The sequence below is a fragment of the Alteromonas sp. S005 genome (assembly GCF_036864475.1).
In the GTDB taxonomy this organism is placed as follows: Bacteria; Pseudomonadota; Gammaproteobacteria; order Enterobacterales; family Alteromonadaceae; genus Alteromonas.
Genome location: NZ_JAZETN010000005.1, coordinates 115343 through 173013 on the forward strand (window position 1 = coordinate 115343; position 57671 = coordinate 173013).

Consider the following 57671-nt stretch of genomic DNA (forward strand, 5'->3'; position numbering starts at 1 on the left):
AAAAAATCGCGTTTGAATATGCAGAAACCCTAACGGCAATTATGTGTGAAGATGGCGCTATTAAGCGTATAAAGTTCACAGACCGTATTAAAGAAGAAACTGACGACGTACCAAAAGATCAGGTTGAGGCGCGCCTTGATGCAGAGTTTGCGCTAATGTCAGCGGAAATTTGTACGTTGCTGAACTTCCTTCGTGGTGCGCTTAATCTTAACGACGATAGTTTGTAAGCGAGCATAAATATGAGAGGCGTCGCTTAAGTATAAGAGGCGCCTCATAAATCTGCGGAGCGGTTCGTATAAATTGCTCGATCGATTTAAGCCGGATAATGGATTACCACAATGAAGCGCGTTTCCCCTACTTCGTCTCGATAGCCGTGGGGTTGATCTGCACGCAATATACATTGCTCTTGCGCCTGATAAGTGTGCCACTGCCCCTCTTGCAAAACCCCCAACTTTCCTTGTAATACGTGAATGTGTTCAGTTACACCTACCTGGTGCGCAGAAGAGTGCTGCTCATGAAAGTCCTTCAAACAAAGCTCAAACATTTCAAACTGGGTTATTAAATTAAACGGAAATAAGGTTTTTATTGATACATTTGGGTCATTAGCAAACTTGTTATCCTCGTGTTGAGAAGAACGCTCAACATCGTCATTGGATAAAAAAGAAGAAAATGAACACTCAAGTCCTGTCGCTATCTTCCATAAAGTTGCGATTGTAGGGCTCGACTCACCCCGCTCTATTTGTCCTAACATAGCTTTCGATACCCCCGTCAATTGTGCGGTTTTATCAAGGGAGAGCCCTCGCCCTTTACGGACAGATTGCAGATGTTTTGCAATACTTTTTGAGATGGCAGAAGGCTGTGCATTCGCTTTTGACATTCGATTAGGGCCTTTTATTTTTTCACAAATACTACCAAACCACTTGTGCGCTATAACGCACAGATGGTAAGTTGCAATTTGTACGTTATAGCGCACAAGCAGTTTGAATAGCATACTCCATAAGCGCGAAGACTTCGACAAAAACTAGAAGTGTTTTTGTCGCTCAACAAAATTCAGTTCACTATTTAATCAAAGGTATTTTCATGAGCAAATTGAAGATAAGCCATATTAGCGCTGGGCTGACTGCCGTAACCGTTGGTTATAGCAGCTCTGTTGTTATTATAATTGATGTAGCGCGCAAAGCCGGTGCGAGCGACGCTGTGGTAGTAAGCTGGTTATTGGCGCTCGGGCTAGGAATGGGCATTACCTGTATTTTGTTTTCGTGGCTGACTAAACTCCCCGTTGTTACTGCATGGTCGACCCCTGGAGCCGCTTTCTTGTTAACCAGTATTGGCGACTATAGTTTAGGCGAAGCCATAGGTGCATTTGTAATATGCGCAATGCTTTCACTTATAACAGCGCAAAGCCGTACTTTGCTTAAACAAATTAGCCGTATTCCCCCGGCAATTTCATCTGCACTTTTGGCCGGTATCCTCTTGCCTATATGCCTTGCTATATTTACCGATGTCAACGAAGCGCCCCACTTAGTCGCGTTATTTATTTCTGCTTACCTAATAGGAAGCCGACTATTTCCCCGCTATCTGATGTTGTTATTATTGGTTATGTCTGTAGCCATAAGCTTATTATTGGGTAGTTCAGATGGGCTACTCTCTTTACCGAGCGATTCGTCAATGCCCACGCCACAATTGGCAACAGAGTTGTCATCAATAGTTGCATTTCCAGAGCCCATTTGGGTAACGCCCATTTTCTCATTAAGTGCCACTATTGGGTTAGCCTTTCCCCTTTTTCTTATAACTACGCTCTCTCAAAATTTACCTGGTATTGCTATTCATCACGCCCATGACTATACGCCAGATCACAAGCCTATTTTATCGGGTATTGCGATTGTACAAGGTCTATTAGCACCGTTTGGAGGTTTCACCTTTAACCTAGCCGCAATCACAGCAGCACTGTGCATGGGTGAGCAAGCGGATAGTGATAAGTCACAGCGCTATCGAGCTGCCATGGTGGCTGGCGCAGCGTACTTGCTTATGGGGCTATTAGCGTCAGTGGTCGTTGCTTTATTTGTTAGCATGCCCAGTATTATTATTCACCTACTTGCTGGACTAGCGCTTCTAGCCACGCTTCAAGGGGCTGTGGTTCGCGCTATGGAAGTAGAAACTCACAGAGCTCCTGCATTGCTTACTTTGTTGTGCACCGCGTCAGGATTTAGCTTATATTCCATGACTTCCGCCGTGTGGGGATTGGGTCTAGGTTTGTTATTGCTGTATGTTCAAAAGAAGCCTGCTAACGCCTAGTGTTGCTTATTTAGCGCTGTACTCATAACTAACTTACATAACAAAAAGACCGATACGTTTTGAAGATTCACTTCTGTATCGGCCTAACATTACTGTGTAAAGCTGGGGGTAGCTGAACTGCTTATAAGAAAATTTGCTTCGCGGCACTTGTGAGCTCTTCGAACTCATCAGAGTGAAGCTCGCCCATGTCTTCGACCACACCACGCTGAATAGCTAAGTTTAGCATCGCATCTTTTTGACTACCTGCCGCCCCCGAGACTGCTGCGCCTACGCGAACAAAGTCAATATACCCCAGCTCGTCAGGAAGGTAGCTTAAGTCTTTCCAGTTTTTGGATATATTAACGAAGTTATCGCCGAAGCCCCATTCTTTCATTATGCTTGCGCCAATGCGGCCCGCTAGTTTATCAATTGCCACTTCAAGGAAAGAAGGGTTAGCAAAAACCTCAGGGTGACGTTCTGCTTCGGTTAAAATTGGCAGTACGCCAATATTATGAACCAATGCAGCTAGAGTCATAGTATCCATGCTCATTTCCCGCTTTTTGGTGCGAGCTACGTAAAGCTGTAATACCGCCATAGCACTGGCAACTATATTTACCGTGTTCGCCCACTCCTGTTGCAAATAACGAGCTACTACATCGTTTTTAGATACGAACAGCTGCTCCATTGCCAGTGCCGTAGAAATGTTCTTGATTTGTCGTAGGCCGATACGGGTAACCGCCTGGCTAATAGAGGTTACTTTAACACTGCGACCCATATAAGCACTGTTTGCAATTTTTATCATTCTTGCACTAAGCGATGGGTCTTGTCCTATTACCTCGCCCATAGCATTAAGGTTGATGTCAGGATCATCTGCTGCTTTACGGACTTTCAAAGCAATAGCAGGAAGTGTAGGAAGGACCAGTGTGTCATTGTTTATTTTTTCAACCAAGATAGTTGAAAGCGCGTTCTGTGTAGACATATTTCTACCCTTAGAAAATTCCAAATTGCCTTGATAAGGCGATAGTTTGCGTTATCTGTTATCTATTTAGTCATCATCAAATTGATGGGCCAAATAGATTGACTAACGTTGCATTACCTGCGCTCATTCACATAAACCACTGTGCTGCACGCTAAAATACAAACCCTTTATTGTTTTATTATGGTATTTCAATCACCATACTATAGTAGCTCTGTAGTTTCGGCCAACTAAAAAAGATAAGCTCGATGCGGATGTTCGATGACAGCAAAAGCATAAGAGCTAAAACAAAGTATAGACAACAAGCAGCAAACCACTATTGATATTAAGCAAATAATTTTCATACTTTTGTATAAAATCAAAAGCATAGCTATAGTGAGTTACGCAAACACCTCCCCACATACTTAAATCAATACGGGAAAACGACACGGTAAACCTTATGATTAAAAAAATGACTTCAACTTATTCGCCTATAGCTGTGGCAGTAGCTGGGCTATTTATGCTGACCGCCTGCAGCAAAAGCGCCGATACAACGCAAACTCAAACGGCAAAGCCTGAAACCGATACAGCGCAAACCTTACTGGTAGACGAGTCTCGCTTGTCTATTTATCACGGTGTAGACCTTACCAGCGACCTATCACACCTTAGTGAAAACCAGCATAAAATGCTTTCGCTTTTAATCGATGCGTCAAAAATTATGGACGACCTATTTTGGAAGCAGGCATTTTTTGAAGATAAAGATACCTTCCTTTCTTCAATTAGCGACGAAAAAGTGCGTCATTTTGCGGCCATAAACTATGGTCCTTGGGATCGACTTAACGGCGATACACCGTTTATTAGTGGCTATGCTGACAAAGCCTTAGGCGCTGAGTTTTATCCTCACGATATGGAAAAGGAAGAATTTGCTACGGCTGAGTTTGAAGACAAACAAGGCTTGTATTCTATGGTGAAGCGCGATGAAGCGGGCAACCTTTATTCTGTACCTTACTCTGAAGCGTTTAAAAACGAATTGATGAAAGCATCTGACTTGCTGAAGAAAGCGTCTGAACTTGCTGAAGACGAAAGCTTTAGACAATACTTACAGCTTCGTTCTGAGGCATTGTTGTCTAACGACTATCTTGCTTCTGACATGGCTTGGATGGATATGAAGACCAACCCTGTAGAACTGGTTATCGGTCCTATTGAAAGCTATGAAGATCAACTTTTTGGCTACCGCGCAGCGTTTGAAGCTTATGTGCTTATTAAAGATTTAGCGTGGAGTGAAAAGCTTGCTAAGTACGCAGCTTTCCTACCTGAGCTTCAGCAAGGGCTTCCTGTTGCTGATGCTTACAAAGCTGAAATGCCAGGCTCTGATGCAGACCTTAATGCGTATGACGTTATTTATTACGCAGGCCATTCTAATGCTGGTAGCAAAACCATTGCGATTAACCTGCCCAATGACGAGCGCGTGCAGTTAGAAAAGGGAACCCGCCGTCTTCAACTTAAAAACGCGATGCGTGCAAAGTTCGATACTATACTAGTGCCTATTGCAGACACGTTAATTGTACCAGAGCAACGTGAACACATTACCTTCGACGCTTTTTTCGCCAACACCATGTTTCACGAAGTGGCTCACGGTCTTGGCATTAAAAATACCCTAGACGGTTCGGGTACCGTTCGCGGCGCACTTAAAGAACATGCCTCAGCTCTTGAAGAAGGCAAAGCTGATATTTTAGGTTTATACATGGTACAAAGCCTTCTAGAGAAAGGTGAAATTACCGAAGGTACGCTAGAGGATTATTACGTCACCTTTATGGCTGGAATTTTCCGTTCTGTGCGTTTTGGAGCAAGCTCTGCTCACGGCAAAGCGAACATGATTCGTTTTAATTTCTTTGCACAGCAAGGCGCCTTTGAAAAAGTAGAAGACGGCATGTATCGCGTAAACATGGAGAAGATGGGGGCTGCTGTAGAAGCGCTGTCAGAGTTAATCCTTACCTTGCAAGGTGACGGCGATTACGACGGCGTTGCAGAACTCGTAGAAACTATGGGCGTGATTGAGCCAGACCTCGCGTCAGATCTCGCACGTTTAGAAGCAGCAAGCATTCCGGTTGATATTCACTTTAATCAAGGTAAGAAAGTGTTAGGGCTTGCTGACTAAGCCATTCGATTTCACTTATCTACCGCATTTATTTGCAGTGCAAAGAAAAATGCCGCCCTTTAAATAAAAGGGCGGCATTTTTTATCTTTGAGCGAAAACGTTACTCAACGTGTTGCTTCATATTCTCAGTATACGGAGGCCAACCTAGTGGTTTACCTGCCAATACGTGAAGGTGAATATGATATACAGTTTGCCCACCGTATTCGTTGCAGTTCATGACGGAACGGTAACCCTGATCGGCAAACCCTTGCTCTTTTGCGATCTTTGCAGCCACCAATGATAGATGACCCACTACTTCGCGATCTTCTTCAGCAATATCATTTACCGTGGCAATTTGCTTTTTCGGTATAACTAGAAAATGAGTCGGAGCCTGAGGATTTATATCTTTAAACGCCAGCGCCAGTTCATCTTCGTACAAAATCTCTGCTGGAATTTCCTTGCTCATAATTTTATCAAAAATTGTTTCTGCCATGTCTCACATTCCTTTTTAATCAGGTGTTTATCTATTGCGTTAACGATTAAAGATGGTTCCCGCTAGCGCAATAACAAAGTCTTAATTACAGTGTTTTTATTTGGCTAAAAAGCCTAGTCTTATGCGAAAACAAACCATAGAAGTATTACGCCCAACGCTAAGCGATAGATAACGAAAGGCAGCATACCTATGCGGGATATCCAGCTTAGGAATAAGTAAATACAAAGGTAGGCGCTTACGAATGAAAATGCTGCGCCATATAGCAATGCATACCAGTCGACTGCTTCATTTGCTTTAAGTAAATCTAAGGTGGCTAACAACCCCGCCCCTAGAATCACAGGTATCGACAACAGAAAGGAAAAGCGCGCACAGGCTTCGCGCTTGAGTCCTAGCATCAAGCCAGCAGTCATAGTTATTCCCGAACGAGATGTCCCCGGAATTAACGCTAACACTTGGGCTAAGCCAATATAAATAGCTTGTTTTAACGTTAGGCCTTCAAGCTCTTGTTCCCGCTTTGCTGTCGAATCGGCATACCATAAAAGCAAACCGAAAATGATGGTGGTACCCGCGATTACCAATGCTGTACGTGCATTGTCTTCTATCCACCCTTTCATCAAAAAGCCAATAATGACCGCCGGAATAGTCGCTACAATAACGTACCACGCAAGTTTGCTATCGGTAGATTGCTGCTTGCTGAACCCTTGAGTCACCCATGCTACTGTCATCTGTCCTATTTCTTGACGAAAATAGATCATAACCGCAAGAAGGCTTCCCACATGTACTGCTACGTCAAACGCCAAACCTTGGCTTACCCAACCGAAAAGCTCAGCGGGTAGCAGCAAATGCCCAGAACTACTGATTGGAAGAAATTCAGTTACGCCCTGAATAATTGCTAAAATAATGATTTCGAAAAGTGTCATTCCTTTGCTTAACTCCAAGTAAAGTCAATTGGCCATAATTGCTGTTTCTGTTTATCAAAGTTTTGCCACATTTGGGCATAGGTTTCTTGCGTTTCAGGGTGAATGTCGTCGGGAACAAGTTCAGCTAACGGCCAAAGCACAAACGCGTTGTAACAAATCTCTTCGCGAGGCAAAACCACAGGGGATGTGGTTACCTTACTATCATAGGTAAGCAAATCGAGATCAAGGGTTCTAGCGCAGAATTTTTTATCGGTATGCACTCTTCCATTGTCTTTCTCAATTGCTTTAAGAATGGCACAGACCTCTTCAATACTTTTTGATGTTGTCGCCCGTGCGGCAGCGTTATAAAAAGGGCTGCCGTTGAAGCCTACAGCTTCGCTTTCATAAACAGAAGACACTGAGACATCAGAGAAGTGTTGTTTTAATGCGACCAAAGACTGTCTAGTGTAATGCTCGCGCTCAATATTAGAACCAATGCTGATTAAAATGGTATGTTCAGGCATTAGTTGCGCTCTTTTCGCATTTCAACGGCAACGGTCTGTGCATTAGGAAGAATATTAGGCTTAACAATTTTAAGTGTTATTGACGCAGCCGAAAAATGAGCAAGTACGGTATCCATAACCTTGCTTCCGAAAGCCTCAAGTAGTTCAAATGTGCTTTCTTTACCTACTTCCACGATGCACTCAGCTACTTTGGCATAATCTACCGTATCAGCAACGTCATCACTTTTCATTGCTGCGCTTAAGTCAACATCAAGTGTTACATCGAGAAGTAGCTGAGTGGTTTTTACTCGCTCCCAATCATAAACACCTATCAGGGTGTCTACTTCAAGCCCTGTAATATAAATTTTGCCCATGGAATTTTTTCATCTTGTCTGTTATCAAACCAGTTTATCGCCCTGCTCTCTGGCTTCAATACTGGTCTTACTACTGCGCTTTCAACCACATATTACTCGTAAACGGTGGTATATCGCGTTTGGATGGAGTAGCTTTACGCTTGTGTGGCACAACTATACCGCTGTATGACAACTGGGGGCAACCAAGGTTTTGTAATTTAATAGGGCATAAGCCTTTTACCTCCTGCAAGAGAAGTTAAACCTGATACAAGGTAGTGCTTCTAAACCGCTTTTGAAAATTAGAATGAAAAAATGACTTCGCTAACGCTTTTAATGGCTGCTGTTGCCTATCTCTTCGGTTCACTATCAAGTGCAGTGGTTATAAGCCAATTATTTGGTTTACCCGACCCACGAACCGCTGGCTCTAAAAACCCTGGAGCAACTAACGTATATCGCTTGGGTGGCCGTATTCCTGCGCTACTTGTACTTGTTATGGATATTTTGAAAGGCACTATTCCCGTTTACGGCAGCTACTTTTTGGGTATAGAACCAATAATGCTTGGCATAATTGCTATCTTTGCCTGTTTAGGTCATATATTTCCGCTTTATTTTGGCTTCAAAGGCGGTAAAGCCGTCGCTACCGCCTTTGGTGCCATGTTGCCTATTGGGCTCGATTTAGCCGGGTTGCTTGTTCTAAGCTGGGTGGTAGTGGTTTTCCTTACTGGCTATTCTTCGCTCGGCGCTCTCATTGCTGTGTCGCTAGCACCATTTTTTACATTTTTAATTAAGCCTTTGTATACCGTGCCCGTGGCAATGCTCTCGCTGCTTATTGTTTTACGGCATAAAGATAATATTGCCCGCCTGTTAGCAGGCAATGAAAGCAAAGTGTGGGATAAAGGAAAGGTTAAAGAGTAAGCGCCTGTTGCAGTACGTTGAGCTTACCGTCTATAGGCGTAACAGGCTTGATACCTAATATTTTAGCTAGGGCAGGATAAACCTCTAAATTGCTAAATGTAGGTATAGTAGTATTCGTTTTAAACGCCGGCCCCATTGCAACAAAGGTCGCTCCCATATCAGGTAACGTATTTACGTAGCCATGGCCACCTTTGCTCATATGCATACTGTTGGCGTTTTTGAAACGGGCTGGTGGCGCAATTTCAATAATTATATCGCCCGTTCTGTTTCCTACTTCCATGTGCCGCTGAGCGCGTTGGGTATCATTGAGCACAATGAAGCGGTTTTCGGCTATATGGGTAAGACGTTCTATTTCGTCGGTAATTTGTTTATCTGACACGCCTTCTCTGGCGTAAAGGTGCACTTGCGCCCCTTCATTTTCAATAATGAAGCTATCAGGAATGGATAGAGACTCAACCTCTATAAGCTGGCTTTCATCAATAGGCGTCATGCCGTGGTCAGACACCACTACCAGATTTACGGGCAAATCTAATGCATTAATGCGCTTATAGAGTTGACCGATAAGTGCATCTACTTCTTGTACCGCGTCATTGGTTTTAACTGCAAAAGGTCCTTCATCGTGTCCTACCGAATCGGTAAGCGAAAAATAACCCGCAATAAAGCGAGGGCGCGATACCTCAGGCAATTTTAGCCAGTTGATGATCTGATCAATACGCATCTGGTAATCAGCATATTTAGAATAGTGATAGAAATAAGTCGGAGAAGCACCCGATATGCGTGCGTCAGACTCTGGCCAGAAGAAGGTCGCTGCCTTCATGCCATGATATTCCACTAAGTTCCATAGCGGTGTTGCCGTAATCCACGTGCTGTCCATACGACCATAACCTAATTGATACTTTGCATACCCCTCTTTTGAAGGGCGGGATTTGTCATAAAAACGGTTATTCACAATCCCGTGGTGTTTAGGAAGCAGCCCTGTGATCAGCGAAATATGATTGGGGAAGGTATTTGACGGATAAACAGGGGTCATAGACGACGCTCTTACCCCTTGCTTTGCAATAGCAGCAAGGTGTTGCGCGTTGTGTAATTCGATATAGTCGTGGCGAAATCCATCAAGAGAAATGAGCACGACATATTGATCTTGCTGCTCCTGCTTTTCTTGCTTAAGGTCTTGTACAGGTGCATTCAAGGGTGACTTGCTTGATGCAAATGCATTGGATGCGGCGAGCGCTGCAACGGCAAGCGAAATAAATAACGACAACGCTAAATGGAATAGCGGTGCATTTTGTTTTGTTCCGTCTGTTGCTAAGCGCATGGTTTTTTACGTCCTTACTCAATGTTCATTTTGGTAAAATAAAAGGCAATGGAATGCGCTCCCATTGCCTTTACTCTTTGCTTGTCTATGTTGGGCGCTTGCTATGCTTTATATCTACTTTGTAAACATCTTATGCGTACGCCGATAATCTATATCGGCTTTAAAACATCATTTGAAACTCACTGGGCGTTTTTAAATTGCTGACAAGGTATCAAGAGGCCAGCGCGGCTTGGCTTGAGAAGACAAAGCCAAGGTTTCCCCCGCTTTTAAACGCTGCATGCCCGCATAAGCAATCATGGCACCATTATCTGTACAATACGCTAAGCTAGGGTAAAACACCTCACCTTTTAGCTCTTGCATTAGGGCTTTCATCTCACTGCGCAGCATCGTATTTGCACTAACACCGCCAGCAATAACCAATCGTTTCATTCCTGTCTGCTTTAATGCTCGCTTACATTTTATAATAAGCGTATCAACTACAGCCTCTTGGAATGCGTACGCAATATTCGCTTTGATTTGCTCAGCATCACCACCGGTTAAGTCAGCATCACGGATGGTATTCGCTGCAAAGGTCTTTAAGCCGCTAAAGCTGAAATCTAAGCCTGGTCTGTCGGTCATTGGACGTGGGAATTTGTAGTGTCCCGCCTCGCCCTTTTCGGCCAATTTTGCCAAGAGTGGGCCGCCAGGGTAATCAAGACCAAGTAACTTAGCGGTTTTATCAAAAGCTTCGCCTGCGGCATCATCAATAGACTCGCCAAGCACTTCATACTGACCAATGCCTTCCACTTTGACCAGCATCGAGTGACCACCTGACACTAAAAGCGCAACGAAAGGAAATTCAGGTGCGTCCTCTTCAAGCATAGGCGCTAACAGGTGCCCCTCCATATGATGAACACCCACCGCAGGTACGTTCCACGCATAGGCCAATGAACGCCCTACCGATGAACCTACTAAAAGGGCGCCTACCAATCCTGGGCCTTGAGTGAATGCAACACCATCAATATCTGACGGCTGGGTATTCGCATCTTCCATGGCTTTTTCAATTAAGGGAATGATTTTTCTCACATGGTCTCGAGAGGCGAGCTCAGGCACTACACCACCATAATCCGCATGCAGCTTCACTTGGCTGTATAGTTCGTGCGACAGCAAACCTTTTTCATCGTCATAAACGGCGATGCCAGTTTCGTCGCAAGATGTTTCTATTCCTAAAATACGCATGGGGAGCAACCCTTTTTACTACTAACTTCAATACCGAGCTTTTGGATATATAGCAATGCTGTCTAATATATAAATTACTCACTACAATATTGTGAATAATAATTAGTTAAGCGAATATCAAAAACTGAGAAAATAATTCTGGCGATCTGGCGGGATCATCTTTATGATCCCGGCGCGATCATAACACTACCCTGTTCAGGATCATTTGCTTTCTACTTTTGATCACAGTTATCTATCAGAAGAAACATGAGCAAAAAGCATTCTGAAAAGGGCGCTTATACAAGCCGAGTTAAACAACGCGGCGCTTAACGAGCGCAGAGTTTACCTTTTATCCTGCATTCATGGAATGCCAGTGAACAGGTAAATGAACGGTAAATGCACAATATTGGCTATTTTTTGGCAATTCATCCTTTACTTTCTCTGTAGATATGATTAGAATTTCGCACCATTTTTAACCCGGGTGGCCTTTTTAGCGCACAATTTTACCCGGATTTACACAGTAAAAGTTTTGAGGTGAGTGTTTAATGCCTATCGTTAAAGTTAGAGAAAACGAGCCGTTTGATGTGGCGCTGCGTCGTTTTAAGCGTTCTTGTGAAAAAGCAGGTGTTCTTTCTGAAGTTCGTCGTCGTGAATTCTTCGAAAAGCCAACTTGGGAACGCAAGCGCAAGAAAGCTGCCGCTAAAAAGCGTCATCTTAAGAAGCTAGCTCGTGAAAACGCACGTCGCGTAAAACTCTACTAATATAGGGTTAAGTAACGAGTCTGAAAGGTGTTGCAATTGCAGCACCTTTCGCGTTTCTGGGCCTCTATTTTTCGGCCTTATCCTTAATGACTCCATTTTTTCCTTTTCAAATGGTTGCATTTGATTTCCAACCTGGGGCTTAATAATACCAGTCCGCATAGATCATTATCTTCTGAGTGGGCAATGCTCTATGCGTATTGGTATAAGCAATCTACTAATAAAAATCAGGAAGCATCATGGCACTAATTGATGATTTAAAAGCAGCGCAGAAAGATGCGATGCGTGCAAAAGAAAAAGTACGTCTTGGTACTATTCGTATGGCTATGGCTGCCATTAAGCAAAAAGAAATCGATGAACAAATCACGCTAGACGATAGCGCAATCTTAGCGGTGCTAACCAAAATGGTTAAGCAGCGCCAAGACGCGGCTGCACAATACGACGCAGCAAACCGCGACGACCTGGCTAGTAAAGAGTGTGAAGAAATCACTTATATTGAAGATTTCTTACCGCAGCCTTTGACTGACGATGAACTCAATGCCCTTATCGACGAAACCATGGCTGCGACTGGCGCGTCGGGTATGCAGGATATGGGTAAAGTCATGGGCGCATTGAAACCTAAGGTTCAAGGCCGCACCGACATGGGCGCATTGAGTGCAAAAATTAAGGCGCGTTTGAACGCTTAAACTCTGCCCCTTCGTAAAAGTGAAGCGTGTAGAAGGTGTGCATTGTCACACCTTCATTGTTCTCATTTTTACACTTCCCTGTTACAGTAGATTACTGTTTTCGTAATGTTGTAGCCTGTCGTTTGAAGCGCAGTTGCAGCTTGTGCTTTTCTCATTCTTTTTGAACTGAATCTTTTTAACTAACTTTTGTTGAAAGTACCCTCATGGCTGGAAAAATACCTCGCGATTTTATAGATGATCTACTTTCACGAACCGACGTGGTAGAAGTAGTAGATAGCCGAGTCAAACTCAAAAAAGCAGGTAAGAATTACCAAGCGTGCTGCCCTTTTCATAATGAAAAATCGCCGTCTTTCACCGTTAGCCAAGATAAGCAGTTCTATCACTGTTTCGGATGTGGCGCTCACGGTAATGCTATCTCTTTTATTATGGAATTCGACCGTCTTGAGTTTGTAGAGGCAATTGAAGAGCTAGCGCGTTATCACGGGCTTGAAGTGCCTCGAGAAAAAGGCAGTCGGCCTGCCATGAGCGAAGAGAAAAAGCAGCAACAGCAAGACGACTATGCAGTGATGGAACAAGTCACACGCTTTTTCCAGCACCAGTTGCGCCAAAACGGAAATAGTAAAAAAGCCATCGACTATTTAAAAAACCGAGGGCTAAGTGGTGATATCGTCAAGCAGTGGGAAATTGGCTACGCCCCTGACAGCTGGGATGCGCTGTTAAATACCTTTGGTAAAGATCCTCAGCGCATTAAGCAACTAGTTGACTTAAAGCTGGTTAATCGTAACGAACAAGGGCGTACCTACGACTTTTTCCGCGACCGCATAATGTTTCCTATCAGGGATAAACGAGGTCGGGTTGTTGGCTTTGGCGGTCGTGTTTTAGACGACGGCGGTCCTAAATACTTAAACTCACCAGAAACCCGCATTTTCCACAAAGGCAGTGAGCTTTTCGGGTTTTACTCAGCACGCCAGAACAACCGCACGCTAGATACGGTTGTCGTTGTTGAAGGCTATATGGATGTGGTGGCATTGAGTCAGTTCGACATTAATATTGCTACCGCAGCCTTAGGTACAGCTACCACGCCTGAACATATTCAAATGCTGGTTCGTGCTACGTCTCATATTGTATGCTGTTATGACGGCGACCGCGCTGGGCGCGAAGCTGCATGGCGCGCGCTAGAGAACGCCTTACCGGCGCTAAAAGATGGCGTGCGCATATCGTTTTTATTCCTACCCGACGGTGAAGACCCAGATACTATGGTTCGCCAAGTAGGTAAAGATGCCTTCATGGAAATGCTCGATAACGCTACGCCCTTGTCGCGTTTCTTTTTTGAGAACTTGCTAAAAACCCACAACGTAGGTACGCCAGAAGGTAAAATTGCTCTTAAAAAAGCAGCAATGCCGCTTATCGAAAGCACTTTAGGTGATGACCAAAAGCAAATGTTGCTAGAAGAATTAGCCAAGCACACTGGCGAGTTCGATCGATTTAAACTTCAGCAAGATATTACTAAAGCGAATCAAGGTTCGAAGCAAGCTTATTCACCTAACCGCAATCAAGTAAATAAGCCTAAACTTTCACCCCTTCGTATGCTGATACGCTTACTGCTTGATAAGCCTGAGCTAGCCGCACGTTGCGAAGATGTTCAGATAGATATATTTGCAGGCAGCAGTGCTGCAGGTATGGATTTATTGCGCGATGTTCACAGTTATTGTGTCAAACATCCACAAGCAAAAACTTCACAGCTTGTTGAAAATTTCCGCGACCATCCCCATTCTCCTACTATCGCGAAATTATTGTTACAAGAACACTTAGTCAAAGACGAGGATGCTGAACGAGTTTATAACGACAGCTTCGCTCGCTTACTAGACGGGCATTTCGATAGCCGAATTGAAACCTTAATTTCACGCTCGCGGGTTCAGCCGCTGACACAAGCGGAAAAACAGGAATTGAACCTGCTTATGAGGGAAAGACAGAAGAGTTAACCTGGAGTTAATGGACTTCGGGTTTATCTGTTTTTGCGTAGTACGCTAGCTATATGTTTAATTCGTTTTCACCTTGCAATTATGCACGACGCAAGTAATAAAAGCGGAAACGTAAAAAGCATTGGCTAAAAAATCGGCCGTCAATCTGGTAAAACCTCCGCTTATTCTGCTATACTGGCTAATTCGCTGCGTGCATGTTTGAACATGGTTCACACTCTTATGTGAACAAAAATGCAGCAACACGAGTAGCAAAGATATAGCCGAACATAACGGGCAGAACCGAACCCGAGCAGATGTGCATCGTAAACATATTGGTTTATACCAGCGTGGCATCTAGCATTAACGGCCTGATACAAATGCAGTACTACAGCAGAACGGGGAACATACCTATGTGTATGTTGTCTTTTCTATTGCAAACTAATTGAATGTGAGAAGTGTAGGTTATATGGCGCAAAGCAAGCAGTCTCAGATTAAACTCCTGATTGCAAAAGGTAAAGAGCAAGGTTACTTAACCTTTGCAGAAGTAAACGACCACCTGCCGCAAGATATTGTCGATTCTGATCAAATCGAAGACATAATCCGCATGATTAACGACATGGGAATTCAAGTTTCTGAATCAGCTCCTGATGCAGATGAACTTCTCATGCAAGAAGCGAATGCTGATGAAGATGCTGCAGAAGCAGCAGCTCAAGCACTTGCTACTGTAGAAAGTGAAATTGGCCGTACGACTGATCCAGTTCGCATGTATATGCGTGAAATGGGTACCGTTGAACTTCTTACACGTGAAGGCGAAATTGAAATCGCTAAGCGCATTGAAGACGGTATCAACCAAGTACAGTGCTCGGTTGCTGAATATCCAGAAGCGATCACTTACTTATTAGATCAGTGGGATTTATACGAAGCCGAAGAAATTCGTCTAAGTGATATTATCTCTGGCTTTGTTGATCCTAACGATGATCAAGATCTCGCGCCAACTGCAACACACGTAGGCTCAGAGTTATCTGAAGAAGAGTTAGATGACGAAGATGGCGATGATGATGAAGACGATGACGAAGAAGAAGACGATAGCGGCGTAGACCCAGAGCTAGCGCGCGAACGTTTCTCTGAGCTTCGTGAACAGTACCTTAAGACTCGCGAAGTTATCGAGAAGAAAGGTCGTTCTCATGCCGACTCTCGTACACAAATCAACGCATTAAGCGACGTATTTAAAGAATTCCGTCTAGTTCCCAAGCAGTTTGATCGCATGGTTAAAAACATGCGTGCAATGATGGACAAAGTACGTATCCAAGAACGTCTAGTAATGAAGTTCTGCGTTGTTAATGCAAAAATGCCTAAGAAAGATTTTATAAAAGCTTTCGCGGGTAATGAGACGTCTACTGCATGGTTACACGAAGCAGTTAAATCAGGTGCGCCTTATGCAGCTGAACTTGCAGTTAACCAAGAAGAGATTGAACGCTGCATTAGCAAAATGAATCAAGTTGAGCAAGAAACTGGCTTGGTTATCGCTGATATTAAAGACATTAACCGTCGTATGTCGATTGGCGAAGCGAAAGCACGTCGTGCGAAAAAAGAAATGGTTGAAGCTAACCTTCGTCTTGTAATCTCAATTGCGAAGAAGTACACCAACCGCGGTCTTCAGTTCCTTGACCTTATCCAAGAAGGTAACATTGGTCTGATGAAGGCGGTAGACAAATTCGAGTATCGTCGTGGTTACAAATTCTCGACTTATGCTACATGGTGGATTCGTCAGGCAATCACTCGTTCAATTGCCGACCAGGCGCGTACTATCCGTATTCCTGTGCACATGATTGAGACGATTAACAAGCTAAACCGTATCTCTCGTCAAATGCTTCAGGAAATGGGTCGTGAGCCTACGCCTGAAGAATTGTCAGAGCGCATGTTAATGCCTGAAGACAAGATTCGTAAGGTACTTAAGATTGCTAAAGAGCCAATCTCGATGGAAACACCTATCGGCGATGATGAAGATTCACATCTTGGCGACTTTATTGAGGACAGCACTATTATTCAGCCCCTCGATTCAGCAACTGGCGGTAGCTTAAAAGGCGCAACGCAAGAAGTACTAGCAGGTCTAACTGCTCGTGAAGCGAAAGTACTACGCATGCGTTTCGGTATAGATATGAATACCGACCACACGCTTGAAGAAGTAGGTAAGCAGTTTGACGTGACCCGTGAGCGTATTCGTCAGATTGAAGCTAAAGCACTTCGCAAGCTTCGCCACCCTAGCCGTTCTGAGCAGCTACGCAGCTTCTTAGACGAATAGAAAAGAGCATTACTTTAATTAAAAATCCCCAGCCTAGCTGGGGATTTTTTTGTCTTAACTTCCCGAAGCTCTCTCTATAAGAAGCTAAAACTCATTGTTTTAATATTTTGCTTCACGCATAAAAAAGCCCCCATCAGGAGGCTTTCAATTCGTTTTAGAAGGCTTAGCTAGACTTACACTCTAAACTGCTTAGCAATTGATTCGAGGTGTTGCGCAAGATCAGCAAGTTCATTGCACATGGTGCCAAGTTCCCCTGAACGACTTGCAGTTTGCTCGGTGCGCTCATGAATTTCATCAACGTGGCGTACTATATCAACCGCAACAGTGCGCTGGTCTTCAGTATTGTGAGCAATCTGTTCATTCATTTGGTTGATGCGACCGATAGTACTGGTAATGGTCTCTAAGCTGCTGCCCGCTTTATTGGCGGTTTCAACGCTACTTGTGGCCTGCTCGGTACCACGAGCCATTACCTCAACAGCTGAGTGAGCAGCGCTTTGTAGCTGTTCAATTGTGCTTTGAATCTCTTCTGTAGATTGCTGTGTACGTGAGGCCAATGTTCTAACTTCATCGGCGACTACTGCAAAGCCTCGACCCTGCTCACCCGCTCTCGCAGCTTCAATTGCCGCATTCAAGGCCAGTAGGTTGGTTTGTTCTGCGATACCTTTAATGACATCGAGTACCGAGCCAACTTTATTTGAATCTGATTCTAGACGACCAATAACGTCGGCTGTCTCGCGCACGTTTTCAGCAAGCTGCTGAATACTAGTCACGGTTTGCTGCACAATTTGACGACCTTCACTCGCCGCTGTAGTCGCTTCGTTGGCGTCACTTGCTGCCTGGGCTGCACTGTGTGCCACACCATCAACTGAACCACTCATGGTATCTACCGCTTGTTTAGCGTTTGTTGCAGACTGTTGTTGTACATCAATCGTGCGCTGAGTTTCTTCTGTCACGCCGCGTAGGTTCTGCGCTAGGTTCGATAGCGGTAAGCTCGCTTCAACAACATCGCGAACCACGCCCTGCAACTTATCCATAAATTGATTGAACCAGTACACCAAATCGCCAATTTCATCTTCGCTTTTAGTTTCTATACGAACTGTTAAATCACCATTTTCCTGAGCAATATCTTTAAGAGAGCGAACAACATCATCAATGCTCTGCTTGATACCACGGACAATAGGGACCGCTGTTGCAAACAATAGAATGGTAACAACAATCGCTAGAATAACGCCGGTGCTGATAAGCGATGTATTTGCGCTATCTGTGTTTTCAAAGGCTTTCTCGAATGCAGCTTGCTGTGCATCGCGAAATTGTGACATTGCGACGATAGCGCCGTCATAAGACTGATTCATTTGAGCAGACAGTTCACCTAATCGACTAAAGTCAGCGGTACCGTCTACCATAGATTGCGAAACGTCATACGCGACGTCAAAATATTTGTCGAAGCCTGATGATATACGAGAAATATCTGAACGAAACTCAGGGCTAATACTCGCTATTTGACTAAGCCCTTTTTTCGTTTCTTCAGCTAACTCTTGCGCCACAGTAAGGGTATCTTGATCCCCCGTTGTAACCGCACTGGCAAGCGTATCACGTACCTTTTGCATATCAACAAGAGTCGATGCAGATAACTGTAGCGCTGGAAACTGAACTTTTTGCACTTTTTCTAGCGTTGCGCCGTTATTTAACGCAGTGTAGACAGTGATGAGCAAATAAATAATAAAACTTAGCGCTGCGATCCCTGGAATAAGGAAAATCTTAGTCGCAATTGGCATTTTCTTTAAAAAGTTCATTAGCTATCCCACTGTTTTTATAATCGTTCAAGTGCTTTTTAGTTCGCCCTATATTACAGCACCTCTATAGGTCTACCTTACTTATCTACCTGATAGCGAAAATCTTTAATTAAAATTATGGCCTTGCAAACGAGCAAGGCCATAACTAGGTAGTTAGAAGGTGTAGTTCACGCCAACTTTAAGCAGTGTTGCATCATTTAAATCATTGAGATCGTCTGAGTACCAGGTTACATCAGTTTTAAGTGCAAAGCCCGGTTCAACGTCATAGCGAAGACCTACAGTGACCGCAGATACATCTAATTCTTGTTGAGCGGCAATACCCGCAGCAGTTTGATAGATTCCCGCCTGGCCATTAGCACCGTTCCACGTAGCGTCCACAACCGCGTCACCTGTTGCAATTGTTGGTGGCAGTGCCGCAATCAACCCAAGCTGAGCACCGTTGTCCGCTTCTTCAACTTCATAGGTAATATGCGGGGTAAATTTGCCGAAGCGCATACCTGCCGTAACATACCATGCTTTATTATCAGCAATAACAGAACCATCTACTTCTGTCTGCGTAAATTCTGCTCCCACAAACCAGTCATATTTGTCAATATCTACAGCAACTTCGAAGAAAGTTCCCGTGTCTTCATTAACGCTAAGACCTTCGGCAGCTAAAGATGCAGATGGGATGAAAGCGCCATACTGATTTAAGCCGCCAACAAACGTATCGAAGTCAGCGTTAGCAGCACTTGTTTTGCCACGTGCAAACAATGTACGGGCGCTAAACCAGTCGCGCGTTGCTTCAAAAGACGCAGCCACAACGTTTTCTAGCTCTAACGCTGCTGGGGTTCCTGAAATGGTAGTGTCGGCCTCTACACGACCCATGGTAAGCTGAGCGCCATACTCCCAATCACCAGAGTAATTCATATAGTCAATACGTACACCATCGATGTTGTTAAAGTCGATACCGTAAACAGCGTCAGGTGGCGTTAGCCAGTGATAAGAGTAACCAATATCAAGTGAAGCGGAATATTTGAAAAGAGGCATACGCAGACGACCAGCGCTGATGTTAACGTTGTTGTTCAACATGTAAGTCATGTAGGCCCACTCGAAATCGGCGTCGTAGTCGTCACGACCACGGCCAACCAATTGTGCAGTCGCAGAAAGCTTATCGCTAACTTCTCCACGAACTTGGAGACCAAAAACACTGGCTGGGTCGAAACTAAAATCACTGTCGTAGTCGTACACTGACTCGTCATCGTCTAGCGTCATTCCGCCGATAAGGTTTGCAAAGCCGTTAATTTGAACGTCGGCTAGTGCTGGAGTAGCCAAAAGGCCAGCCAAAGATAAGATAGCTAGTTTGGTTTTCATGCGTGTTCCTTAAATTCTTTTATATTAACGGTAAGTTAGAAAGTAGCGACTACGCGTACGCTATCGTTCACAGCACCAGCATCGACATATCCGATGGCGCCTGGGTTGCTTGCAACCGCAGAAATAACGTCTGCGTCACTGTCTAAGGCCTTTGGAGGTTGACCTTTACCGGTAAAAACAAGTTTTGACCAAAACGCTGTAAGTTGTGCTGCAGTTTTGTTTAATACTTTGCCGTTAAATTCGTCGGTGGCAGATTGGCCTTCAGATAGCGCGATAGGCTCTGCTTTTGTACCGCCTGGAAATGCTTTTGCTTTGTTTAAGAAAAGTCGGCTTATACTATCTTTATCTAGTGAGTCGCCATTGCTAGGATGCACGATGACTGCTACATCAGCAATCGCAACATTGCAGCACAGTCCGGCTGCAAGTATCCATTTTTTCATCATATGTCCTCTGAAGTCTGTGTGAGTGCTAGCCCATCGCTCTTCACTTTCTTTGAAAACGTCAAAAACGACATTTGCGTGTTTGAGCGATATGAAGCAAACAGGTGCTTGTGTGTCCGAACATTTACAACGGTGTAAGTATTGGTCACAAATCCAATATTCGCCACTTTGAGCTTTAAATATTTATCTTATATAAATTAATAGCTTATATAAACGCCTGGGGAATGCGCGCAGTGTAGTGAAAGTAGAAAGTTAAACAACTATACGTTTGTCTAATACATACTTTTAGCACTTATAAATGCTGATAAGAAAACTAAATGCAATGCAGAAAGGCCGAACTAACCTCGAAAGATCATAAACTTAAAAAAGGTAGGCTCTGCAACAGAAGTGATGAAAACTCATATTAGAGTATGAAATAAAATACCCGACATTTTTAAACGCGCACCAACTTTCGTCAGTGCGAGTTCAAAAGACAATCAATCGTCAATAAACGAATTGCTACGACTCACCTTTTTTATAAGGGATCGTGTTTTCTAACGCTTCTATTTCATTGGTTCGCTGCATTGGAGAGCCGGTATTCCTTGCAAGCCAGCTATAGGCTGTGGGAACAACATAGAGGGTCATAAATGCTGAAACAAGTACACCAGAGAAGATTACCATACCAATTACCATCCGGCTTTCAGCGCCAGGTCCTGATGCAAGCACCAAAGGTAAAGAGCTAAACACGGTGGTAAACCCCGTCATTACGATAGGCCGCAAACGCTGTGCGGCAGCACGTTTAAGTGCTAGTTCAAACTCCATACCTGCATCGCGAAGTTGATTAGCGAACTCTACTATCAATATACCATTTTTTGCGGCAAGCCCAATAAGCATAACCAAACCAATCTGACTGTAGATATTAATTGTCATATCGCTAAAAAATAGCCCAATATATGCCCCAACGAGGGCTAAAGGCACGGTGAGCATGATTACTAAAGGATGCACCCAACTTTCGAACTGCGCAGCCAATATTAAGTAAGTCACCGCAAGCGCCAGCATGAACACATAAACAAACGAGTTGCCCGCTTCTTGGTAAAGTTGTGACTCCCCTTTGTAATCAATAGAAACATTATCAGGCAATTCAGTGGCCACAATATTCTCTAAGTAGGCGAGCGCCTCACCAAGTGTGTAACCATCTGCCAAGTTTGCCGATATAGTTACAGCCCGCATTCTGTTGTAGCGATTTAATCTTGCTGACGTAGCCTGCTCTTCAAAGGTGAGTAAGTTATCCATGGGAATAAGTTCACCGGTACGAGATGACCTCACGTATAAATTTTCAATGCTGTTAGGGCTTCTGAAGTCTTCTTCTATGCCTTCCATGATGACATCGTACTCCTCACCTCTATCAAGGAATGTTGACACCCTACGCTGACCAAGCATGACCTCTAACGTGCCGCCAATATCGCTAATTGATACGCCAAGGTCAGCCGCTCTGTCGCGATTAATATTGACCAATAACTGGGGTGATGTCTCTTTGTAGTCAGAGTCTAGTCGAATTAATCCTGAATTTTGCGCTGCTTTTTGTAAAACGATGTCACGCCACTCTACAAGGTTCTCATAAGTATCACCTTGTAAGACGAACTGTACAGGACGTCCAAGCCCGCCTCCTGATATCCCGCTTCGCATAATCGCAAAAGCGCGAACGTCGGGCACGCTGTTAAGCTTGCCACTGATTTCATCCATGAGTGAGAATGTGCTGAAATCACGCTCATCCCAATCTGCAGAACCTACGATCGCAATTCCCGCATTGCCGCCGAAACCCGGTGTTCTCACCAAAAGACGATTAATTTTACCGCTCTCGCGATAGGGCATTAATATGCTCTCTATTTGCTCTAGATTTCGTGCGTTACTTTCAAAGCTCGCCCCTTCTTGAGCGTTCATTAAGATGAAAAAGTTACCTCTATCTTCTTTAGGAACGAACTCACTAGGAACCTTCTCTGAGAGTTGGACTAACGCAACAACCGCAATAATAAGCATGAGCAGCATAAGGAAAGGTTGGTGTAAGGTTTTACCCAAGGTATTGAAGTAACTGCTTTCAAGCTTTGAAAAACGCTTATCCATCCAGCTTCCGAAGCCTGACGAACGTGGGCGTTTTTTAAGTATCTTTGACGCCATCATTGGCGACAAAGTCAGCGCGGTGAAACTTGAAAATGCGACTGCTGCAGCAATGGCCAACGCAAACTCGGTGAAAAGCCTGCCAATATTACCTTCAAGGAAAACCAAAGGAACGAACACAGAGATAAGTACCAGCGTGGTGGCAATTACGGCAAACCCAACCTCTTTGGCACCGCGATAGGCAGCCAAAATAGGCGGCTCTCCCATCTCAATGCGTCGATAGATGTTCTCAAGTACAACGATAGCGTCATCTACCACCAGGCCAATCGCTAACACCATAGCAAGCAGAGTTAGCAGGTTTATCGAAAAGCCCAGCGCATACATCACGATAAAAGCCGCAATGATAGAAACGGGTACGGTTACCGCAGGAATAAGCGTGGCGCGAATATTACCGAGGAAAACATATATGACGATCACTACCATCAGCATAGCGATCCCCAAGGTCTCATACACCTCGTCAATCGACGCTTCAATGAAAACCGACGAGTCGTAGCTTGGAACAATAAAAATGTTATCTGGAAGGGTCGCTTCTATTCTTTCTATCTGCGCTTTAGCCGCGCGGGCAACCTCGAGAGTATTGGCTTTAGACTGCTTGATAATGCCAAGGCCTATCATATTGACGCCATCACCGCGAAACTCGGTTTCGTCATCTTCAGCGGTTAGCTCAACATTGGCTATTTCACCAAGGCGAACGAGATAGCCGTTATCTCCTACTGCGACGGTAAGCGCCGCAAAATCATCCGGCGTTAGAAAAGTGCGTGCAACCCGTACTTCAAAGTCACGATCAGCACTTTCTACTTCACCAGCAGGCAGCTCGACATTTTCAGCGCGAATAACTTGCTCTACATCACTAACGGTTATGCCCCTAGCCGCCATTGCATTGCGGTCTAAGAACACTTTCATTGCATAGCGTCTTCCGCCACCAATTTGTATTCTAGCCACACCATCGACAATGGATAGCCTGTCAACCAGCACACGTTCTGCGTAGTCAGTCAACTCCATAGTATTAAGGTTGGTGCTTCGTAAGTTGTACCACACCACGGCACTTTCATCTGAGTTCGCTTTAGATACTTCAGGGGGATCGGCTTGGTCGGGCAAATTATTTAACGCACGGCTGACTCGCTCACGCACATCGTTAGCTGCCGCATCAATATCTCTGGAAAGTTTAAACTCGATAGTAATGTCTGAACGACCGTTACGAGACGTGGAAGTCACGTTCTTTATACCTTCAATACCCGATATTCTGTCTTCTAGAAGCTGGGTAATTCGGGTTTCGACTATGTTCGCTGAAGCACCAGTGTAGGTTGTATTAACCGATACAATAGGAGGGTCAATATCGGGATATTCCCGTAAGCTCAACATGGAGAACGCGACAATACCAAAAATAATCAGCAGTAAATTGAGTACGGTGGCAAAAACCGGGCGCTTTACAGAAACGTCTGACAATAGCATAACTGTTTGCTCCCTAGCGGTTTAATACATTAACCGGAGATTGGTCACGTACGCGAAGTGTACCTTCGGTTATAACTTCATCCCCTTCACTTACACCGCTGACAATTTGCACTTGCCCTGGTCGACGCTCCCCAATTTCCACTTCCGTCTGATATGCGACGTTATCTTTCACCACATAAACAAACTGTTTATCTTGCACTGGTACCAACGCCTTCTCTGGCAAAACTAAAGCGCTAAGCACACGCTTTTCTACTACGACAGTCAACAGCATTCCTGGACGCAGACGACTGTCTTGATTATCAATAGTGGCGCGCACGCGAATGGAGCGACTAACAGGGTCTAAGCGCGTATCAATATTAGTGATTTTCCCTGTAAATTCTTCTCCAGGGTAAGCGACTGACGACGCACTTACTGTCTGCCCTTTAGCTACGCTAGCAAGATGGTTTTCAGCGATACTAAAATCAACTTTGATTTGGCTAATATCATCTAATGTGGTGATAGTGTCGCCTGGCTGAATTAATGAACCAACGCTGATTTCTCGGTTGCCTAGCAGCCCGTTAAATGGCGCGCGGACTTGTAAGTCATTGAGTTGAGCTAAAGCGACATCTAATTGGGCTTGTAATGCTTTTACTCGTGCTTGTTGCTCATCAAGAAGCTGTTCAGAAGTAGCATTTGACTGACGCAAATCGGCTATGCGGGTAAACTGACGTTTAGCCTCATCAATGTTAGCTTTTAGCTCTTCCACTCTGGCGCGCTCTTCAGTGTTGTTTAGCTGCACCAAAAGCTCGCCTTCTGCGATTTTATCGCCATCATCGAAATTTATCGCTTTTACCGTATCGGTGACCTGCGCCGTAATATTCACGGACTCGTTAGCAGTAGCCGTACCCAGCGACTCGATAGTGATAGGAAATGCCCGGGATGAAACGACCGCTGTTTTCACTGGCGTGGCTCTCGCACCGGCATTTGTTTTGCTCTCCTCCTGAGGCATATTCAAATACACCACAACACCAGCAAGTAACACTACACCGAGTAATAAGGGCGATAACGATAATCGTGAAGACATAACCTTTCCTATTGGTAAAATAGTATTGCGTTGAGCGTGGACTTTTCTTAAAAACTCAACGAATACTCAAGTACACAAAGTTCGCTTTACATAAGCGCAAACTTTCCCAAACATGTTTTTGTGTACCGCGTTATTATTGTTAGTTGTGTTATTTTTATTTTTGCGTAGAGTCTTTGCGATAATATTGATTGCTATTATAGCAATCGCAAACACCCGCTAGAGTATTTTACCCAAATCAATGGTCATCTTATTTCGCTTATCAGCTATATTCGCCGTTTTAACGCTTTTCGCATGCTCTCAGTCAACGCCTAGTTCACCAATATGCCGTGTTTCAGATGCACTCTTATCTAGGAATGTTCACGCAGAGATAAACGCTCAGGCCGCCCCCGTTGGCGCGGCCTGTTTAATAAAAACTGAAGGAAAAGTATTGCTGGTCAAGCATCGCCTTTCTGGCAAGTTGGACTTCCCTGGCGGAGGACTATCTGACAATGAATCTCTTGCGTGTACAGCCCACCGGGAAACATGGGAAGAAACAGGGTTTAACGTTGAGGTAAGTGAATATTTATCGACAACATCAAATGGCTTAGTCATCTTCGGTTGTAATCTAGATGCTGGAATTGAAAAGCTTCCGAACACTTTCGATGCCCCGCCGTGGTCAAAAATAGAAGTTGTCGAACTTGTAAAAGTAGACCCATTTATGCTCGACCATGATGCGATGCGTTATGCCGATGATCTTATTCCCTTGCGCGATGGCTACACCCAATTCGTTATAAAGCAGCACTGACAAAGCATTGTCCATTGTGTCGGGGATTGGTAAATTGTCCCAACTGAATAAACAGGAGAAGTGGCTTGTTTTCACTGCCAACATTAAGCCTAAAAGGCAAAGTATCTGAACAAGAATGGCAAACTCGTGTCGATTTGGCGGCGTGCTATAGGTTAGTAGCAGATATGCGATGGGGCGATCTTATTTATACCCACATTTCCGCCAAGGTACCGGGCACAGACCATTATCTTGTTAATGCCTTTGGGCTTACCTTCGATGAAGTTACGGCTTCTAACTTGGTAAAAGTCGACTTAGACGGCAATATACTAGACGACACACCTTATGGGATTAACCCTGCCGGATTTACTATTCACAGTGCAATTCACGAAGTGCGTCACGATGCCCAGTGCGTTATCCACCTCCATACATTAGCTACCATCTCGGTGGCTTCGGTGAAAGGCGGATTGAAGCCGTGGAGCCAGTATTCAATGTTTTCGCTTCCTTCGCTTTCTTATCACAGCTATGAAGGCTTAGCGGTAGACGATAGCGAGAAGAAACGCCTGCAGGAGGATCTTGGCGATACTAATCACATGCTTTTGCCTAACCATGGCGGTCTAACCCTTGGTCCGACTGTTGGCGACGCCTTTATGCGCTTTTACGATTTACAGCGTGCGTGCGAAATTCAGCTTGCGTTGATGCAATCTAACGAAGAAGTTATCGAAATACCGCAAAATATTATTGATGGTATTTACGCCCAGGCAAATGTTGTTCACAGCGGCGAAACTGGCGGTCAAAAAGCATGGCCAGCCATGTTGCGCAAAGCCTATAAGTTAGACCCAAGTTTTTGCGAATAATTTAGCCAAACGCCAACTCATTTCAAACAGGAATTGCTTAAAAATATGAAAGTCACCAAAGTAGAAATTTTTGATATCGAATGCCCTAAACGCCCACAGTGGAACCCTGTTTTTGTGCGCGTTTATACTGATGAAGGCATTACTGGCGTAGGTGAAGCGGGACTTGCTTATGACTGGGGCCACAGCGCCGCTGCGCATATGATTAAGGAAATAGCCGAAGCCATGCTAATTGGCTTTAATCCCTTTCACACTGAGCTGCTTTGGTCGAGAATGCTGCGCGAGGGCTTTTGGGGACTAGGCGGCGGCCCGGTGATTTATGCCGCGATGAGCGCCATTGATACCGCGCTTTGGGATATAAAAGGCAAAGCACTGGGTTTACCTGTTTATGAACTCCTTGGTGGTAAAACGAATGGCAAACTTCGCAGCTACGCCAGCCAGCTACAGTTTGACTGGGATAAAGAAGTCACCAAACTAAACGACCCAGCAGATTATGCTCGCGCCACTGAAAAAGCGCTGAAAGACGGTTACGACGCCGTAAAAGTTGATCCAATCGTTTACGATAAAGATGGTAACACCCACTTTGACAGAACCAAGCTGTTTACTAAGCCCGAGCTTAAACTTTTCAAAGCTCGCCTTCAGGCGATTAGAGACACCATGGGCGAAGATGGCGACATTATCTTTGAGTGTCACAGTTTATTGGGTGCTTCAACGGCCATACAGCTGGGCGACATTGTTGAAGAGATTGGCTGCTTGTATTATGAAGAGCCAGTTAATTACCTTAACTCTAAGCTTCACGACAAAGTGGCAAAGAACGTTAACGTGCCTATAGCGGGCGGTGAACGCTTGTATCACCGCTGGGACGTACGCCCGTACCTTGAAGACCAATCTCTTGATGTACTTCAACCTGACGTTGGCCTTTGCGGTGGTTTCACTGAAGCGAAGAAAGTATGTGACTATGCCGACATCTACGACGTGCGCATTCAGGCTCACGTTTGCGGCGGCCCAGTAGCTACGGCGGCAAGTTTGCATTTAGAAACGGCTATTCCAAACTTTTTAATTCACGAGCATCACACCTATGCCATCAAAGATTGGAACCGTGAGCTTTGTATTCAAGACCCTCAGCCAGTTAACGGCTTTATAGAAGCGCCTGACACACCAGGAATTGGTATCGACTTAAACGATGAGGTTGTTTATCGCTCGCCACACATGACGGTAACGGAACTTAAATAACAAAGTTACATTCCGGCGCTCCTGCAAACTAGTAAGTTAACGGCGCCGGAATAAGCTATGGGGCTTGTTACAGGCTAGCGCTTAAGCAAAGCCATACCACTGCTTAGCGTTTATAGACAACAGCGCCGCTTTTTGAGCTTCAGAAAGCGGCGTTATCATATTTGAGAACCCATGCCAAAGCGCAGCGTAAGGCATTCGCCACTGGCACAGCGGGAAGTTGCTCGCAAACATGATTTGACTTGCCCCAACTGTGCTGAATAAGGTTTCAAAAATATAGTAAGCCCGCTGCCAGTTCCAAATGCGGTCTTGCATTTCTAATCCCGAAAACTTAAACGCAACCTGCTCGGTTTCACTCAAGACCCGAATGTTTTGTCGCCATGTTTTAAACGCCAAGCTCTTTGTATCAAATGGTGCAATAGCGGCGTGATTAATTGCTACTTTCAAAGCTGGAGTTTGTTCTAATACGTTAAGTAATCCAATTACAGCTTTACTATCCACAAGATTGAACTGCGCCTCAAAAGACAAGCCTTTAGAAGCCATGTGACCAAGCGCCCACTTCACTTTAGGTGCGCGCAGAAGCGTTTCAGCCTCGTCGTCTAAAATGTGACGTAGCCCACGCACAGAGGGATAAAGCGCTAGCTTTTCAATATGACTGCCGACGCTATTTCCAGTCAAATCGATACACCCAACCGAGCGAAATGGCAGCGCACAATGATGCTCTAAAAAGGCAATTTCTCGCCACGGTCTATTGTTATCGTAGCCTGCTTCAATATGCACAAACCCACAAAGCTGCCCTTGAGAAGCACGATGGAGCATCGCCTCTGTGGTATTTTTGGCAATATTTCTCTTATCAGCCCAAAAAGGCGCATTAATGGGTTTTAACCAATCGTATTGACCTTCATCTAAAGCAAAAAGATGAATATGAGGGTCTACCCACGTTTGTGAATGCTGAACCATGATTTAATGCTTGAACCCTGAGTTTGTGCAATGCGTGTAGCGTTTTTTACATCGCTTATTTGCTGTACGCTATTTCGCTCTCACTATTGAGCAGCGCTTTCTGTGCCTCTTATTGAGCCACTTCTATTGAGCCGTGTAGCCCCCATCCACAGCATACAAACTACCCGTAATGAAAGACGCCTTATCACTACACAAAAAATAAGTCAGTTCCGCTACATCTTCTGGCTGACCTAACCGCCCAATGGGCTGAGCGGCAGCTTCTTCGGCTACCACTTCCTTTTTATTTACACCTGAGCGAGCCACGTAATTGTCAATCGCGTTATGAAACAAGGGTGTTTCAATGGTGCCTGGGCAAACCGCGTTTACGCGAATGGTGTATGGGGCATAATCAAGTGCCGTGGTTTTTGCGATAGACGCCAGTGCACCTTTACTTAAGCCGTAAGCAAAGGAGTTTCGCTTTCCTACGAAAGACTGATCAGAACCCATCACGACGATGGCTCCACTTCGCTGCTCTTTCATGGTCGGCAGACAAGATTTAATTGCGCCATAGGCGCCTTTAACATTCAGGTTTAGTACCTTATCGAGCAGAGCTTCGTCAGTATCTTCAATCGTTGCAGAAACGTGGATACCCGCATTACACACTAAAGCGTCTATGCGTTGATAAGCCGCTATTACTTCATCAACTGCAGATTCAATGTTGCTTACAACACTTACATCACAAGGCTTCCAAGTGGCGTTAGGCACAGCTTGCTCAAAATCTCTGATATCTAAGTTAACCACTTGATAGCCGTTTTCGCTAAACAACTTACATATTGCAAAACCAATACCTAAGCTTCCGCCTGTGACAACGCAAACTGGGCGCTTTTCGCTATTATTAGGTTGTTTAGGGTTGTTATTAGCGCTATCTGAATTCATATAGATTTGTACCGTGTCAAAAAGGTGCGTAAATAAATGGGATAATTTAGCCTAAGCATGCCAGTGAGAGTATTAAATGCAAGGGTTGCCACCTAGATACCTCTTCCACACGCTAACAAGCAGCTATTTTCCACGTCTCATCACGCAAATTTATTATTAACTTTCCTTTAACGGGCTATTCTGACTAGGCTTTTTGTGACTATAATAAGCAAAATTAAAACACTTGTTTGAAAAAGGAGTCATCCATGCCTCTGTACCACGCCCCTACAACTGATTTTCAGTTTTTATTAAAAGACTGGCTTGGACTCGATGCTCACTACGAAAAGCTCGGTATCAGCGACTTCGATAGCGACTTGGCCAATGAAATTATCGCGCAGGGCGCAAAGTTTGCACTAGATGTAGTTGCCCCACTCAATCGTGAAGGTGATGAAGAAGGCTGTAAGCTTGAAGACGGAAAAATTACCACGCCTAAAGGCTTTGCAGACGCTTACCAAGAATACGTTGCGAACGGCTGGAACGCCATGTTGGGCACCGCCGAATATGATGGTCAAGACCTACCCTATACGATGGCCGTGCCAGTTCACGAGATGTTAAACGCAGCGAACCTTAGCTGGCGCTTAACCACTATGCTTACAGAAAGCGCAACACTTGCGGTGACTAAGCACGCAAGCAAAGAACTAAAAGATACTTACCTTGCCAAGCTAATCAGCGGCGAGTGGACAGGTACCATGAACCTGACCGAGCCTCACGCAGGAACAGACTTAAGCTTGCTAAGCACTAAAGCAGAGCCACAAGGCGACGGCAGCTATAAGGTAACAGGAAACAAGATCTTTATTACCGCGGGTGATCACGACTGGAGCTCGAACGTTGTTCATCTTGTGCTTGCTCGACTGCCTGACGCTCCCAAAGGCGTTAAGGGCATCAGCTTGTTCTTAGTACCTAAGTTCCTTCCAGATGCTAGCAATGAGCCTGGTGAAGCAAATAGCCTTTCAGTAGGAAGCATTGAGCACAAAATGGGGATCAAGGCGAGCCCGACTTGCGTGATGAATTTCGACGGCGCAACAGGTTACCTTGTTGGTGAAGAAAACCAAGGCTTAGCATGCATGTTCACTATGATGAACGACGCACGTTTTCAGGTAGGCCTTCAGGGTTTAGGAGCAGCCGAAGCCTCATACCAAGGCGCACTGACCTACGCTCGCGAACGCGTTCAGTCTAGGGCACCTCAGGGTATCCAAAACCCGGAAGGCAAAGCTGACCCAATCGTATTTCAACCTGATGTAGCACGTATGTTGCTTACTCAGAAATCATTGATTGAAGGCTGTCGTGCGCTTTCACTTTTCTACGCTAAGTTTATGGACGTAGAGATACTTGGTGAAGGCCAAGAAAAAGAAGATGCCGACAAAATACTTCAGTTCTTGACGCCTATCTGTAAAGCCTTTATGACCGATATGGGCCTTGAAACCACCAGCTTGGGCGTACAGGTTTTCGGTGGTCACGGCTTTATTCGTGAATGGGGCATGGAGCAACTCATGCGCGATGTGCGCATTGCAATGCTGTACGAAGGAACAAACGGAATACAGGCGCTAGACCTCATCGGTCGTAAGCTTACCCGCGATGGCGGACAAATGATGGAAGCTACTTATAATGCGTTTAATGCATTGGTTAGCGACATTCAAGATAGTGAAGCGAAAGGTCTAGCACAAGGTATTCTGGATGACTGGCGAGCTTCATCTGCCGATTGCTTAGGTATGGACGCGACAACCGCTGCGGCCGCTGCATGCGACTACCTCGCTTACAGTGCCTACTCACTTATTGGTGTACTTTGGTACAGCATGGCCGACAAAGCGCAGGCTTCGGGCAATGCGGTACTTGCCGCCTCTAAGATGAAGACGCGTGACTTCTATATGGAACGTATTTTAGTACGCCGCGATGCACATAAAGCAGCTTACAAGGCAGGCCCTGAAAGCACACTCGCCATATCAGGCAATGAGTTCGATTACCTATAAGCAACATATGCTTGCTTAGTCCAACAAAGTTGGGCTAAGAGCACAAAAAAGGTCACTATACGTGACCTTTTTTATTACTTTTTTAAAAAATATATCAATCGTTTGCCGCGACTTGCGTGGAAAACGTATCAGCAAACCAGTCGTTAAGCATGGCTTTCTCGTACGATAAAGACTCTGTGCGGTTGCGACGAATATTTGATTCCATGAAGTCCATGTCTTTCAGTTTCACATCATCAGCGCTCAAAATGACCTGCCCATCAGCATCGGACAATGAGTAACTGAATGTCATTCTGGGGATATCAACCCGCTTAATGATACGCACATCACTGCCTGCTCCGTTGCCAAAACCTACAAACTGACTTGGCCAAACCTGTCCTGCCAAATCTACATTTGTTACTGTCATGGATAAGACCTGAGATTCGGGTAAGTCGCTCGCCAATTCTGTAATATGCTCTTCTAGCTCTTTCAACGTTCGCTCACGAAAACGTTTACGAGATTCATTGGTAGGTCTAACGTCGCTATAAGACTTTGGCTCCTCCCACGTTATCTCTACCTCAGCGGCTTGGGATGGCGCAAGAACCGCAAGAAGCCCTACTGTTGCGGCGCAACTTAAACAAGAAAAAGTACGTAATTTATTCACTTTCATGCTCCTAAATTCAGTCGCTTAACCTAAAGTTAGCAGGCTTTAAGAAGATCTTTAATTAAAGAAACATTAGAAAAGCTTTTAATTCAGCTCTTTCTCAAATAAAAACTAACATCACTTTGAAACTTGCATAACTGACGACTGTTTAACGATTAGGCACAGTTTTGTGCGTTTAGTTCCCGTGAAGTTAGGGTTTATGTCGTCGTTTTCACAATAAGTGTGATGAAAGCGTTTTACGCTCGCGGCATCGGAAGTAATTTGTTTTATATAGTTTTGCTGGTAAGGCTTTAAAGGGCTTAACTCGATGTTTAATTTGTCTTGTAGACTACCCAACTCTTTTCGCTCTGGTAGTGTGGCTATAGTCACCAGCCATTCAGACACTGAGTGTTGGATATCTTCAAAGAGATACTGAACAAATGGAGAACGCAGTACGATTACTAAAACAATAATCTCCGCAGCGATAATAAAGAACCTTAACATGACTTCTCAGCTAACTTTGATAGACGTTTATAACAAATAGCGCCAACTTGGAGCATACATCAAATACAACATGCTCAATAAATGCTTTGCTAATTCATTTTACAACAACGTCCACTGTACATGGTTTGGGCGCCAATTGACCACATTAATGTATTTAAGATTAGTGTGGCTTCTACCCCTCTGTAAACATATCAGTTGATACTAAGGTATGTCTTATTATTTTCTTACAGGCCACATTCAATACTCACTATTCACGGCACTGTATTTAAAAATTTACAAAATGACATAATGTCGCTAAGGATAGGACCAATCACGTTATTTTCTGAACTTTCAGTATTGACTGAAAGTTTAAAAAGGTAGACCATACGCCGCATTATTGATCTATATTAAATATGACGTGTTGAACGCAGTTATACTGCACAGGCAGTTTGTTACGTCACATAAGGTTAAGCTATGAATGAACAAATACCGGTCAAAAACGTTACACCGGTAAAAGTACATAAGCCCAAAGGAGCCACAGAGGGTAAACGACACGATTCCCGTAGCCGTATTTATGTGCGCGCTGTGCAGGGCCCTCTGGAAACGTTTAGGCGTTTCTTTGGTCTTTTCTTTTTAGCTCTTTTTGCCATTATTCCGTGGATTCAGTACAACGGCCATCAGGCAGTACTACTTGATATTGGCGAACAGCGTTTTACTATTTTCTCGCTTACTTTGTGGCCTCAAGACCTTACTTTACTGGCTTATATATTCATTGTTTCCGCTTTTGCGTTGTTCTTTGTCACCACCTTTGCCGGTAGAGTGTGGTGTGGCTTTATGTGTCCACAAACGACATGGGTATACATATACACTTGGTTTGAAGAAAAGTTCGAAGGCCCACGAAATAAGCGTATAGCCCTTGATGAGCGTAAGATGGATACAGACAAATTCTTGCGTAAATCAGCCAAGCATACCGCTTGGGTACTAGTAGCACTATTAACTGCATTAACCTTTGTTGGCTACTTCACCCCTATTGACGCTCTGTTTGTTGACTTCGTCACATTTGAGACCAGCTTCTGGGCGGGTTTCTCAGTTATCTTTTTTGCAGTTTGTACCTACGGAAATGCAGGCTATATGCGTGAAATTATGTGCACGCACATTTGTCCTTATGCACGATTTCAATCTGCCATGTTCGACAAAGATACCTTTACCGTATCCTACGATGCAAAACGGGGCGAACAACGCGGTCCACGCCCTCGAAAACTTAGTCACGAGCAGGTGCAGGAAAAAGGCTTAGGTGACTGCATCGACTGTAATTTATGTGTTCAAGTCTGCCCAACTGGAATTGATATTCGCAACGGCCTTCAATACGAATGCATCAACTGCGGTGCCTGTGTTGATGCTTGTAACGGCGTTATGGATAAAATGGGTTACCCCAAAGGCTTGATAAGCTTCACTTCAGAGGAAGAGCTTGCTGGTGGCAAGACCCACATTTTTCGTCCTAAGCTGATTGGTTACTTTGTCGTCCTTTTGGTTATGACGGGCTTGTTGTTTGCCAATATTTGGATGCGCAGTCCAACCGAAGTGGACATCATCCGCGACAGAAACTCACTGTACCGCGAGACGAATGAAGGGCTTATCGAGAACGTATATACCATAAAAGTACTCAATAAAACCCAGCAAGAGCAAACGTATACCATTGCTGTAAAAGGTCTTCCTGACTACGAATATATAGGTGAGCAAGAAGTGACAGTTAAAGGTGGTGCGGTTTACAGTACGCCGATTTCTGTTGCAACGGACGCTTATAATCTGGAAGATACGGTTACCGATATTTTTATCAGTGTAACCACCACTATTGATGGGGAGACGGTTACTGTTGATGAACCAACCAAATTCCTTTATCGATGACAGATTTTTCTTTTTCTGGGCTTAGCCCAGACACCATACTAGATGCCCTGGAAAGTCAGGGCATTTTTCTTCAAAGCGGTCTACTTGCGCTCAACAGCTATGAAAACCGCGTTTATCAATTTTTGGCTGAAGACGGCCAGCGCTATGTGGCAAAATTCTATCGCCCAGGTCGATGGACAGATGCGCAAATTCTTGAAGAGCACGAGTTTGCCGCAGAGCTTATGGACAACGAAATCCCATTGGCCGCCCCTATAGCTTTAAACGGTAACACGCTGCATCATCATACGGTGGCTGAAACGGACTATCGATTTGCGCTATTCCCTTCCGTTGGCGGTAGACAATTTGAAAATGATAACCTTGATCAGCTTGAATGGATGGGGCGTTTCATTGGTCGTATTCATCGCGTCGCTTCAGCTAAAGGATTTACTCATCGCCCTTCCATTGAGATTGAAAGTTATCTTAAAGAGCCCAAACAGGTACTTGAGCAGAGTACTCTGTTACCCGAGCATCTAAAAACGGCCTTTTTTGCCATACTCAATCCCGTGATTGACACGACCCTTAACGCCTACAACCCCACATCGAATATTCGTTTACACGGTGACTGTCACCCCGGCAATATTTTGTGGCGCGACGGACCGACCTTCGTTGATCTGGATGACTGCCGTATGGGGCCAGCTATTCAAGATTTGTGGATGATGTTAAGTGGCGATCGCCAACAGCAGCTTTTGCAGCTAGATACCCTAGTAGAGGCCTACGAAGAATTTCACGAATTCGATACGGCTCAGTTAGCGCTCATCGAACCGCTTAGAGCAATGCGCATGGTGCATTACATGGCGTGGCTTTCTCGTCGGTGGGAAGACCCTGCGTTTCCTCGTGCGTTCCCTTGGTTTGCTGAAGACAAATATTGGGAAGGCCAAATACTTGCCCTTAAAGAACAGCTATCTGCACTCCAAGAGCCCCCGTTGAAACTAGGTTACTGATTCAACTTTTACATCACTTATCAAAGCGCTTTTTCGATATTTTTATACAAATCGAAAAAGCGTAACTTATAAGAAACCGTATTCGCTATCACTTTTTAAGTTATATATAATTGCGCTGTGTAGGTGCTTTTGTCGCGCTCCATAACTACTACTGTGACAATAGTTAAACGGGAAATCAGTGAAAAGCTGATGCTGCCCCCGCAACGGTAAACTCAACGCATTGTCGTTTTCTTTTCATTCGCCACTGTCTTTTATACGTCAACGCGCTTCAGCGCAATTAGACGCCACTAGATGGGAAGGCAAAAGAGCCATTACCTTATCGGTATTGGCGAGTAAGCCCGGATACCGGCCTGTACTTCATGGTGTCGTTTTTTGCTCCTATTCAAAAGAATAAGTAACAACGTGCACTTTCACTCATCATGTGCTCGGGTGGAGCGCATCAAAGATAATATAAAAACCATGCGTACACATTTTACTAAAGCAGCCCTTAGCGCTGCAGTTATTTCGTGCTTAAGCACACCTGCATTCGCGCAAACTTCTAACCAAGATATTGAAACGCTAACCGTCACCGGCACCCGTTTACCTATTTCGCTAACTAAACTGCCTGGCTCAGTATCGGTGCTGACTGAAAGCGACATTAAAGCATCGGGCGCACTTCAACTTACCGACCTTATTCGCGGCTTACCTGGCGTCAGCTTGTCCCAGTCAGGCAGCCCCGGTGGTTTAACCGAGCTTCGCGTGCGCGGCGGTGAAACCAACCATCTGCTTGTTTTAATTGATGGCGTTGTTGCCAATGATGTAGGCCAAGGAAGTCTTGTTGACCTTGCTCACTTAACTAGCGCCAACGTAGTGCGTATTGAGCTACTTCGCGGCCCGCAAAGTGCAAGGTGGGGAAGCGGTGCAATTGGTGGCGTACTAAGCATTACGACAAAATCAGGCCAGTTTGCCGACAATATATCCCACGTAGATTTTTCCGCAGGCGTTGGTACACAAGGTACGTTGCAGGGCAGTATGAACGCGCGCTCGCAAAGTGATAACGTAGGAATTTCTGCATACGCCAGCTACATACGTACTGACGGTGACAACGTATCTCGTGTAGGTAGCGAAGATGATGGCTACGACAACATGACGGCAGGCATTAATCTTAATTATGCAGTAACGTCTGAGCATACGTTAATTGCTAACCTTCGCACAGTTCATTACGAAAACGACTACGACGGCACTGACTTTGTGACAACCGGCCTTCCCGCTGATACAGACAACGTAACAGATGGCACGCAAATTAATGCAAAATTAAAATGGGAATTTGCCCCTGAAAACACAGGCTATCGCTCAGCGCTGAGTGCACACTATCGCAAAGACGAGAACGACAACACTGAGTCAGGCGCGGACACAGGCGGCACTACCGGTGAGCGCATAGAGCTAAACTGGACAGGATTCTATACCGTCGACAATTGGGATTTTGCAGGCGGTGTTGAATATTTGCAGCGTCTTTTTACCCAGCGCGGCCCTATTGTATTTGGCGATCCTAATCAAAAACAACACGACAACACTTACAGCGTATTTGCAGAAGCAAACAGTCAGTTAACCGAGTCGCTAACCGCAACATTAAGCGCAAGGTTCGACAATAATAGTGAGTTCGACAATGCCGTAAGCTATCGCGGCGGTCTCACATGGCAACTTAACGACCACTACGCTGTTTTCACAAGCTATGGTAAAGCCGTTAAAACACCTACCTTCACCGAACGCTTTGGTTATTTCCCAGCAAGCTTTATTGGAAACTCCAACCTAGATCCTGAAACCAGTGAAGAATGGGAAGTGGGTATTAAAGCTAATTGGAAATCATTATCTGGTCAAATCAGCGCTTACACTGCTGATCTTGAAGACGAAATAAATGGTTTCGTTTTCGTATCCGATTTAGGTGCGTTCAGTGCAGATAACATTGATGGTGAAAGTTCTCGGGAAGGCATCGATGTAGAGCTAAACTGGGACAGTGGCTATGGCGATTTAAGGGCAGCGTACAGCTATTTAGATTCGGAACAAACCGACAGTGGCATAACAACCAATGAGTTACGTCGTGCCCGTCATCAAGGTTCACTTACTTATACCACTGACTTTGGAACAGATAAGTTCAGTTTCTATACCAAGCTTGCTTATACTGGAAGCCGTTTCGACACCTTCTTCCCTCCATTCCCTGAGCCTTCGCAAACGTTGGCACTTTCAGCTTATACTCTTGCTACGGTGAACCTGAACTATCAAATTGATACGCAGTGGCAAGTTTCTTTTAGAGTAGATAATGCATTTGATACCGACTACGAAGACATTGTGGGCTATGCTGGACAGGAACGTCGCGCACTGTTAGCAGTTAATTACATTATGTAGTTAATTTAGGCTTAGGCTAGTAATCTATTCGGCTATACCTTGGTGTAGCCGCTTTTCGTTCAATAATTTTTCGTCTATTTAATTATTGAAGGTGTTGCTTTTAATCATTATCCCCCGTCTTTACCGCTGACTTAGGCTTCCGCACACTCTTTCTCCCTCATACTTTAGCTGTATCTGTTAATGCCATTCATACTCGATTCATAGTGAGAGGTTTATTTTGCTACAACCGCTTATCCCATCGCACGCATTGTTAATCGCTTACTAAGACTTTGTTGGGAATCTGGTCCTAGTTAAGCGAATAAGGCTGTGATAATCTCAACTTTGATAATCGTTTTTTTAACACAGGATCATAATCCATGAAAAAGTTTGCAGTAATGTTTGTCATGGCAATGCTTTTGCCTCTAACAGCTTGCGCTCAAGAGCCGGCATCTAAATGGAAAGAAGGCACGCACTATAAGGTGCTTGATAAAGAAGCCACAGATAAACCCGTCATTACTGAGTACTTCTCATTTTGGTGCCCTCACTGCTTCCAATTTGAGCCAATCGTTGCACAAATTAAAGAAAAGAAAAGCGACGGCACTAAGTTCAATAAAGTTCACGTAAACTTTATGCGCTTTACCGGCCCTGAAGTTCAGGACGATGCTACCAAAGCCATGCTTATTGCACGTGCAATGAAGCAAGAAGATGCAATGAACGGTGCTATCTTTAACTATATTCATAAACAGCGCGCGTCTATCACAGGGTTGAAAGACCTTCGCAACATCTTTGTTGTTAACGGCGTCGACGGTGCAGAATTTGATAAAATGGCGAAAAGCTTCGGCGTTAATAGCATGGTGCGCAAAAACCAACAGCAAATCGATGAGTACCGTGAGCACCTAACAGGTGTGCCTAGCTTTATTATCAACGGTAAATATCAGCCAACCTTTACCTCTGATATGACCTTTGATGACATCGCCGATCTTATCGTGTGGTTATCAGAACAAAAGTGATTGCTGCTTTTTAGCAATTACGCTTCACATTTACCCTAAACAATTAAATGGGCGCTAAGGCGCCCATTTTTACGCCCAGGAGTCTTTTCACATGCATGATGTTAGTGATTTTGCCGAATTCATTTGTGAACTTGATCAACTTAAAGCGGTTAAGCGCCAAATTACGCTTCCAAGTGATGATTATCGTCAAGAAAACTCCGCAGAGCACAGCTGGCATGTCGCATTAATGGCAAACATGTTGAGTGAATATGCAGCCAAGCCAATTGATATCACCCGCGTTATTCGCATGATCCTTATTCACGATATCGTAGAAATTGACGCTGGTGATATGTTTGCGTTTAACCAGCAAGCCGACCATGACGCACAAGCTGAAAAGGAACTCGCGGCCGCTAAGCGCATTTTTGGTTTATTGCCACGCCCACTGGATAACGAACTGCTCAATTTATGGCTTGAGTTTGAAGCCGCAGAAACCGCCGATGCAGAATTTGCTAAAGCCATGGACCGAGTACTTCCTGTTTTCCAAAATATGAAAGACAATGGTGGAAGCTGGAAGCGCCACGGTATTGCAAGAGAGAAAATCGAGTCGCGAAATGCACATTTAAAATCTTGTGCGCCTGCGCTGTGGGACTATGTTATGCAGCAGCTAGATATAGCCGTTGACAAAGGCTGGCTAAGTCAATAACAACTTAGCCAATCAAAGTTTGGTGGAGCTATATCACAATGCTAGCTCTAAGAGTTAATTCGCGTAGCAATTAAAAACGTGTGCCAACCCACATCCAAAAGCGATTAGCATCCACTTTTATATCGCCCGCGTCGTAAGTTCCGTACTTGATGCCGAAATTATACTTACCAGAAAACTTCTTGGTGTATTGAACATTGAATTCGCTACCCAAGTCATCAACGCCATTGCTGCTGTCGTCAGCGCTGAAATCATGATAAGCCAAAAGCCACTTACCACCGGCTAGGGCACCCGAAAGTGAAAACTTAAGGTCTTGTAAGCCTTGTGCTGGCGTACCCAAAAACTGATCGGTCCAACCGTTGAACTTGTGTAGGGTAGCAAGAGGCGTCGCAAATCCATACAGCCCATCATCTGAACCCAGCACTTCATAATCGACTTTAGCGGTTACGCCAGAAAACGTTGCAGCTAAGTAAGCGTTTAGGTATGACGCGTCGAAATCAGTGGCTGTTTCTCCTGCGCCTGCTTCGCTCGATTGCGTAGCAAACTCAGCGCCATAAGCCCAATTTATGCTGTCACCTTTCATCTTTCCGTCATAGCTTACGCCATATGTATCTAGTGCATTGTCTGTATCATTATCTACTTCTAATAAATACGCGTAGGCCACAAACTTACCGATTTTCGACTTATAAGTAGCGTGAAGGATGTGGTCTTTTGAATCAAGATCAGCGGCCTCTGCGAAGATACGGTTGCGCTTGTACAAATAGCTATAGAAAAGCTCTAGATTGTCCGATGCCGCATATTTAGCACTAACGGCGTCGAAGGTCTGACGGTCTTGTCTCCAGCCAACGTGGCCAACAAATCTGTGATCATCTAGCGTAATCACCTGGCGACCTACTTTGGCAGTGAACTTATCGGTTTTATATTGAATAAAAGCTTGGTCAACTTCCGTTGTTTCAGGGTCAGCAATGACCGAGTATTCACCTACATTAAAGCCCGTAGGCCCTACGGTAAACTCGTCCTGCCCCATTACTATGCGGCTGTCTTCAACCTCGGCGGTAAATGAGAAACCATTAACACTTCCAGAGCTAAAGCCTAAACGGGTACGTAAGGTCAGCGCGCTTGCATCTTCTAGCGCGTTGTCTTGATCTACAGCCTCATAACGCAAATTCAGGTCAGCCCATGCCTTTGAATCACTCAGCGCACTATGAATATCAGCTGCCATTGCGCTGCCACCTAAAACTGCCATAACAGAGGCGGCTAACATATTAATGCTTAGTTTTTGAAACGTGTTCATGCGTGTTCCCTATCGGTTTTCGTTTTGCTTTTTATTAGTCGACACTTACCCAGCCAGCATGGAAATGCCGGTTAAAAAGTGAAAGTTATACGTTGTAGGCGGTAAAGCTACCGCCCTTATCAGATGCCGATAGTGCTAGGCAGCATCTGATTTTTTAGTGTCTTTTTTTTCAGATGTCACCCCGCTGGGTTTTGATGTTCCGTTGGTAGTACGTGTAGTAACGGTTTCAACCTTTTTCTGCTTATCGTAAAGGAAGGTTAATACCTCATGTCGGTAGTGGTTATATTGTTTGTTGTCTGCCAACGCCAATCGGTCACGCGGGCGAGGCAACTCAATATCTAGAATTTCACCGATGGTAGCGGCGGGCCCATTGTTCATCATTACGATGCGATCAGATAGCAAAACAGCTTCATCCACATCATGGGTAATCATGATAACGGTGTTACCCAAATCAGCATGTATTTCCATTAAAGAGTCTTGAAGGTGTGCACGGGTTAATGCGTCTAGCGCGCCGAACGGTTCGTCCATCAATAACACTTTAGGCTCCATTGCCAATGCACGGGCAATACCTACTCGTTGTTTCATACCCCCTGAGATCTCACTTGGCAGTTTGTCGAGTGCGTGAGTCATGTGTACAAGCTCTAAGTTGTGCATGATCCAATCGCGCATTTCGCCTTTACTCTTGCCTCGCATGGTCGATTTCACTGCAAGCTCAACGTTCTTATATACGGTAAGCCAAGGCAATAAAGAGTGGTTTTGAAATACTACAGCGCGTTCTGGACCCGGCTGCTTAACCTCAGCGCCATCTAATATAACGCCTCCTGACGTCGCTTGGTGTAAACCCGCGATAATGTTGAGCACTGTTGATTTTCCGCAGCCAGAGTGGCCAATCAATGAAACAAATTCACCTTTGCTAATTTTAAGATTTACATCTTGAAGCGCAGTAAATGGCCCTTTGGGTGTTGGGAAGTCGATACCTACCTGCTCTAACTCTAAGTGTTTAGTGTGCATAAATTTCTCCTCAAAATTAGCGTAATATGCTCGACTTATCCCAGCTTACCGCGCGCTGAATTGACAACATTAAACGGTCCAGTACGAAGCCGATTACTCCGATAGTTAATACTGCCACCATTATTCGGGCTAAGGATTCTGAGCTCCCGTTTTGAAACTCATCCCAGACAAACTTTCCTAACCCTGGATTTTGGGCAAGCATTTCTGCTGCTATAAGCACCATCCAACCGATACCAAGCGATAATCGAAGCCCAGTGAAAATCATTGGAATTGAAGATGGCAGTACTATTTTCGTAAGGTGAGCAAAAGGCGTAAGACGCAGCACTTTACTCACGTTGATAAGATCTTTTTCAATGTTTGACACCCCTACCGCTGTGTTAATAAGGGTTGGCCATAGGCAGCAAAGCGAGACCGTGAAGGCAGAAGTAACAAACGACTTTGAGAACGCCGGGTCTTCACTGACATATAGCGCACTTACTACCATAGTAACTAGTGGTAACCATGCTAGTGGCGAAACGGGTTTGAATAATTGAATAAGCGGGTTTATAGCCGTGTAGGCTGATTTACTTAAACCACACAAAATTCCTAATGGGACTGCGACTACTGATGCAATAAAGAATCCAACCATAACCGTGTAAAGGCTGGTCCAAATTTGATCGAAGAAAGTGGGTGCACCGGTAAAGTCTCGTATCTTTGGCTCGTAAGTAGGGTCTTGCGCCACACGAGCTGCATTTCGTTCTTCTTGGCGTTGATAGAAGGCATCTGCCTTTTCACGCTGGGCAACATGCTCGTCTATTAAAGCACCCGCTTGCTCAAAAACTTGCGCAGGGCCTGGGAATTGGCCTAACGATGTATCGATACTCTTTGCGACTCCATTCCAAATGGCCAGAAACATCAGCAAGCCGATTACAGGCAGCAACAACGCAGGTGTGGATTGATATAAACGACTCCATAAAGAGTTCGCGTTTGACGGCGATGATGGAAGGCGAAGAATGGTTGTCATCTTGCTCATTGCTTGCTCCTGATATTTAATGTGCGCTATTGCGCTTTGAATGCCCCGTCTCACCTGAGGGTCGACGAGGCAACTTTACGAGACACTTACAGAACAGTGTCGCCTTTGAGACCAATATTAAATTGCTCTAAGTAAGCGTTAGGCTTGCTTCCATCAAACGTTACGCCATCAATAAACTCGCTCTGAGGCGGCTTATAACCTGTTTCCGTTCCAAACTCAGGGAAATCAGATGCCTTTGCTTTACCCTCAGCGATAAGCGCTTTTGCAGCTTGGGCATAAACTTCTGGCTTGTAGACTTTTTTGGCCGTTTCTTTGTACCAATCGTCAGACTTAGCTTCTGAAATTTGGCCCCAGCGACGCATTTGTGTGAGGTACCAAATAGCATCACTGTAGTACGGATAAGTCGCGTTGTAGCGGAAGAACACATTGAAGTCTGGCACATCACGCTTATCGCCTTTTTCGTATTCGAAGGTGCCTGTCATGCTGTTAGCTAGTACATCTTCGTCTGCGCCAACGTAGTTGCTCTTAGCAAGAATTTTTACTGCTTCAGGGCGGTTAGCATTGTCATTTTCATCCAGCCACATTGCTGCTCGAATCAATGCTTTAACCACACGGATGTGAGTATTAGGGTACTTTTCAGCCCAGCCTTGGCTTACGCCAAATACTTTTTCTGGGTTGTTTTTCCAGATTTCATAATCGGTAATTACGGGTACACCGATACCTTTAAATACCGCTTGCTGGTTCCATGGCTCACCTACGCAATAGCCATAAATAGTGCCCGCTTCCATGGTCGCTGGCATTTGTGGTGGTGGCGTTACAGACAATAGCGCTTGTGCATCGATTTGGCCTGCAGTATCACCCTTGTGAGGCGCGTAATAGCCTGGGTGAATGCCGCCGGCTGCTAGCCAATAACGCAGCTCGTAGTTGTGGGTAGATACAGGAAATACCATGCCCATGTTGAAAGGTTTTCCAGCGTTGCGGTATTCATCTACCACCGGTTTAAGATAATCAGCTTTGATTGGGTGTACAGGCTTGCCATCTTCCTGTGGAATGTGCGCCTTCATTTTCTCCCAAATCTCATTTGATACAGTAATACCATTGCCGTTTAGGTCCATGCTAAACGCAGTAACTACATGAGATTCGGTACCAAAGCCAATAGTCGCACCAAGAGGCTGGCCAGCGAGCATGTGAGCACCATCTAGCTGACCATCAATAACCCTGTCTAGCAGCACTTTCCAGTTAGCTTGCGCTTCTAATGTAACGTAAAGCCCTTCATCTTCGAAAAAGCCTTTCTCATACGCCACAGCAAGCGGCGCCATATCCGTCAGTTTAATAAAACCAAACTTCAGCTCTTCTTTTTCAGGCCACCCAACTGCGGGGGCTTGTGCTGAAACTGATGTTGAAAATGTTGCTACAGAGACGACAAGTGCAGCACAAACGCTTGCGCCCACCGTTCTAAAGCGTTTTAGTAATGATGTTGTCTTTAACCCAGTCATACGTGTTCCTCGTAGCCAAAAAAAAACCCACCGACTATAGACATTTACATGTCTAGCACGGTGGGCTTCGTTGCCGTGTTAGTAACATCGGAGTAATTACTAACGCATCAAGTTGTTATTGGTAAGTCAGGAATTCCCGCTCACACACCTCATCTTAAAGGGAGGTTATATAAAAGCTTTAGCTTAATAAAACCATCTTTTTTTATTGTTATTATCATTTGCCATAAATGCAGGAGAAGTTGGAGCTTCCTTACTACTCTCCACTGATTCCTAATAATTTTTCTTATTCACATTATGGAAAATGTTGTGCTTTCACAGTGCTATAGCACTGTGTTGCACCTGTTGCCTTATATGGCAACTGTGTTTTGCACGTATTAGATAGCAGCCAACGTGCCAAAAATATAAGCACCTGATTAGTAAAGAATTATTAAAATTTTTAGTTATATAATCTGCGAATAAAGAAGTGTTTACGCACCAAAAAGGGTGGGCTGTTCAACCATGGTGCGAGTAAATAAGCACCACGATTGAACTAGATAGAAACAATAATTGCGATTACATAAGTGATAGACGCCCTGGTCTAGAGCCGTTTAGTAAATTGCCCTATGGCATTAACCACCTCGTTGGCGCCGTTTTGAATCTCTTCCATCGCACTACCTGATTGTGTTGAATACTCCAACGCATCGCGGGCTTTTTCTTGCCCCGCCTCTATCAGTTGAACGGCATTTTCAGTAAGTTTTCTATTCTCAACAACTACGTTAACAATTTCCTCGGTTGCACTACTTGTCCGAGAAGCTAACTGCCTTACTTCGTCTGCAACCACAGCAAACCCTCTACCCTGGTCACCCGCGCGAGCGGCTTCAATCGCAGCGTTCAGCGCAAGTAAATTGGTTTGGTCGGCTATTCCACTAATACTTTTAACCAAATCGGCAACTTTTTGAGATTGCTCGTCGAGGTCTTTAATGCCTTCACTCGCACTGCCCATCTGCGTAGTAAGTTCATTCATTGCTCTCATAGTTGCATTAAGCACTTCATTACCTTTGCGCGCCTGCTCCCCCGTCTCTTGCGAGATATTAAACGCCACGTTGGCCGCCTCGGAAATAGCAAATTCACGCTGCATTTGCTCAGTAATAACGGTGGCAAACTTAACGACTTTATAAAGGTTTCCATCTTCATTTCTAATTGGGTTATACGAGGCTTCTAACCAAACTTCATTGCCCCTACTATCTATTCGCTTAAACCTACCTGACGCTAACTTGCCTTCCGCTAAGTCGCGCCAAAAGTGTTTATATTCCTCTGAATTAGCTTCTTGCTCGGTACAGAATATTCTGTGGTGCTGACCTTCTATCTGCTCCAAGGTGTACCCCATACCTTGAAGAAAATTGTCATTCGCAGTTATTATCGTCCCGTCTAACTTGAATTCAATGACAGCAGATGAGCGGTGAAGCGCAGCAATCATATCGCGCAGTTCATTGCTATGGGTGATGTTCCGCGTTTGCTCTGCCATGTAGAAGGCGATATATCTCACATTACCGTGAGCATCATCTACAGGCTGCACTATACCGCGCACCCACATTTCTTGTCCTTTCGCATCCAGAAAACTGACTGCGCCATGCCAATCGCGATGCGTTTTTATTGCGCCGAGCATATCTTGTGCAGCAGGTTTTCGGAGCGTGGTTGAGCTCAACATAGTTTCGAGAGATTTACCTTCTAACTCACCGGACGAGTAGCCGGTAGCCTGGGAGCATAAGTCATTAATAGCATTGATTCTGCCGTCGGGGTTTAACTCTATAAAAAGCATTTCCTCGCGAAGTTCATCCTGAACTGTGTGATATGCCTTAATTTCCTTTTTTAAACACGCGTTCTCGGCAATCAATTTTTTATCTTTGAAAAACATTCAGTGCTCCTGACCAACTAAGGTTTTCTCTTTCTTCGCCCCTATTACTCACAGCGATTTTATTTGCACACAAGAGGCCGCTAGCCATCCAAAATAATGACAAGTAATGTCTTTTAAGATGGACTAATTTTTCATCATTTTGATTAAAGATAGCAGAGGAAATGTAATTTTTGGCGTATAACAAAAATATAATTGAAGCCTTGCTTCAAGGCAGTGAATAAATGGCTAAAGACGCGAGAGCATAGGCCCTGAAGGTTTTTTGGTTACGTAAGCCTCGCATAAACACAGCAATTACGGCCACTAGACTTTGCTTCATATAACGCCTTATCAGCGATATTTAAGATTGTGGTTAGCGACCACTCTTGCTGACAGGCGAAGTCAGCGGTCGCAACTCCGAGGCTTGCAGTAATTACTGATGAAACAGGGCTCTTGCCGTGCGCTATATCTAATGCTTCGATGGCGTTTCTTATTTCCTGCGCTTTAAATCTAGCCCCTTTTTCATCGGTATTAGGCAGTATTGCCACAAATTCCTCCCCGCCATAACGGGCGCAAAAATCAGTGTTGCGAGCCACTACATTGTTGAGTTCCATAGCAACGGCCTTTAAACACTCATCTCCTTTCGTGTGGCCATAATTGTCGTTATATAACTTAAAGCTATCAACGTCGAGCATGATCATAGTCAAAGGCCACTTTTGACGCTTTGATATTGCAATAGCTTTTTCCATTTCTATTTCAAACGCCCTTCGATTGGGAATATAGGTTAGTGGGTCGCTAAGTGATAAGCGGATTAGCTCTGCTTCTTGGCTTTTTACCCTTTTAAAATACAGTGCAAAAGTTTTAGCCAATCGAGAAATTTCGTCGCTGCCTTCAAACTTTGCTACTTCCTCACTGTTTTTTTCAACTAAATTTGTTAATGCGATCAAGCGCAGGATTATGCGCTTGTAAACATAAAAAATAATCGCAAAGCATATACACATCACAACTATCGACAGTGTTACCGACAGGGTTATTTGCTCTGAGAGCGCTTTGTTTGTATCTAACGCATGTATTGAAGCATCTTTAGTTATTGATGAGGCTTCAAACTCAATATTTGTTGCCAATTCTTCCGCCAGGTGTTCAACAAAACTTCCACGTCCTCTTGAGCGGCCACGAATACGCATAACATTGGCTTGCTTTTCTATCATGCCTGATTGCCCGAGCACCCCCTCTTCCATCATATTAACGAGTTCACTGCTGCTAATATCTAGCTGTGAATTTCTAAGCTCGGCGATGCTTTTTTTAATGCCTCCCTCTAGCTTTCTTAATTGGTGTAACTGGAATTGCTGATTAATTTGAGCGATTTGTAATACAAGAGGAAGCAGAGCTTTCGAAGATTGAAGACCTTCATATTGCTTCTTGCTACTCTCAAATATGTCGTTTAAGAAAGTAAACAGCACGTTACTTTCTGCCCTCACTTCACTTTCTACTTCAATGCGCTTGCGTACTAGCCCATTAAGCTCTTCCAATTCTAGAGTGAGAACGTCTAATTGAGTCTCGTAGTATTTATTATTTTGTTCTACCTCTAAACTAGAAAAAGCGAGACGTTCAATGGTCTCGTCTAATTGTTTTTTTGTGATACGTCGGGCGGATTGGCTTTCAGAAAAAGTTAAACGTGCCGTAAGTGCAATTAGGTGTTGAACTTCTCGGTTTATTTCAGTGGCGTTACCAAGGGTTGGTATAGAAGTGGAGCTAATGGTATTTAGTACCTCCCTTGCATCATTTAGACGAGATAATGACAGCACCAAGATAAGAAAAAAGAAAGCCATTACGCTGCATTGTGCAATGATGAACAGGTATAAGGTCTTCTTTTTGTGCCGCATATTATTCAACGCCTTCAGCGAGATTTACTATACGCTTTTCAACTTTAGGTGCTATGACGTACTGATTGCTGATTGCTTGCACCACCAATCTTGATATTTGGGGTGGGTGCATAGTTAGTGCCGTTAACTTTTCCGCATTTTTGAACGCATGAAATCCGTCACCGCCATTGGCCAGAAAGTTACTTGTAGCGAGTGTATATTTTCTTGATTTATCTATTGGCTTTCCATTAATGGTGACGTTCTTTACCCGATGGAGTGCTTTTGCTGAAGGGTCAAAACTATAAGACATTCCTGATACGTGAGGAAATCCTCCTTTAAGGTTTTGATATTGAGAAACCCCCTCTTCAAGCGCTTGAATAATTTGCTCCCCTGTTATGTCTAATGTCACGACATGAGCGCGAAAAGGTATTTCTGTAACAATATCTTGTCTAGAAATAGGGGTCCCCGCACTGTATTGTTTATTGCCTCGAATACTTCCGCCATTTACCAAAGCAATATCTGCATCGGCATAGTGCCTAATAGTATCGACGATAAGATTAGCGAAAGGATTTTCTTGGCTTCTTACCGCATTTCGCGTTGTCGAAATATCCGTACCCCATTGCCCTATTTGGATATTTAGCAGTCGGTTTAAGCGAGCTTTGTATGAACTTAGCTGGTCGCTCACCCGACTATCAGCTGGTATCTCTTCAAGCGGCTGTTCTAGATAAGAAATGGCTTCCCAATCCGAATCATGTTCAAAGCTTGCCACTATTGCCGTCCCCTGTCGGGTAAGTACCATACTGTTTGGGTGACGTGTGGTCTCAAGCAAAACATCTTCATCAAGCCGACTATCAGTTATAAATGCCACATCGATAACACCCTTGTTTAACAAGGGCCTGACAAAAGAAAATGGGTAGGAATAATGCAGAAGAATCATATCCGCGCCTTGCTGTCGCAACCGCTTAGACTCCTCTATAATGATATTCTGAGGCGGCGTGATAGATATACCAGACAGCTGATATTCTTCAATTACTCGTTGGTGCAACACAGAGATTACACCTAGGGAAACCTGCTCTTTTTCAATAATAACAGATTTACTTAAACCATCTGGAGGATACTCAACCCGATTATCTATAACGTTACTTGATACCAGAGGGAAAGCGGCCTCATAAGAACGTAACGACAACTCATCTTCGTAAAAACTGAACTCTCTTTTCGTGACTCCCATCACATCGGGTTCGAGCGTGTTTAAAATATCTATTATATGAGAGCCACGATCAAAAGATGAAAGAGCACTAGGGCCAATTGAACCGCCACCGAATACAAAAAATACCGTATCGTTATTTTGCCGTTCCCTTGAAACCAGTGTTTGAAGGTTGGCGTATTGACCTGTTCGAGGATCGCCAATATTGGGCATATCGGCGGTAAGTACAAGCGTTACTCTTTTGGGCTCTGCCTGACTCTGATTTTCAGATACTGCGTAGCCCGCTCGAAATAAAAGCGACAAACTTACTAAAAACACGAGCCATTGCATTCTTTGCATAGCAACACAAAATAAAACATTGTTAATATTATTAACAAGTATAGCAATGATTAAGTCAATGCAACCTTGGACTAAGTGACGCTTGAGTACTGATTTGTTTACTGGCTAGATGTGAAATCTTTGCCCTAAAGGCAAGAAACACTTATCGACCGTTAGAATGGCAGAGCACTCTTGTCCCTTTGTAACCAGAGCTCCTTGGCTTGAGACAAGGCTTCTGCCACATCACAATTTTGAAGAAGTACTAGGTAACTGCAAAGCGTACTTAAAATAGCCTGTTCACCGTAAAGGCTGTTTGTTTTACCCGCCCACACGTCCAGCATGTCATTAACATTCATGTCTTTGTCTTTAAGGGCCCATTTATCGGCCAGAACGGGCATTATCACTTCCTCGGTTTCACCGTTTCTGGTAATGAACAGCTCGGTTTCTCTTTCACCATTCACTTCAGGATCGCCACCATCGCCGCGAAAACAAAGTGCGTTAATCGACGAGTAATTTTCATTCACGCGACAATGTTTATGATCAAGATGCATGTGGTAAACCCCCTGCACACAAAACTCTGCGCCAGTGGGGTTCAATAGTCTGGCTAGCGTGTTGGCACAAGAGCGTAGCCCAAACACTTCGCGCAACTTAATAATGGTATCAAGCGCGGGCAATAAATATGATAGGTCGAGGTAGGTTACGCCTTTATCAGCAAGCTGCTGGTTTGCCTCAGCGATACTGGTAACCTCAACAAGGCCTAACTTAGGTAGCGCTATGCTTGCATAAAGGCGCCCTGAACCCGGCTCATGGGCACCGTGTAGCATAATGGAATAACCGTTTTTAGCCAGTACGGCTACCGCTAGTAAATACCAAGGAAGCTGGCGACGTTTTCCTGCATAACACCCAATATCTAACCTTGGGGTAAGTGTCTTAACCTCTGGCTCAATCAGCTCTCGGCATGCATCAACAAAACCGATAACTTCTTCTGGTGTTTCTTCACGGGTGCGAAGTAACATAAGAAATGCGCCCCGTTGATCGCCGGTCACTTCATTGGCCAATACCATTTTCATGGCATGATAAGCTTCATCACGGGTAAGGCTACGCCCCCCTTTTTGGCCTTTACCAATAATTTTTATGTATTCGCTAAATGGTTGCTGCATGCTCGGATGAATGTAATAGAAGTGTATTTACCTGTTGACGAGACTCTACCACCTTTCCAAATATAAGTAACGTGGGCCCAGTGAAATTTGCAGCCTCTACTTTGCCATGGATATCGGCAAGCGAACCAGTAATTACGCGCTGTTGAGGCGATGTAGCATTTTCAATTGCCGCTATCGGCCACGAACTTGGCACCTTGTGCTGCACCAAACCTTTGCAAAGCCCCTCAAGGCGACTTAGCCCCATATAAACCACCATGGTTTGCTTTACTACATTCTGCGCCATCGGCGCCATTTCAGGCCATTGTTCTGCATCTTTAAAATGTGCAGTCATAAAACTCACTGATTGGGCACAGCGCCTGTCGGTAAGAGGAATACCCGTATAGGCAGACACGCCCGATGCCGCTGTAATACCAGGGACAATAGCAAAAGGAATGTTAGCTTTTGTTAGTGCATCAGTTTCTTCGCAGGTTCGCGCAAACAAGGCTGGGTCACCACCTTTTAGTCGCACCACGGTGTGCCCCAAACTGGCTAGTTCAACCACCCGCTTGCAAATAGCGTCTTGGGTAAAGCTATGCTTTTTACAGCGCTTTCCTACGTACTCTTTCGCTACGCTAGATGGAATGAGCGAAAGGATGTCTTCGCTTACAAGTGCGTCAAACAATACCACATCGGCTTGCTGTAAAAGGCGAAGCGCTTTTAAGGTAAGTAGCTCTGCATCGCCAGGACCTGCGCCTACAATAAATACTTGGCCCTGCTTCTGACGCTCATCGCCAAGGTTTGCTGTATTCAGCCACTTATTTAGGTACGAATACTTAGCTAAAGATTCGAAATTGTCATTACGCTTACGAGTGGTTGAAGTCTTAATCGAAGGTGCATCGCGATAAAAAAGATTAAACAAAGGTTTCTGCGGTTTGAATAAGGTGCGTAAAAAAGGTAAAGACCAACTAGATGCAATTGACATAATTTAACGCTCCTAAACAGATTGGGTTTCTATAACTAAATGCTTGTCTATAAGCTCAGACAAGGCGGGCTTGCAAGAACCACAGTTAGTGCCGCACTTTAACTGCTGACCAAGTTCGGTTACCGATGAACAGCCTTTGGTTATGGCATCTGTAATTGTCTTTTCACGCACTTCAAAACAGCTGCAAACTACATCGCCATTTAAAAATGCTTCATCCACTTGGCCTCGTAATAAATTGCGTTGTGACTCAATGGAAATCGCCGTATTCAATAGACTGCTAAGCCACGCATTCGGTACTGACCAAGTGCTTTTTGTAGATGCCGTCACATGAGCCAAGCCTGTTTTTTCTGGCTCATCACCTAAAAATGCGGCAAAGCACAGTATGTCATCTACAAGCGCGAGACATACCGAAAAAGTGTGATGATGAAACTGTAATAGCACCGCGTTTTGCGGTAGCCGTGGTATCAAGCTTTGCGTAAATTCACGACGGCTTTTGTTCGACGCTACGTTTAACACTGATAGGGCTTCTTCAACACTACTTCCTTTTGATGTAGCGCCTTTGCCCTCAAGCGGTGTTTTATTCCAGTAATCACACACTTTCTTTAGCGTATCGTGATTATCAATACTGGGATTATCGATGCTGGGATTATCAATATTGGGGTTATCAATGTTGCTTTTTGAGTCGTGTGCCGATTGTATTTTTGGTGATAAAAAGAGTTTTCCATACGTAGCGTAACGTACAGGTGCAATAGCCACTGCAGCGTGTTTTAGTTCGGGTTGTCCTGAAATTGGGTCTACCGCACTTGTGTAAAGTGCGCCTAGCTTACTGTGAGAACCCCATTGCGCCGACCAGTGTATGGGAATGAATACTTCCCCTTGGCGCATATCCGTATCCGTTTTTACCGGGTAGATAACTGGGGCATCTTTACACACCGCACTTGTCAAAGAGACAAGATCATTATTTGCAACACCTAGCTCTGCAGCGTCTTTAGGGTTTATGTAAACAGAGGCGCTCGGCATATGAGCGAGTAACTTTGCGGCTTTACCCGTGCGCGTCATGGTATGCCATTGATCTCGAGCTCGACCGCTGTTAACTATAAAAGGGTAAGTATCTGACGTAACCTGCAGTGGTTCTTTATAGGTTACCGGAATGAGTTTAGCCTTACCGTTAGGTGTTGAAAACTGCTTGTCTTCAAAGGGACGTTTGCTGGTGAGGCTAGGTTTAGAATTTGCTTTAAAGTTAGCATCAGACGTAGGCGTATTTACACCTTTATTTACGTTTTGGAAAGGCCATTGCAAAGGCGATAGCCCATTGTATTGGGCTTCACTTAATGCTTGTAAGGGTGACAGGTCTAACTGGCGTTTACCATTATTGTGAAAGCCGGTGAGTCCAGCATATTCGCAGAATATTTGCGACGGATGAGTAAAGTTAAATGCTTCGCCAAACCCCATTTTAGCCGCCACGTCGCACATGATTTGCCAATCGTGTTTTGCACTTCCAGGTGGGGGTAATATACCCCGCTGACGTGATATACGGCGCTCTGAGTTTGTCACCGTGCCGTCTTTTTCTGACCAGCCCGTAGCGGGAAGAGCAACGTGGGCATAGTTGAGCGTATCATTCGATTCAACAATATCAGACACTACGACCATCTCACACTTTGAAAGAGCGCGCTCAACTTGGCCTCGATTGGGCATACTGACAACAGGGTTAGTCCCCATTATCCAAACAAATTTTACCTTGCCACTTTCTATTGCGTTAAAGAGGTCTACCGCTTTAAGACCCTGTCCTTTGGGCATAACGGGTGCATCCCAGTAGGACTTCACTACTTCGGTATGCTCAGGGTTTTCAAGGTCCATGTGGGCAGCTAGCATGTTAGCCAAACCACCAACTTCACGCCCCCCCATTGCATTGGGCTGGCCAGTAATAGAAAACGGGCCACAACCGTCTTTTGCAATTAAATCCATAGCTAAGTGACAGTTGATAATAGCTTGTGCTTTGTCCACACCAGCAGAAGACTGGTTTACGCCCATAGAATAAAAAGTAATGGCACTAGATGCTTCACAGAATGCGTCAAAAAAGGCCTTAAGTTTGCTTTTTTCTATATCACATACGCTAGCCACGTCATCCAGCGTTAGGGTGTTTGCACTTTCAAGTGCTTCATCAAGCCCGTCGGCATAGGTCTCGACGGTGTTTCTATCTATTCTACCTTGTGCGTCTGCATAGCTAAGTAAGCCATTAAACAACGCAACGTCGCTACCCGGTTTTATAGGAAGATGTAAGTCGGCTATCGTACAAGTTTCGGTTTTGCGTGGGTCAACAACAATGACCTTCATCGCTGGGTTCTTTAGCTTTGCTCGCTGGATGCGCTGAAAAAGTACTGGGTGGGCCCACGCCGTATTACTGCCAGTGATCACTAATAAATCTGTACACTCTAAGTCGGTGTAATCACAAGGCACCACGTCTTCCCCAAAAGCGCGCTTATAAGCAGCTACGGCTGATGACATGCAAAGTCGAGAGTTGGTATCAATATTGGCACTGCCGATATAACCTTTCATAAGTTTATTGGCAATGTAGTAGTCTTCAGTGAGAAGCTGTCCTGATACATAAAAAGCAACGGCATCCGCGCCATAATGCGCAATGGTAGATGTGATCTTATTCGCAATCACATCGGTGGCCGTGTCCCAATCCACCGATTGTCCTGCTATGGTTGGGTGAAGCAAACGTCCACTTAGGTCGTTTGTTTCAAGCAGGTTTGTTCCTTTAACACACAATCTTCCATAATTGGCGGGATGCTCTGGCGTGCCTTTAACAGTGTCCAGGGTTACGGCACGCTTGCTTACGTTGCAACTGATATCTACACCACACCCTACGCCGCAGTATGGGCATGTTGTTTGTCTTAATTGTTCAGACATCATGTCGGGTTGTCGTGTAGGCATATTCATTTCATTACCTTTTTCGGTTTCACAGCTTTTGAATGCATTTTGCTAACAGGCTTTATTCATGTGGGCGTATAAAAAAGACAGTTTGCTTAAACGCCCACAAAAACCTTTTCGCCCTCTACCTTCACAGCGTAAGCCGTGACGGAAACATCGTCGTGTTCTTTACACAGCCCGGTTTCTAAAAAGTAATGCTCTTTGTATAAAGGCGAAGCAACAACAGGTGCACCGCCTATCGACCCTAGAAGCCCGCGATAGAGTACGTTTGCTTTACCAATAGGGTCGTAGTTACTAATGGCGAAAACCTGAGTTTCGCCGTTTATCTTCAAACTGAAAATTGCCACTTGCTGTGAGTCGACAAGGGCGCAAACCCCACTGTTTGTCACTAAGTCGTTCGTCTCACAAACGTAGTGCCATTGCACTTGCTGTGGTTCTGACGCCATTACATTTTGCGCTGCTGACATAATTTGATTCTCCTAACAGGGTTGATAAGCCAGTGGCTATACCATAGAGACAGGAATGAACTGATCTTTACCTGCTACTTTTTCAGCTTCAGTAGCTGGGCGAACCTGGCCTCGCTCTGAAACAAACTGAATATTGGTGTCGCTAGCATTGCTGTTTACGAATTGACGGAAACGCTTGCGCGACTCTGGGTTTTCGATGGTGGTTTTCCATTCGCACTGATAAGCATCAACCACAGCATCCATCTGTGCTTCAAGCTCACCATTAATGCCAAGAGCATCGTTTATCACAACGTCTTGCAGGTAAGCTAACCCACCTTCTAAGTTGTCCATCCACACCGATGTACGCTGTAAGCGATCAGCCGTTTTCACGTAAAACATCAGCACGCGGTCGATGTACTTAATAAGGGTTTCGGTATCTAGGTCGGTGGCAAACAGGTCTGCATGTCGAGGCTTCATGCCGCCATTCCCGCAAACATACAGGTTCCAGCCTTGCTCGGTAGCAATAACGCCAATGTCTTTGCTTTGGGCTTCTGCGCACTCACGGGTACACCCCGAAACGGCAAATTTAATTTTGTGCGGTGCACGTAAGCCTTTGTAACGATTCTCTAAATCAATGGCAGTGCCAACAGAATCCTGAACACCGTAACGGCACCAGGTGCTGCCCACACACGATTTCACAGTACGCAGTGCCTTCGCGTAGGCGTGGCCGGTTTCAAAACCACCAGCGACCAGTTTTTCCCAGATATCAGGTAAGTGCTCTACGCGCGCTCCAAATAAATCAATGCGCTGACCACCTGTGATCTTGGTGTACAGGTTGTATTCTTTTGCCACTTCACCTAGCAGAATCAACTTCTCAGGCGTTATTTCGCCACCAGGTACACGCGGTACAACGGAATACGTGCCATCTTTTTGCATGTTGCCAAGGTAGATATCGTTGGTGTCTTGCAGAGGAAGATGTGAAGCCTTAAGAATGTAGTCGTTATACACCGAGGCTAAAATTGAGCCGACAGCGGGCTTACAAATTTCACACCCTAGACCTTCACCATGCTGCTCTAGTAGCTCGTCGAAGGTGCGAATGCCGTTTACCTTAACGATGTGAAAGAGTTCTTGTCGGGTGTAATTGAAGTGCTCACAAATGGCTTTCGATACTTCCACACCGCGCTTTTCAAGCTCGCTGTCTACCACATTTTTAAGTAGAGCGGCACAGCCTCCACAACCTGTACTGGCCTTAGTTTCACCTTTTACATCGCCAACGCTACAACAGCCGCCTTCAATGGCTGAAACAATATCGCCCTTTGTCACATTTAGGCATGAACAAATAGACGCGGTGTCTGGCAGTGCATCGGCACCTAGCGCCGGTGCAGCATCGGATGAGGGCAGAATTAGGCTTTCTGGGTGTTCAGGTAATTCAATATTATTAAGTGCATACTGTAGGAGCGTGTCGTAGTCGCTGGTATCGCCAACGAGTACAGCACCAAGCACGTACTTTTGCTCGCTATCTACCACCAGCTTTTTATACACGCCCTCGGGCTGATTTAAGTACGTGTAGCTAAGCGCTCCGTCTGTGCGTTCATGGGCATCGCCAATTGAGCCCACTTCTACGCCCATTAGCTTGAGTTTAGTGCTCATATCTGCGCCAGCGAACTCGGCATCGCCACCTGTAATATGACTTACGGCCGTGCGTGCCATGGTGTAGCCAGGTGCAACAAGACCAAAGATTTTGTTATCCCACAGCGCACATTCACCCACAGCGTAAATGTTCGGGTCAGACGTCACGCAGTGGTTATCAATAACAATACCGCCGCGCTCACCCAGTGTTAGCGCTGACTTTCTGCCGAGCTGGTCGGAAGGTCGAATACCAGCAGAAAATAAAATCATGTCAGTTTCTAGTGCAGTGCCGTCAGCAAACACCATTTTATAGCGGCAGGTATCACCGGCCTCGATAGTTTGGGTGGCCTTTTGGGTATGAACCGTAACGCCTAAATCTTCAATTTTGTCTTTAAGCACGTTACCACCAGCTTGGTCTAGCTGCACTGCCATAAGCTGAGGCGCAAATTCTACTACGTGAGTGTCTAGCCCAGCTTGCTTTAGGGCATTCGCGGCTTCTAAACCTAGAAGACCGCCGCCAACGACAACACCAACTTTGCTCACCGCGGCTGACGCTTCAATGGCGAGTAGGTCGTCAATGGTGCGATACACTAAGCAATGCTCTTGATCGTTGCCTGGAATAGGTGGAACAAATGGGTATGAGCCCGTGGCTAGCACCAGCTTGTCGTAGCTAAACACCTGCCCTTCTGAAGTCGTGACTTTATTATTG

Annotated in this window: 46 protein-coding genes and 1 riboswitch (2 of these 47 running past the window's edge); of the genes, 17 read left to right on the forward strand and 29 right to left on the reverse strand. The window is 44.8% G+C overall.

Annotated elements, in window-relative coordinates:
• A protein-coding gene (gene rdgC / locus V7R55_RS08510; protein ID WP_334059074.1) for a recombination-associated protein RdgC crosses the window boundary here: on the forward strand, window positions 1–227 show its final stretch. Its footprint begins 685 nt before the window's first position; only the last 227 of its 912 coding nucleotides appear in the window; its start codon lies beyond the left edge, outside the window; it ends in the stop codon at window positions 225–227.
• A gap of 86 nt (window positions 228–313) precedes the next feature.
• Here the strand turns inward: rdgC and V7R55_RS08515 are convergent, their stop codons facing one another.
• Entirely contained in the window at window positions 314–877 is a 564-nt protein-coding gene (locus tag V7R55_RS08515) for a helix-turn-helix domain-containing protein (protein WP_334059075.1), read from the reverse strand.
• 203 nt (window positions 878–1080) lie between these two features.
• Between V7R55_RS08515 and V7R55_RS08520 the strand changes: the two genes are divergently transcribed.
• Complete coding sequence (locus V7R55_RS08520) at window positions 1081–2295, forward strand: benzoate/H(+) symporter BenE family transporter (RefSeq protein ID WP_334059076.1); 1215 nt, start codon at window positions 1081–1083, stop codon at window positions 2293–2295.
• Between the two features lie 121 nt (window positions 2296–2416).
• On the opposite strand, the gene V7R55_RS08525 is transcribed toward V7R55_RS08520, so the two are convergent.
• A complete protein-coding gene (locus tag V7R55_RS08525; protein ID WP_334059078.1) occupies window positions 2417–3253 on the reverse strand; it encodes an HDOD domain-containing protein in 837 nt (278 codons plus the stop codon).
• 448 nt (window positions 3254–3701) lie between these two features.
• Here V7R55_RS08525 and V7R55_RS08530 point away from each other — a divergent pair, with 448 nt between their 5' ends.
• Entirely contained in the window at window positions 3702–5387 is a 1686-nt protein-coding gene (locus tag V7R55_RS08530) for a dipeptidyl-peptidase 3 family protein (RefSeq protein ID WP_438823587.1), read from the forward strand.
• 100 nt (window positions 5388–5487) lie between these two features.
• Here V7R55_RS08530 and V7R55_RS08535 read toward each other — a convergent pair whose 3' ends face one another.
• From V7R55_RS08535 to folB, 4 genes are all read right to left on the reverse strand, one after another.
• The gene (locus V7R55_RS08535) at window positions 5488–5859 is read right to left on the reverse strand and encodes a histidine triad nucleotide-binding protein (protein ID WP_334059080.1); all 372 of its coding nucleotides are present in this window, start codon (window positions 5857–5859) and stop codon (window positions 5488–5490) included.
• A gap of 119 nt (window positions 5860–5978) precedes the next feature.
• Complete coding sequence (locus tag V7R55_RS08540) at window positions 5979–6779, reverse strand: undecaprenyl-diphosphate phosphatase (protein ID WP_118490266.1); 801 nt, start codon at window positions 6777–6779, stop codon at window positions 5979–5981.
• A gap of 8 nt (window positions 6780–6787) precedes the next feature.
• Window positions 6788–7282: a 2-amino-4-hydroxy-6-hydroxymethyldihydropteridine diphosphokinase gene (gene folK / locus V7R55_RS08545; protein WP_334059082.1), complete on the reverse strand. Its 495-nt coding sequence runs from the start codon at window positions 7280–7282 to the stop codon at window positions 6788–6790.
• Window positions 7282–7635: a dihydroneopterin aldolase gene (gene folB, locus V7R55_RS08550; protein ID WP_334059084.1), complete on the reverse strand. Its 354-nt coding sequence runs from the start codon at window positions 7633–7635 to the stop codon at window positions 7282–7284. Before folB ends, folK begins: the two co-directional genes overlap by 1 nt.
• A gap of 291 nt (window positions 7636–7926) precedes the next feature.
• Between folB and plsY the strand changes: the two genes are divergently transcribed.
• Window positions 7927–8529: a glycerol-3-phosphate 1-O-acyltransferase PlsY gene (gene plsY, locus V7R55_RS08555; RefSeq protein ID WP_334059087.1), complete on the forward strand. Its 603-nt coding sequence runs from the start codon at window positions 7927–7929 to the stop codon at window positions 8527–8529.
• Here plsY and V7R55_RS08560 read toward each other — a convergent pair.
• A complete protein-coding gene (locus tag V7R55_RS08560) occupies window positions 8519–9844 on the reverse strand; it encodes an alkaline phosphatase family protein (protein WP_334059089.1) in 1326 nt (441 codons plus the stop codon). The two genes, plsY and V7R55_RS08560, sit on opposite strands and share 11 nt — an antisense overlap.
• 192 nt (window positions 9845–10036) lie before the next feature.
• On the reverse strand, window positions 10037–11062 hold the full coding sequence (gene tsaD, locus V7R55_RS08565) for a tRNA (adenosine(37)-N6)-threonylcarbamoyltransferase complex transferase subunit TsaD (RefSeq protein ID WP_334059091.1): 1026 nt from the start codon (window positions 11060–11062) through the stop codon (window positions 10037–10039).
• Between the two features lie 524 nt (window positions 11063–11586).
• Between tsaD and rpsU the strand changes: the two genes are divergently transcribed.
• The 4 genes from rpsU to rpoD all read left to right on the forward strand — a co-directional run bounded on the left by rpsU (window position 11587) and on the right by rpoD (window position 16748).
• Window positions 11587–11802, forward strand: coding sequence for a 30S ribosomal protein S21 (rpsU, locus tag V7R55_RS08570; protein WP_012517258.1), 216 nt, complete (start codon window positions 11587–11589; stop codon window positions 11800–11802).
• 236 nt (window positions 11803–12038) lie between these two features.
• Entirely contained in the window at window positions 12039–12485 is a 447-nt protein-coding gene (locus tag V7R55_RS08575) for a GatB/YqeY domain-containing protein (RefSeq protein ID WP_334059094.1), read from the forward strand.
• A 203-nt stretch (window positions 12486–12688) separates the two neighbouring features.
• On the forward strand, window positions 12689–14467 hold the full coding sequence (dnaG, locus tag V7R55_RS08580; protein ID WP_334059096.1) for a DNA primase: 1779 nt from the start codon (window positions 12689–12691) through the stop codon (window positions 14465–14467).
• A 445-nt stretch (window positions 14468–14912) separates the two neighbouring features.
• A complete protein-coding gene (rpoD, locus tag V7R55_RS08585) occupies window positions 14913–16748 on the forward strand; it encodes an RNA polymerase sigma factor RpoD (RefSeq protein WP_334059098.1) in 1836 nt (611 codons plus the stop codon).
• 173 nt (window positions 16749–16921) lie between these two features.
• On the opposite strand, the gene V7R55_RS08590 is transcribed toward rpoD, so the two are convergent.
• The 5 genes from V7R55_RS08590 to V7R55_RS08610 all read right to left on the reverse strand — a co-directional run bounded on the left by V7R55_RS08590 (window position 16922) and on the right by V7R55_RS08610 (window position 25003).
• On the reverse strand, window positions 16922–18541 hold the full coding sequence (locus V7R55_RS08590; RefSeq protein WP_334059100.1) for a methyl-accepting chemotaxis protein: 1620 nt from the start codon (window positions 18539–18541) through the stop codon (window positions 16922–16924).
• A gap of 153 nt (window positions 18542–18694) precedes the next feature.
• Entirely contained in the window at window positions 18695–19894 is a 1200-nt protein-coding gene (locus V7R55_RS08595; protein ID WP_334059102.1) for a topoisomerase IV, read from the reverse strand.
• A gap of 35 nt (window positions 19895–19929) precedes the next feature.
• Window positions 19930–20334, reverse strand: a complete 405-nt coding sequence (locus V7R55_RS08600; RefSeq protein WP_334059104.1) for a phosphate ABC transporter substrate-binding protein — start codon at window positions 20332–20334, stop codon at window positions 19930–19932.
• A 498-nt stretch (window positions 20335–20832) separates the two neighbouring features.
• Entirely contained in the window at window positions 20833–23940 is a 3108-nt protein-coding gene (locus V7R55_RS08605; RefSeq protein ID WP_334059106.1) for an efflux RND transporter permease subunit, read from the reverse strand.
• Window positions 23941–23953: 13 nt separating this feature from the next.
• Window positions 23954–25003: an efflux RND transporter periplasmic adaptor subunit gene (locus V7R55_RS08610; RefSeq protein WP_334059108.1), complete on the reverse strand. Its 1050-nt coding sequence runs from the start codon at window positions 25001–25003 to the stop codon at window positions 23954–23956.
• A gap of 238 nt (window positions 25004–25241) precedes the next feature.
• On the opposite strand from V7R55_RS08610, the gene V7R55_RS08615 reads away from it, so the two are divergent.
• The 3 genes from V7R55_RS08615 (at window position 25242) to V7R55_RS08625 (ending at window position 27850) form a co-directional block, all read left to right on the forward strand.
• On the forward strand, window positions 25242–25787 hold the full coding sequence (locus V7R55_RS08615; RefSeq protein ID WP_334059109.1) for an NUDIX hydrolase: 546 nt from the start codon (window positions 25242–25244) through the stop codon (window positions 25785–25787).
• A 65-nt stretch (window positions 25788–25852) separates the two neighbouring features.
• Complete coding sequence (locus tag V7R55_RS08620; protein WP_334059112.1) at window positions 25853–26620, forward strand: class II aldolase/adducin family protein; 768 nt, start codon at window positions 25853–25855, stop codon at window positions 26618–26620.
• A 45-nt stretch (window positions 26621–26665) separates the two neighbouring features.
• Complete coding sequence (locus tag V7R55_RS08625; protein WP_179982367.1) at window positions 26666–27850, forward strand: mandelate racemase/muconate lactonizing enzyme family protein; 1185 nt, start codon at window positions 26666–26668, stop codon at window positions 27848–27850.
• 81 nt (window positions 27851–27931) lie between these two features.
• On the opposite strand, the gene V7R55_RS08630 is transcribed toward V7R55_RS08625, so the two are convergent.
• Together V7R55_RS08630 and V7R55_RS08635 are read right to left on the reverse strand one after the other, a co-directional pair.
• Window positions 27932–28807, reverse strand: a complete 876-nt coding sequence (locus tag V7R55_RS08630) for an amidohydrolase family protein (RefSeq protein WP_334059115.1) — start codon at window positions 28805–28807, stop codon at window positions 27932–27934.
• A gap of 123 nt (window positions 28808–28930) precedes the next feature.
• Window positions 28931–29722 carry an SDR family NAD(P)-dependent oxidoreductase gene (locus tag V7R55_RS08635; RefSeq protein WP_334059117.1) on the reverse strand — a complete coding sequence of 264 codons (792 nt, stop codon included), beginning with the start codon at window positions 29720–29722 and terminating at the stop codon, window positions 28931–28933.
• A 245-nt stretch (window positions 29723–29967) separates the two neighbouring features.
• Between V7R55_RS08635 and V7R55_RS08640 the strand changes: the two genes are divergently transcribed.
• Entirely contained in the window at window positions 29968–31728 is a 1761-nt protein-coding gene (locus tag V7R55_RS08640; RefSeq protein ID WP_334059119.1) for an acyl-CoA dehydrogenase family protein, read from the forward strand.
• A gap of 94 nt (window positions 31729–31822) precedes the next feature.
• Here the strand turns inward: V7R55_RS08640 and V7R55_RS08645 are convergent, their stop codons facing one another.
• Window positions 31823–32368, reverse strand: coding sequence for a DUF3016 domain-containing protein (locus V7R55_RS08645; protein ID WP_334059120.1), 546 nt, complete (start codon window positions 32366–32368; stop codon window positions 31823–31825).
• A gap of 117 nt (window positions 32369–32485) precedes the next feature.
• Window positions 32486–32851, reverse strand: a complete 366-nt coding sequence (locus tag V7R55_RS08650; RefSeq protein WP_334059121.1) for a hypothetical protein — start codon at window positions 32849–32851, stop codon at window positions 32486–32488.
• A gap of 453 nt (window positions 32852–33304) precedes the next feature.
• Here V7R55_RS08650 and ccoG point away from each other — a divergent pair, with 453 nt between their 5' ends.
• From ccoG to V7R55_RS08675, 5 genes are all read left to right on the forward strand, one after another.
• Window positions 33305–34735 (forward strand): cytochrome c oxidase accessory protein CcoG, encoded by a 1431-nt coding sequence (gene ccoG / locus V7R55_RS08655; protein WP_334059122.1) that lies wholly within the window; start codon window positions 33305–33307, stop codon window positions 34733–34735.
• Window positions 34732–35715 carry a serine/threonine protein kinase gene (locus V7R55_RS08660; RefSeq protein ID WP_334059123.1) on the forward strand — a complete coding sequence of 328 codons (984 nt, stop codon included), beginning with the start codon at window positions 34732–34734 and terminating at the stop codon, window positions 35713–35715. The genes ccoG and V7R55_RS08660 overlap by 4 nt, the downstream gene beginning before the upstream one ends.
• A gap of 104 nt (window positions 35716–35819) precedes the next feature.
• Window positions 35820–36083, forward strand: a riboswitch (cobalamin riboswitch).
• 91 nt (window positions 36084–36174) lie between these two features.
• Entirely contained in the window at window positions 36175–38097 is a 1923-nt protein-coding gene (locus V7R55_RS08665; RefSeq protein WP_334059124.1) for a TonB-dependent receptor plug domain-containing protein, read from the forward strand.
• A 356-nt stretch (window positions 38098–38453) separates the two neighbouring features.
• Window positions 38454–39086: a thiol:disulfide interchange protein DsbA/DsbL gene (locus tag V7R55_RS08670; RefSeq protein WP_334059125.1), complete on the forward strand. Its 633-nt coding sequence runs from the start codon at window positions 38454–38456 to the stop codon at window positions 39084–39086.
• A gap of 91 nt (window positions 39087–39177) precedes the next feature.
• The gene (locus V7R55_RS08675) at window positions 39178–39768 is read left to right on the forward strand and encodes an HD domain-containing protein (protein ID WP_334059126.1); all 591 of its coding nucleotides are present in this window, start codon (window positions 39178–39180) and stop codon (window positions 39766–39768) included.
• A gap of 70 nt (window positions 39769–39838) precedes the next feature.
• Here V7R55_RS08675 and V7R55_RS08680 read toward each other — a convergent pair whose 3' ends face one another.
• The 12 genes from V7R55_RS08680 to nirB form a co-directional block, all read right to left on the reverse strand.
• Window positions 39839–41059 carry an alginate export family protein gene (locus V7R55_RS08680; protein WP_334059127.1) on the reverse strand — a complete coding sequence of 407 codons (1221 nt, stop codon included), beginning with the start codon at window positions 41057–41059 and terminating at the stop codon, window positions 39839–39841.
• A gap of 135 nt (window positions 41060–41194) precedes the next feature.
• Window positions 41195–42070 carry an ABC transporter ATP-binding protein gene (locus tag V7R55_RS08685; protein WP_334059128.1) on the reverse strand — a complete coding sequence of 292 codons (876 nt, stop codon included), beginning with the start codon at window positions 42068–42070 and terminating at the stop codon, window positions 41195–41197.
• Window positions 42071–42086: 16 nt separating this feature from the next.
• Entirely contained in the window at window positions 42087–43082 is a 996-nt protein-coding gene (locus V7R55_RS08690) for an ABC transporter permease (RefSeq protein ID WP_334059129.1), read from the reverse strand.
• Between the two features lie 86 nt (window positions 43083–43168).
• A complete protein-coding gene (locus V7R55_RS08695) occupies window positions 43169–44578 on the reverse strand; it encodes a CmpA/NrtA family ABC transporter substrate-binding protein (RefSeq protein WP_334059130.1) in 1410 nt (469 codons plus the stop codon).
• Between the two features lie 577 nt (window positions 44579–45155).
• Window positions 45156–46472, reverse strand: coding sequence for a methyl-accepting chemotaxis protein (locus V7R55_RS08700; RefSeq protein ID WP_334059131.1), 1317 nt, complete (start codon window positions 46470–46472; stop codon window positions 45156–45158).
• A gap of 263 nt (window positions 46473–46735) precedes the next feature.
• Window positions 46736–48331 carry a GGDEF domain-containing protein gene (locus V7R55_RS08705; protein WP_334059132.1) on the reverse strand — a complete coding sequence of 532 codons (1596 nt, stop codon included), beginning with the start codon at window positions 48329–48331 and terminating at the stop codon, window positions 46736–46738.
• A gap of 1 nt (window position 48332) precedes the next feature.
• Window positions 48333–49853, reverse strand: a complete 1521-nt coding sequence (locus V7R55_RS08710; RefSeq protein WP_334059133.1) for a bifunctional metallophosphatase/5'-nucleotidase — start codon at window positions 49851–49853, stop codon at window positions 48333–48335.
• Between the two features lie 152 nt (window positions 49854–50005).
• Window positions 50006–50992, reverse strand: a complete 987-nt coding sequence (locus V7R55_RS08715; protein WP_334059134.1) for a glycosyl transferase family protein — start codon at window positions 50990–50992, stop codon at window positions 50006–50008.
• Window positions 50976–51953: a uroporphyrinogen-III C-methyltransferase gene (cobA, locus tag V7R55_RS08720; protein ID WP_334059135.1), complete on the reverse strand. Its 978-nt coding sequence runs from the start codon at window positions 51951–51953 to the stop codon at window positions 50976–50978. Before cobA ends, V7R55_RS08715 begins: the two co-directional genes overlap by 17 nt.
• 12 nt (window positions 51954–51965) lie before the next feature.
• Window positions 51966–54896 carry a nitrate reductase gene (locus tag V7R55_RS08725; protein WP_334059136.1) on the reverse strand — a complete coding sequence of 977 codons (2931 nt, stop codon included), beginning with the start codon at window positions 54894–54896 and terminating at the stop codon, window positions 51966–51968.
• 86 nt (window positions 54897–54982) lie between these two features.
• Window positions 54983–55354 (reverse strand): nitrite reductase small subunit NirD, encoded by a 372-nt coding sequence (gene nirD, locus V7R55_RS08730; RefSeq protein ID WP_014975661.1) that lies wholly within the window; start codon window positions 55352–55354, stop codon window positions 54983–54985.
• A 36-nt stretch (window positions 55355–55390) separates the two neighbouring features.
• A protein-coding gene (gene nirB, locus V7R55_RS08735; protein WP_334059137.1) for a nitrite reductase large subunit NirB crosses the window boundary here: on the reverse strand, window positions 55391–57671 show its 3' portion. Its footprint extends 269 nt past the window's final position; 2281 of the gene's 2550 nt are visible here — the last part of the coding sequence; its start codon lies off the right edge, out of view; its stop codon occupies window positions 55391–55393.

Bases quoted from the DNA above. Each gene is read 5' to 3' on its own strand.
- V7R55_RS08610 (WP_334059108.1), bottom strand. From the start codon at position 25,003: ATGTCTTCACGATTATCGTTATCGCCCTTATTACTCGGTGTAGTGTTA.
- V7R55_RS08630 (WP_334059115.1), bottom strand. From the start codon at position 28,807: ATGGTTCAGCATTCACAAACGTGGGTAGACCCTCATATTCATCTTTTT.
- V7R55_RS08530 (WP_438823587.1), top strand. From the start codon at position 3,702: ATGACTTCAACTTATTCGCCTATAGCTGTGGCAGTAGCTGGGCTATTT.
- V7R55_RS08680 (WP_334059127.1), bottom strand. From the start codon at position 41,059: ATGAACACGTTTCAAAAACTAAGCATTAATATGTTAGCCGCCTCTGTT.
- V7R55_RS08710 (WP_334059133.1), bottom strand. From the start codon at position 49,853: ATGCAAAGAATGCAATGGCTCGTGTTTTTAGTAAGTTTGTCGCTTTTA.
- V7R55_RS08660 (WP_334059123.1), top strand. From the start codon at position 34,732: ATGACAGATTTTTCTTTTTCTGGGCTTAGCCCAGACACCATACTAGAT.
- V7R55_RS08560 (WP_334059089.1), bottom strand. From the start codon at position 9,844: ATGCGCTTAGCAACAGACGGAACAAAACAAAATGCACCGCTATTCCAT.
- folB (WP_334059084.1), bottom strand. From the start codon at position 7,635: ATGGGCAAAATTTATATTACAGGGCTTGAAGTAGACACCCTGATAGGT.
- V7R55_RS08690 (WP_334059129.1), bottom strand. From the start codon at position 43,082: ATGAGCAAGATGACAACCATTCTTCGCCTTCCATCATCGCCGTCAAAC.
- V7R55_RS08535 (WP_334059080.1), bottom strand. From the start codon at position 5,859: ATGGCAGAAACAATTTTTGATAAAATTATGAGCAAGGAAATTCCAGCA.
- dnaG (WP_334059096.1), top strand. From the start codon at position 12,689: ATGGCTGGAAAAATACCTCGCGATTTTATAGATGATCTACTTTCACGA.
- V7R55_RS08715 (WP_334059134.1), bottom strand. From the start codon at position 50,992: ATGCAGCAACCATTTAGCGAATACATAAAAATTATTGGTAAAGGCCAA.
- plsY (WP_334059087.1), top strand. From the start codon at position 7,927: ATGACTTCGCTAACGCTTTTAATGGCTGCTGTTGCCTATCTCTTCGGT.
- V7R55_RS08725 (WP_334059136.1), bottom strand. From the start codon at position 54,896: ATGAATATGCCTACACGACAACCCGACATGATGTCTGAACAATTAAGA.
- cobA (WP_334059135.1), bottom strand. From the start codon at position 51,953: ATGTCAATTGCATCTAGTTGGTCTTTACCTTTTTTACGCACCTTATTC.
- rpoD (WP_334059098.1), top strand. From the start codon at position 14,913: ATGGCGCAAAGCAAGCAGTCTCAGATTAAACTCCTGATTGCAAAAGGT.
- nirD (WP_014975661.1), bottom strand. From the start codon at position 55,354: ATGTCAGCAGCGCAAAATGTAATGGCGTCAGAACCACAGCAAGTGCAA.
- V7R55_RS08650 (WP_334059121.1), bottom strand. From the start codon at position 32,851: ATGTTAAGGTTCTTTATTATCGCTGCGGAGATTATTGTTTTAGTAATC.
- V7R55_RS08540 (WP_118490266.1), bottom strand. From the start codon at position 6,779: ATGACACTTTTCGAAATCATTATTTTAGCAATTATTCAGGGCGTAACT.
- V7R55_RS08595 (WP_334059102.1), bottom strand. From the start codon at position 19,894: ATGAAAACCAAACTAGCTATCTTATCTTTGGCTGGCCTTTTGGCTACT.
- V7R55_RS08600 (WP_334059104.1), bottom strand. From the start codon at position 20,334: ATGAAAAAATGGATACTTGCAGCCGGACTGTGCTGCAATGTTGCGATT.
- V7R55_RS08695 (WP_334059130.1), bottom strand. From the start codon at position 44,578: ATGACTGGGTTAAAGACAACATCATTACTAAAACGCTTTAGAACGGTG.
- ccoG (WP_334059122.1), top strand. From the start codon at position 33,305: ATGAATGAACAAATACCGGTCAAAAACGTTACACCGGTAAAAGTACAT.
- V7R55_RS08590 (WP_334059100.1), bottom strand. From the start codon at position 18,541: ATGAACTTTTTAAAGAAAATGCCAATTGCGACTAAGATTTTCCTTATT.
- V7R55_RS08520 (WP_334059076.1), top strand. From the start codon at position 1,081: ATGAGCAAATTGAAGATAAGCCATATTAGCGCTGGGCTGACTGCCGTA.
- tsaD (WP_334059091.1), bottom strand. From the start codon at position 11,062: ATGCGTATTTTAGGAATAGAAACATCTTGCGACGAAACTGGCATCGCC.
- V7R55_RS08625 (WP_179982367.1), top strand. From the start codon at position 26,666: ATGAAAGTCACCAAAGTAGAAATTTTTGATATCGAATGCCCTAAACGC.
- V7R55_RS08575 (WP_334059094.1), top strand. From the start codon at position 12,039: ATGGCACTAATTGATGATTTAAAAGCAGCGCAGAAAGATGCGATGCGT.
- V7R55_RS08700 (WP_334059131.1), bottom strand. From the start codon at position 46,472: ATGTTTTTCAAAGATAAAAAATTGATTGCCGAGAACGCGTGTTTAAAA.
- V7R55_RS08705 (WP_334059132.1), bottom strand. From the start codon at position 48,331: ATGCGGCACAAAAAGAAGACCTTATACCTGTTCATCATTGCACAATGC.
- V7R55_RS08675 (WP_334059126.1), top strand. From the start codon at position 39,178: ATGCATGATGTTAGTGATTTTGCCGAATTCATTTGTGAACTTGATCAA.
- folK (WP_334059082.1), bottom strand. From the start codon at position 7,282: ATGCCTGAACATACCATTTTAATCAGCATTGGTTCTAATATTGAGCGC.
- rpsU (WP_012517258.1), top strand. From the start codon at position 11,587: ATGCCTATCGTTAAAGTTAGAGAAAACGAGCCGTTTGATGTGGCGCTG.
- V7R55_RS08605 (WP_334059106.1), bottom strand. From the start codon at position 23,940: ATGCTATTGTCAGACGTTTCTGTAAAGCGCCCGGTTTTTGCCACCGTA.
- V7R55_RS08635 (WP_334059117.1), bottom strand. From the start codon at position 29,722: ATGAATTCAGATAGCGCTAATAACAACCCTAAACAACCTAATAATAGC.
- V7R55_RS08670 (WP_334059125.1), top strand. From the start codon at position 38,454: ATGAAAAAGTTTGCAGTAATGTTTGTCATGGCAATGCTTTTGCCTCTA.
- V7R55_RS08640 (WP_334059119.1), top strand. From the start codon at position 29,968: ATGCCTCTGTACCACGCCCCTACAACTGATTTTCAGTTTTTATTAAAA.
- V7R55_RS08515 (WP_334059075.1), bottom strand. From the start codon at position 877: ATGTCAAAAGCGAATGCACAGCCTTCTGCCATCTCAAAAAGTATTGCA.
- V7R55_RS08525 (WP_334059078.1), bottom strand. From the start codon at position 3,253: ATGTCTACACAGAACGCGCTTTCAACTATCTTGGTTGAAAAAATAAAC.
- V7R55_RS08615 (WP_334059109.1), top strand. From the start codon at position 25,242: ATGGTCATCTTATTTCGCTTATCAGCTATATTCGCCGTTTTAACGCTT.
- V7R55_RS08665 (WP_334059124.1), top strand. From the start codon at position 36,175: ATGCGTACACATTTTACTAAAGCAGCCCTTAGCGCTGCAGTTATTTCG.
- V7R55_RS08685 (WP_334059128.1), bottom strand. From the start codon at position 42,070: ATGCACACTAAACACTTAGAGTTAGAGCAGGTAGGTATCGACTTCCCA.